The organism is Embleya sp. NPDC059237 (assembly GCF_042754105.1).
Taxonomy (GTDB): domain Bacteria; phylum Actinomycetota; class Actinomycetes; order Streptomycetales; family Streptomycetaceae; genus Embleya.
In genome coordinates, this window is record NZ_JBHZAE010000023.1 from 1 (window position 1) to 55,406 (window position 55,406).

57 protein-coding genes and 1 pseudogene (1 of these 58 running past the window's edge) are annotated in these 55,406 nt (G+C 72.5%); 23 read left to right on the forward strand and 35 right to left on the reverse strand.

The window, feature by feature from the left end; all coding sequences use genetic code 11:
• A pseudogene (locus tag ACFXKZ_RS44865) lies at positions 1-247 on the reverse strand (hypothetical protein); the annotation flags it as partial.
• A 50-nt stretch (positions 248-297) separates the two neighbouring features.
• Here ACFXKZ_RS44865 and ACFXKZ_RS44870 point away from each other — a divergent pair.
• The 4 genes from ACFXKZ_RS44870 to ACFXKZ_RS44885 all read left to right on the forward strand — a co-directional run bounded on the left by ACFXKZ_RS44870 (position 298) and on the right by ACFXKZ_RS44885 (position 3,866).
• Positions 298-1,431 (forward strand): MBL fold metallo-hydrolase, encoded by a 1,134-nt coding sequence (locus ACFXKZ_RS44870; protein ID WP_380011477.1) that lies wholly within the window; start codon positions 298-300, stop codon positions 1,429-1,431.
• Between the two features lie 37 nt (positions 1,432-1,468).
• A complete protein-coding gene (locus tag ACFXKZ_RS44875; RefSeq protein WP_380011480.1) occupies positions 1,469-2,149 on the forward strand; it encodes a response regulator transcription factor in 681 nt (226 codons plus the stop codon).
• Positions 2,146-3,513, forward strand: a complete 1,368-nt coding sequence (locus ACFXKZ_RS44880) for a sensor histidine kinase (RefSeq protein ID WP_380011483.1) — start codon at positions 2,146-2,148, stop codon at positions 3,511-3,513. Before ACFXKZ_RS44875 ends, ACFXKZ_RS44880 begins: the two co-directional genes overlap by 4 nt.
• 83 nt (positions 3,514-3,596) lie before the next feature.
• Positions 3,597-3,866: a hypothetical protein gene (locus ACFXKZ_RS44885; RefSeq protein ID WP_380011486.1), complete on the forward strand. Its 270-nt coding sequence runs from the start codon at positions 3,597-3,599 to the stop codon at positions 3,864-3,866.
• Positions 3,867-3,987: 121 nt separating this feature from the next.
• Here the strand turns inward: ACFXKZ_RS44885 and ACFXKZ_RS44890 are convergent, their stop codons facing one another.
• The 5 genes from ACFXKZ_RS44890 to ACFXKZ_RS44910 form a co-directional block, all read right to left on the reverse strand.
• Positions 3,988-5,007: an ABC transporter ATP-binding protein gene (locus ACFXKZ_RS44890; RefSeq protein ID WP_380011489.1), complete on the reverse strand. Its 1,020-nt coding sequence runs from the start codon at positions 5,005-5,007 to the stop codon at positions 3,988-3,990.
• The gene (locus tag ACFXKZ_RS44895) at positions 5,004-6,104 is read right to left on the reverse strand and encodes an ABC transporter ATP-binding protein (protein ID WP_380011492.1); all 1,101 of its coding nucleotides are present in this window, start codon (positions 6,102-6,104) and stop codon (positions 5,004-5,006) included. Before ACFXKZ_RS44895 ends, ACFXKZ_RS44890 begins: the two co-directional genes overlap by 4 nt.
• The gene (locus ACFXKZ_RS44900; protein ID WP_380011495.1) at positions 6,104-7,078 is read right to left on the reverse strand and encodes an ABC transporter permease; all 975 of its coding nucleotides are present in this window, start codon (positions 7,076-7,078) and stop codon (positions 6,104-6,106) included. The genes ACFXKZ_RS44895 and ACFXKZ_RS44900 overlap by 1 nt, the downstream gene beginning before the upstream one ends.
• A 132-nt stretch (positions 7,079-7,210) precedes the next feature.
• Positions 7,211-8,971, reverse strand: coding sequence for an ABC transporter substrate-binding protein (locus ACFXKZ_RS44905; protein ID WP_380011498.1), 1,761 nt, complete (start codon positions 8,969-8,971; stop codon positions 7,211-7,213).
• A gap of 53 nt (positions 8,972-9,024) precedes the next feature.
• Positions 9,025-10,029, reverse strand: coding sequence for an ABC transporter permease (locus ACFXKZ_RS44910; RefSeq protein ID WP_380011501.1), 1,005 nt, complete (start codon positions 10,027-10,029; stop codon positions 9,025-9,027).
• A 467-nt stretch (positions 10,030-10,496) separates the two neighbouring features.
• Here ACFXKZ_RS44910 and ACFXKZ_RS44915 point away from each other — a divergent pair, with 467 nt between their 5' ends.
• The 4 genes from ACFXKZ_RS44915 to ACFXKZ_RS44930 all read left to right on the forward strand — a co-directional run bounded on the left by ACFXKZ_RS44915 (position 10,497) and on the right by ACFXKZ_RS44930 (position 15,180).
• On the forward strand, positions 10,497-11,408 hold the full coding sequence (locus tag ACFXKZ_RS44915) for a dihydrodipicolinate synthase family protein (protein ID WP_380011504.1): 912 nt from the start codon (positions 10,497-10,499) through the stop codon (positions 11,406-11,408).
• Between the two features lie 164 nt (positions 11,409-11,572).
• On the forward strand, positions 11,573-12,976 hold the full coding sequence (locus tag ACFXKZ_RS44920) for an aldehyde dehydrogenase family protein (RefSeq protein ID WP_380011507.1): 1,404 nt from the start codon (positions 11,573-11,575) through the stop codon (positions 12,974-12,976).
• 178 nt (positions 12,977-13,154) lie between these two features.
• Complete coding sequence (locus tag ACFXKZ_RS44925) at positions 13,155-13,898, forward strand: GntR family transcriptional regulator (RefSeq protein ID WP_380011510.1); 744 nt, start codon at positions 13,155-13,157, stop codon at positions 13,896-13,898.
• 13 nt (positions 13,899-13,911) lie between these two features.
• Entirely contained in the window at positions 13,912-15,180 is a 1,269-nt protein-coding gene (locus ACFXKZ_RS44930; protein WP_380011513.1) for an alpha/beta fold hydrolase, read from the forward strand.
• A 72-nt stretch (positions 15,181-15,252) separates the two neighbouring features.
• Here the strand turns inward: ACFXKZ_RS44930 and ACFXKZ_RS44935 are convergent, their stop codons facing one another.
• The gene (locus ACFXKZ_RS44935; protein WP_380011516.1) at positions 15,253-15,693 is read right to left on the reverse strand and encodes a MarR family winged helix-turn-helix transcriptional regulator; all 441 of its coding nucleotides are present in this window, start codon (positions 15,691-15,693) and stop codon (positions 15,253-15,255) included.
• Between the two features lie 111 nt (positions 15,694-15,804).
• Between ACFXKZ_RS44935 and ACFXKZ_RS44940 the strand changes: the two genes are divergently transcribed.
• On the forward strand, positions 15,805-16,179 hold the full coding sequence (locus ACFXKZ_RS44940) for a cupin domain-containing protein (protein WP_380011519.1): 375 nt from the start codon (positions 15,805-15,807) through the stop codon (positions 16,177-16,179).
• 21 nt (positions 16,180-16,200) lie between these two features.
• Here the strand turns inward: ACFXKZ_RS44940 and ACFXKZ_RS44945 are convergent, their stop codons facing one another.
• The 4 genes from ACFXKZ_RS44945 to ACFXKZ_RS44960 all read right to left on the reverse strand — a co-directional run bounded on the left by ACFXKZ_RS44945 (position 16,201) and on the right by ACFXKZ_RS44960 (position 19,830).
• Positions 16,201-16,911: a TetR/AcrR family transcriptional regulator gene (locus tag ACFXKZ_RS44945; RefSeq protein ID WP_380011522.1), complete on the reverse strand. Its 711-nt coding sequence runs from the start codon at positions 16,909-16,911 to the stop codon at positions 16,201-16,203.
• Positions 16,912-17,025: 114 nt separating this feature from the next.
• Positions 17,026-17,505 carry a carboxymuconolactone decarboxylase family protein gene (locus ACFXKZ_RS44950; protein ID WP_380011525.1) on the reverse strand — a complete coding sequence of 160 codons (480 nt, stop codon included), beginning with the start codon at positions 17,503-17,505 and terminating at the stop codon, positions 17,026-17,028.
• Entirely contained in the window at positions 17,502-18,581 is a 1,080-nt protein-coding gene (locus ACFXKZ_RS44955) for a dihydrodipicolinate reductase (RefSeq protein WP_380011528.1), read from the reverse strand. Before ACFXKZ_RS44955 ends, ACFXKZ_RS44950 begins: the two co-directional genes overlap by 4 nt.
• 418 nt (positions 18,582-18,999) lie before the next feature.
• On the reverse strand, positions 19,000-19,830 hold the full coding sequence (locus ACFXKZ_RS44960) for a hypothetical protein (RefSeq protein WP_380011531.1): 831 nt from the start codon (positions 19,828-19,830) through the stop codon (positions 19,000-19,002).
• Between the two features lie 247 nt (positions 19,831-20,077).
• Between ACFXKZ_RS44960 and ACFXKZ_RS44965 the strand changes: the two genes are divergently transcribed.
• The 3 genes from ACFXKZ_RS44965 (at position 20,078) to ACFXKZ_RS44975 (ending at position 23,545) form a co-directional block, all read left to right on the forward strand.
• Positions 20,078-20,350 carry a hypothetical protein gene (locus ACFXKZ_RS44965; RefSeq protein ID WP_380011534.1) on the forward strand — a complete coding sequence of 91 codons (273 nt, stop codon included), beginning with the start codon at positions 20,078-20,080 and terminating at the stop codon, positions 20,348-20,350.
• 233 nt (positions 20,351-20,583) lie between these two features.
• Positions 20,584-21,237 carry a response regulator gene (locus tag ACFXKZ_RS44970; protein ID WP_380011966.1) on the forward strand — a complete coding sequence of 218 codons (654 nt, stop codon included), beginning with the start codon at positions 20,584-20,586 and terminating at the stop codon, positions 21,235-21,237.
• A gap of 217 nt (positions 21,238-21,454) precedes the next feature.
• Positions 21,455-23,545: a GAF domain-containing sensor histidine kinase gene (locus ACFXKZ_RS44975; RefSeq protein ID WP_380011537.1), complete on the forward strand. Its 2,091-nt coding sequence runs from the start codon at positions 21,455-21,457 to the stop codon at positions 23,543-23,545.
• Between the two features lie 599 nt (positions 23,546-24,144).
• Here ACFXKZ_RS44975 and ACFXKZ_RS44980 read toward each other — a convergent pair.
• The 10 genes from ACFXKZ_RS44980 to ACFXKZ_RS45025 all read right to left on the reverse strand — a co-directional run bounded on the left by ACFXKZ_RS44980 (position 24,145) and on the right by ACFXKZ_RS45025 (position 32,485).
• Entirely contained in the window at positions 24,145-25,491 is a 1,347-nt protein-coding gene (locus ACFXKZ_RS44980) for an acetyl/propionyl/methylcrotonyl-CoA carboxylase subunit alpha (RefSeq protein ID WP_380011540.1), read from the reverse strand.
• Between the two features lie 6 nt (positions 25,492-25,497).
• Entirely contained in the window at positions 25,498-25,971 is a 474-nt protein-coding gene (gene accB / locus ACFXKZ_RS44985) for an acetyl-CoA carboxylase biotin carboxyl carrier protein (protein ID WP_380011543.1), read from the reverse strand.
• Positions 25,968-27,749, reverse strand: a complete 1,782-nt coding sequence (locus ACFXKZ_RS44990; RefSeq protein WP_380011546.1) for a carboxyl transferase domain-containing protein — start codon at positions 27,747-27,749, stop codon at positions 25,968-25,970. Before ACFXKZ_RS44990 ends, accB begins: the two co-directional genes overlap by 4 nt.
• A gap of 46 nt (positions 27,750-27,795) precedes the next feature.
• Positions 27,796-28,947: a type III polyketide synthase gene (locus ACFXKZ_RS44995; RefSeq protein ID WP_380011549.1), complete on the reverse strand. Its 1,152-nt coding sequence runs from the start codon at positions 28,945-28,947 to the stop codon at positions 27,796-27,798.
• A 233-nt stretch (positions 28,948-29,180) separates the two neighbouring features.
• Positions 29,181-29,426, reverse strand: a complete 246-nt coding sequence (locus ACFXKZ_RS45000; protein ID WP_380011552.1) for a DUF5999 family protein — start codon at positions 29,424-29,426, stop codon at positions 29,181-29,183.
• Between the two features lie 209 nt (positions 29,427-29,635).
• Complete coding sequence (locus tag ACFXKZ_RS45005) at positions 29,636-30,067, reverse strand: GNAT family N-acetyltransferase (RefSeq protein ID WP_380011555.1); 432 nt, start codon at positions 30,065-30,067, stop codon at positions 29,636-29,638.
• A gap of 178 nt (positions 30,068-30,245) precedes the next feature.
• A complete protein-coding gene (locus tag ACFXKZ_RS45010; protein ID WP_380011558.1) occupies positions 30,246-30,704 on the reverse strand; it encodes a hypothetical protein in 459 nt (152 codons plus the stop codon).
• Positions 30,705-30,788: 84 nt separating this feature from the next.
• The gene (locus tag ACFXKZ_RS45015; protein ID WP_380011969.1) at positions 30,789-31,346 is read right to left on the reverse strand and encodes a methylated-DNA--[protein]-cysteine S-methyltransferase; all 558 of its coding nucleotides are present in this window, start codon (positions 31,344-31,346) and stop codon (positions 30,789-30,791) included.
• A 100-nt stretch (positions 31,347-31,446) separates the two neighbouring features.
• The gene (locus ACFXKZ_RS45020) at positions 31,447-31,929 is read right to left on the reverse strand and encodes an RNA polymerase sigma factor (RefSeq protein WP_380011561.1); all 483 of its coding nucleotides are present in this window, start codon (positions 31,927-31,929) and stop codon (positions 31,447-31,449) included.
• 43 nt (positions 31,930-31,972) lie between these two features.
• On the reverse strand, positions 31,973-32,485 hold the full coding sequence (locus ACFXKZ_RS45025; protein ID WP_380011564.1) for a methylated-DNA--[protein]-cysteine S-methyltransferase: 513 nt from the start codon (positions 32,483-32,485) through the stop codon (positions 31,973-31,975).
• Between the two features lie 218 nt (positions 32,486-32,703).
• On the opposite strand from ACFXKZ_RS45025, the gene ACFXKZ_RS45030 reads away from it, so the two are divergent.
• Positions 32,704-33,570, forward strand: a complete 867-nt coding sequence (locus ACFXKZ_RS45030) for a universal stress protein (protein WP_380011567.1) — start codon at positions 32,704-32,706, stop codon at positions 33,568-33,570.
• A 98-nt stretch (positions 33,571-33,668) separates the two neighbouring features.
• Here the strand turns inward: ACFXKZ_RS45030 and ACFXKZ_RS45035 are convergent, their stop codons facing one another.
• Positions 33,669-34,091 carry a CBS domain-containing protein gene (locus ACFXKZ_RS45035; RefSeq protein WP_380011570.1) on the reverse strand — a complete coding sequence of 141 codons (423 nt, stop codon included), beginning with the start codon at positions 34,089-34,091 and terminating at the stop codon, positions 33,669-33,671.
• Positions 34,092-34,311: 220 nt separating this feature from the next.
• Here ACFXKZ_RS45035 and ACFXKZ_RS45040 point away from each other — a divergent pair, with 220 nt between their 5' ends.
• Entirely contained in the window at positions 34,312-34,575 is a 264-nt protein-coding gene (locus ACFXKZ_RS45040) for a hypothetical protein (protein ID WP_380011573.1), read from the forward strand.
• 18 nt (positions 34,576-34,593) lie between these two features.
• Here ACFXKZ_RS45040 and ACFXKZ_RS45045 read toward each other — a convergent pair whose 3' ends face one another.
• The 10 genes from ACFXKZ_RS45045 to ACFXKZ_RS45090 form a co-directional block, all read right to left on the reverse strand.
• The gene (locus tag ACFXKZ_RS45045) at positions 34,594-35,358 is read right to left on the reverse strand and encodes a maleylpyruvate isomerase family mycothiol-dependent enzyme (protein WP_380011576.1); all 765 of its coding nucleotides are present in this window, start codon (positions 35,356-35,358) and stop codon (positions 34,594-34,596) included.
• A 100-nt stretch (positions 35,359-35,458) separates the two neighbouring features.
• Entirely contained in the window at positions 35,459-37,990 is a 2,532-nt protein-coding gene (locus ACFXKZ_RS45050; protein WP_380011579.1) for an ATP-binding protein, read from the reverse strand.
• A gap of 278 nt (positions 37,991-38,268) precedes the next feature.
• Positions 38,269-38,649 carry a hypothetical protein gene (locus ACFXKZ_RS45055; protein ID WP_380011582.1) on the reverse strand — a complete coding sequence of 127 codons (381 nt, stop codon included), beginning with the start codon at positions 38,647-38,649 and terminating at the stop codon, positions 38,269-38,271.
• Positions 38,633-39,139 carry a SigE family RNA polymerase sigma factor gene (locus ACFXKZ_RS45060; RefSeq protein ID WP_380011584.1) on the reverse strand — a complete coding sequence of 169 codons (507 nt, stop codon included), beginning with the start codon at positions 39,137-39,139 and terminating at the stop codon, positions 38,633-38,635. The genes ACFXKZ_RS45055 and ACFXKZ_RS45060 overlap by 17 nt, the downstream gene beginning before the upstream one ends.
• A gap of 116 nt (positions 39,140-39,255) precedes the next feature.
• A complete protein-coding gene (locus ACFXKZ_RS45065) occupies positions 39,256-40,104 on the reverse strand; it encodes a metal ABC transporter permease (RefSeq protein WP_380011587.1) in 849 nt (282 codons plus the stop codon).
• A complete protein-coding gene (locus tag ACFXKZ_RS45070; protein WP_380011590.1) occupies positions 40,101-40,973 on the reverse strand; it encodes a metal ABC transporter permease in 873 nt (290 codons plus the stop codon). Before ACFXKZ_RS45070 ends, ACFXKZ_RS45065 begins: the two co-directional genes overlap by 4 nt.
• A 6-nt stretch (positions 40,974-40,979) precedes the next feature.
• Positions 40,980-41,744, reverse strand: a complete 765-nt coding sequence (locus tag ACFXKZ_RS45075; protein WP_380011593.1) for a metal ABC transporter ATP-binding protein — start codon at positions 41,742-41,744, stop codon at positions 40,980-40,982.
• Positions 41,745-41,802: 58 nt separating this feature from the next.
• Entirely contained in the window at positions 41,803-42,801 is a 999-nt protein-coding gene (locus ACFXKZ_RS45080; RefSeq protein ID WP_380011596.1) for a metal ABC transporter substrate-binding protein, read from the reverse strand.
• Between the two features lie 183 nt (positions 42,802-42,984).
• Entirely contained in the window at positions 42,985-43,245 is a 261-nt protein-coding gene (locus tag ACFXKZ_RS45085) for a hypothetical protein (RefSeq protein WP_380011599.1), read from the reverse strand.
• Positions 43,246-43,340: 95 nt separating this feature from the next.
• Positions 43,341-43,754, reverse strand: a complete 414-nt coding sequence (locus ACFXKZ_RS45090) for a hypothetical protein (RefSeq protein WP_380011602.1) — start codon at positions 43,752-43,754, stop codon at positions 43,341-43,343.
• A 219-nt stretch (positions 43,755-43,973) separates the two neighbouring features.
• On the opposite strand from ACFXKZ_RS45090, the gene ACFXKZ_RS45095 reads away from it, so the two are divergent.
• The 5 genes from ACFXKZ_RS45095 (at position 43,974) to ACFXKZ_RS45115 (ending at position 47,815) form a co-directional block, all read left to right on the forward strand.
• Entirely contained in the window at positions 43,974-44,585 is a 612-nt protein-coding gene (locus ACFXKZ_RS45095) for a TetR/AcrR family transcriptional regulator (RefSeq protein WP_380011605.1), read from the forward strand.
• 95 nt (positions 44,586-44,680) lie between these two features.
• Positions 44,681-45,682 carry a hypothetical protein gene (locus tag ACFXKZ_RS45100; RefSeq protein ID WP_380011608.1) on the forward strand — a complete coding sequence of 334 codons (1,002 nt, stop codon included), beginning with the start codon at positions 44,681-44,683 and terminating at the stop codon, positions 45,680-45,682.
• A 143-nt stretch (positions 45,683-45,825) separates the two neighbouring features.
• Positions 45,826-46,746: a zinc metalloprotease HtpX gene (gene htpX / locus ACFXKZ_RS45105; protein WP_380011611.1), complete on the forward strand. Its 921-nt coding sequence runs from the start codon at positions 45,826-45,828 to the stop codon at positions 46,744-46,746.
• Entirely contained in the window at positions 46,746-47,306 is a 561-nt protein-coding gene (locus ACFXKZ_RS45110; protein ID WP_380011614.1) for a hypothetical protein, read from the forward strand. The genes htpX and ACFXKZ_RS45110 overlap by 1 nt, the downstream gene beginning before the upstream one ends.
• Before the next feature lie 275 nt (positions 47,307-47,581).
• Positions 47,582-47,815 carry a DUF2795 domain-containing protein gene (locus ACFXKZ_RS45115; protein ID WP_380011617.1) on the forward strand — a complete coding sequence of 78 codons (234 nt, stop codon included), beginning with the start codon at positions 47,582-47,584 and terminating at the stop codon, positions 47,813-47,815.
• A gap of 32 nt (positions 47,816-47,847) precedes the next feature.
• Here ACFXKZ_RS45115 and ACFXKZ_RS45120 read toward each other — a convergent pair whose 3' ends face one another.
• The 3 genes from ACFXKZ_RS45120 to ACFXKZ_RS45130 are packed head-to-tail and all read right to left on the reverse strand — an operon-like array spanning position 47,848 to position 50,085.
• Positions 47,848-48,336 carry a hypothetical protein gene (locus ACFXKZ_RS45120; RefSeq protein ID WP_380011620.1) on the reverse strand — a complete coding sequence of 163 codons (489 nt, stop codon included), beginning with the start codon at positions 48,334-48,336 and terminating at the stop codon, positions 47,848-47,850.
• Between the two features lie 22 nt (positions 48,337-48,358).
• Positions 48,359-48,964, reverse strand: coding sequence for a DNA-binding response regulator (locus tag ACFXKZ_RS45125; RefSeq protein WP_380011623.1), 606 nt, complete (start codon positions 48,962-48,964; stop codon positions 48,359-48,361).
• Positions 48,961-50,085, reverse strand: coding sequence for a sensor histidine kinase (locus ACFXKZ_RS45130; RefSeq protein ID WP_380011626.1), 1,125 nt, complete (start codon positions 50,083-50,085; stop codon positions 48,961-48,963). Before ACFXKZ_RS45130 ends, ACFXKZ_RS45125 begins: the two co-directional genes overlap by 4 nt.
• Positions 50,086-50,214: 129 nt before the next feature.
• Here ACFXKZ_RS45130 and ACFXKZ_RS45135 point away from each other — a divergent pair, with 129 nt between their 5' ends.
• From ACFXKZ_RS45135 to ACFXKZ_RS45150, 4 genes are all read left to right on the forward strand, one after another.
• Positions 50,215-51,126 (forward strand): ABC transporter ATP-binding protein, encoded by a 912-nt coding sequence (locus tag ACFXKZ_RS45135; RefSeq protein ID WP_380011629.1) that lies wholly within the window; start codon positions 50,215-50,217, stop codon positions 51,124-51,126.
• Entirely contained in the window at positions 51,123-51,833 is a 711-nt protein-coding gene (locus ACFXKZ_RS45140; protein ID WP_380011632.1) for an ABC transporter permease, read from the forward strand. Before ACFXKZ_RS45135 ends, ACFXKZ_RS45140 begins: the two co-directional genes overlap by 4 nt.
• Before the next feature lie 435 nt (positions 51,834-52,268).
• A complete protein-coding gene (locus ACFXKZ_RS45145) occupies positions 52,269-53,819 on the forward strand; it encodes a M4 family metallopeptidase (protein ID WP_380011635.1) in 1,551 nt (516 codons plus the stop codon).
• A gap of 253 nt (positions 53,820-54,072) precedes the next feature.
• Positions 54,073-55,406: the beginning of a M28 family peptidase gene (locus ACFXKZ_RS45150; RefSeq protein ID WP_380011638.1), read on the forward strand. 2,122 nt of this gene lie beyond the right edge of the window; 1,334 of the gene's 3,456 nt are visible here — the first part of the coding sequence; the start codon lies at positions 54,073-54,075; the stop codon falls past the right edge of the window.

Here is a 55,406-nt window from a genome sequence, read left to right on the forward strand (position 1 = left end):
GGCCCGGCAGGCGCGGCAGGCGCGGCAGGCGCGGCGGACGCGGCAGGCGCGGCAGGCGCGGCGGACGCGGCAGGCGCGGCAGGCGCGGCGGACGCGGCAGGCGCGGCAGGCGCGGCGGACGCGGTGGACGCGGTGGGTGCGGGGTGGCCAGGCGCGCGGAGCCGGGGTCGGCCGGCGGTGCGCGGGCCGGGTGATCGCCGTGGGCCACGTGGATGCGTCGGGATTCGTGGTTTGGGGAACGTGTCACACCCGTCGTCGGTTGAAGTGCCTGAGGACGACACGAGGAGAGTGTGATCGATGGCGGGAATCCGATCGGCGGGCCGACTGGTCGCGGGTGGGCTGGCGTTGGCCGCCGCCGGCTGGGCGTTGCGGGACGTCCCGGCGGAGCTCGGCGGCAAGGCCGACGGCGAACGCCTGGCCCGCATGCAACGCTCGCCGCAGTTCCGGGACGGCGCGTTCCACAACCCCGTACCCGCCGCCCTCGTCGCGGCCGGCAGCGCGCCCGGCCTGATCGCGGACCTGCTCCGCGACCGTGACCTGCGCCGACCCGCCGCGCCCGTACCCCTGGTCGCCGCCCCGACCGTGCCGCAGTCCCCACACGGGGTGAGCGCCGTCTGGTACGGCCACGCGAGCACCCTGGTCGAGATCGAGGGCCGCCGCGTGCTCTTCGACCCGGTGTGGAGCGACCGCGTCTCGCCGTCGCAGCTCGTCGGCCCCCGCCGGATGCATCCGCTGCCGGTCCCGCTCGCCGCCCTGCCCACCGTCGACGCGGTGGTCATCTCGCACGACCACTACGACCACCTCGACCGCGCCACCGTACGCGCGCTCACCGCGACCCAGACCGCGCCCTTCCTCGTCCCGCTCGGCATCGGCGCCCACCTGGAGCGCTGGAACGTCCCCGCCGACCGCATCGTCGAACTCGACTGGGAGGAGGACGCCACGGTCGCCGGCCTGCGCTTCATCGCCACCGCGGCCCGCCACTTCTCCGGCCGCACCCTGCGCCGCAACGACACGCTGTGGGGCTCGTGGGTGGTCGCGGGCGCCGAGCGCCGGGTGTTCTACGCCGGCGACTCCGGCTACTTCGACGGCTACGCCCGGATCGGCGCCGCGCACGGCCCCTTCGACCTGACCCTGATGCCGATCGGCGCGTACAGCCCGAGTTGGCCCGACATCCACATGAACCCCGAAGAGGCCGTCGCCGCCCACCTGGACCTGGGCGGGAAGGTGCTCCTCCCGGTGCACTGGGCGACCTTCGACCTCGCCCTGCATCCGTGGGCCGAACCGGTCGACCGGCTGTGGCAGGAGGCCAAGGCCAAGGACGTACGGCTGGCCATCCCGCGCCCCGGGGATCGGGTCGACACCGACGACGCCGCCCAGGTCAGCCCGTGGTGGGAACTCACCCGCGGCCCGGACCCCGCCCGGACCCGCTGACCCGAGCCCCCGCCGGGCAGGGCCTAAGCTCACGATCATGCGTGTGCTCGTGGTGGAGGACGATCCGGATCTGGGTCGGGCCGTGGTGTCCGGATTGCAAACGGTCGGGTTCGCGGTGGACGCGGCCGGGCGCATCGGCGACGCCGACCTCAAGGTCGCGGTCAACACCTACGACTGCCTGGTCGTCGACCGCGGCCTGCCCGACGGCGACGGGCTGGACCTGGTCCGCCGGCTGCGCGCGGCGGGCGCACGTACCCCGGTGCTGATGTTGACCGCGATGGACGCCGTGCCCGACCGGCTCGCGGGCTTCGACGGCGGCGCCGACGACTACCTCGTCAAGCCCTTCGTCTTCGAGGAACTGGCCGCCCGGGTACGTGCGTTGTGCCGCCGCGCCGAGCAGCCCCGGCCGCCGGTCTCGGTGGTCGGCGACGTCGAGATCGACACCGCCCGCCGCCGGGTGCGCCGGGCCGGGGTGCTGCTCACGCTGACCGTGAAGGAGTTCGCGGTCCTGGAACTGCTGACCGCCCGCGCCGGACAGGTGGTGCCACGCGCCGACCTGATCGAGTGCTGCTGGGACGAGATGGCCGAACCGATGTCCAACGTCGTGGACGCGGTGATCGCCCAACTGCGCCGCAAACTCGGCCCACCGGCCCTGATCGGGACGGTGCGCGGCGTCGGCTTCGTGATCGGCGCGGACGAAGCGGCCGGCACCCCGTGAGATTTCGCGCACGATCGGCGACCCGGGCACCGAACCCGCCGCCCACCCGTGCCGGCCGGCCCCTCCGCCCCGCCGTCACCCGGCTGCGCCGCCTGCGCTGGACGCTGACCGCGCTGTTCACCCTCACCACGGCGGTCTGCCTGGTCGTGCTCGCCGTGGTCGCCGGGTCCATCGACGGCCAATCCCGGGACCGCGAGCTGGACAACGACCTCGACCGCCGCGTGTCGGGCCTGTCCCGGGCGCTCTACTACGAGGACGGGACGCTGCGCCTGGACTCGCTGCACGAGGACGAACTCGTCGAGGGGGACGTGGCGATCGCCGTGGTCGAATGGGATCCGGCCGGGGTGCCCCGACGCTCCTACGCCGAACCCGCCGACTCGCCGCTGCTGCCGAGCGCGGAGCAACTGACCGAGATCGGCGCGGACGCCCGGGAGGTGCAGTCGGCGGTGGCCTGGGACGCCGAGGGGCGCGACGGCCGCACGGTGCGGGTGGCCGCGGCGCCGGTGTGGGAGGGCGACCGTGTCGACGCGGCGCTGATCGCCGTCGCCGACCCGGGACCCGGGCGGCGCGACCACGACCGGCTCGTGCGCTGGTTGTTCCTGGGCTGCCTCGCCCTGGCCGCGGCGGCGGGCCTGGCCGGGCACCTGCTGTCCGGGCGCAGCATGCGGCCCGCACTGCGCACGCTGGAGCAGCAGGAGCAGTTCCTGTCCGAGGCCGCGCACGAACTGCGCACCCCGTTGGCCACGTTGCGTCTGGTCACCTCCGCGGGCGCGGCGGCGCCGGACACCGCGCCGAGGGAACTGGCCCGCGCAACGCGCCTGGTGGATCAGCTGGGCCGGTTGGTCACCGGATTGCTGGTGCGGGCCCGGGTCCAGGCCGGGACGCAGGAGGTGGAGCGCGAGGCGCTGCGGCTCGATCAGCTGGTCGAGCAGGTGGTGGACGAACTGCCGCCGTCCGGGGCGCGGTTCGTGGTACGGACCGAGCCGACCGTGGTACGCGGCGATCCGGAGTTGTTGGCCCAGGCGGTGCGCAACCTGGTGGACAACGCGCTCAAGCACGGCGGCGGCGATGCCGCGATCGACGTCGAGGTCGCGGACGGCGCGGTACGAGTGCGCGACCGCGGGCCCGGGGTCGCCGAGGGCGACCGCGAGCGGGTCTTCGAGCGACGCGCGATGGGCCCGACGGGCGGTACCGGAATCGGCCTGGCGATCGTGCGCTGGGTGGCCGACCTGCACGGCGGCACCGCCCGCATCACCGACGCCCCCGGCGGCGGCGCCGTCGCCGAACTCCGCCTGCCGACCGAACCGCCCCCGGAATCCCGCCCCGAACCGCCCCGCGAACCCATCGAGTCCCGCGAGCCCTGACCCGACCCGCCCCGGCGCCGCCGCTCCGGCCATATCAAGGCCACATCACGAAATCCTCATGAACGCCGCGCCAAACTCTCCCCATGTCCGTCACACCCGGCCACGGCGACTCCCGCCGCTCCGACGCCCGCCGCCCGAAACCTCCGTCCCGCACCGCCCGTCGGGTGCTGGTGCCGATCGTGGTGGCCGTGGTGATCGTGATCGTGGTACCGGCCGCGGTGTTCGGTCCCGACGCCGCCCGGCATGACCAACCGGCGCCGCGTCGGCCCACCGTCGAATCGGTGGGCAACCCCGCCTGGCAGCCGGTCGAGCGGGCCTGGCGGTGGTGGCACCGGAACACCGAACGTCGGTGAAGGGATCGGCCCTTCACCGGCGCCCCCACGGGGCGGGCGGCCCGCCAAAGCCATGACCGGCCGCCCGCCCCGTCCCCCATCCCCCCATCCCCCGTCCGGCCGCCCCCGTCCGGCCGGGGTCCTATCCCCCCACCGACGCCAACGTCTTGGCGGGCGAAGGGAAGTGACAGGCCACCCGATGCCCGGGATCCCCCGCCAGGGCGGTCAACGGCGGTGCGGTCGTCGCGCACACGTCCTGCGCCTTGTGGCAGCGGGTCCGGAAGTGGCAGCCCGAGGGCGGGTTGATCGGACTGGGCACATCGCCCGTCAACCGGATACGTTCGCGCCGACCCCCGTCCGGCCCGACCGCGCCGGGCACCGCCGACAACAGGGCGTGCGTGTACGGGTGATGCGCGTTCTCGTACAGCGCGCCGCGTTCCGCGCTCTCCACCACCCGGCCCAGGTACATCACCACGACCCGGTCGCAGAAGTGCCGGACCACGGCCAGGTCGTGCGCGATGAACACGAACGCGATGCCCAGATCGCGCCGCAGGTCCGCGAGCAGGTTGATCACCTGCGCCTGGATGGACACGTCCAGCGCGGACACCGGCTCGTCGGCCACGATCAGCTTGGGCCCGGCGGCCAACGCCCGGGCGATCCCGATGCGTTGCCGCTGTCCGCCGGAGAACTCGTGCGGAAAGCGGTTGTAGTGCTCGGGGTTCAGGCCGACGGTGTCGAGAAGTTCCTGAACCCGCTTGCGCCGACCGCCGGGTGGGTCGATGTTGTTGACGTCCAGCGGGGCACGCAGGATGCCGCCGATGGTGTGCCGGGGGTTCAGCGACGAGTACGGGTCCTGGAACACCATCTGGATCTGCGCCCGGATCGGCGCGAGTTCGCGGCGCGAGGCATGGGTGATGTCCTGGCCCCGGTACCGAATCGTGCCCGCGCTCGGTTCGAGCAGGCGGGTGATCAGCCGCCCGGTGGTCGACTTGCCGCAGCCCGACTCGCCTACCAGTCCGATGCTCTCCCCGGCCTCGACCGTGAGGTCGATGCCGTCCACCGCGCGGACGGCTCCGACTCGGCGGCGGAGCAGACTGCGTGGCCCGGGGAAGTGTTTGGTCAGTCCCGCCACTTCGAGCAGCGGCGCCTCGGATGTGCTCATACGTTCTTCCCGCCTTCTCGCGCGTCGGGCACCTGCGCCCGCTCCTGCTCTCGTTCCGCGGACCCGACCCCCGCCGCCGCTACCGCCACCGACCCGGCCCCCACCGCTACGGGCACCGCATCCAGGTGACAGGCGGCCGCATGTCCGCTGTCGCCCTCCCCCACGAGCACCGGCGCCTGGGTGCGGCACGGCGATCCGGCCCCCGCGATCACCTGGGCGCAGCGCGGGTGGAAGGCGCAGCCGGGCGGCGGCGCGAGCAGGCTGGGCGGTGCGCCGGGCACCGGTCGCAGCGGGCGGTCCAGCGGGTCGGACAGCCGCGGTACCGACGCGAGCAGACCCCGGGTGTACGGATGCTTCGGGGTCTCCAACACCTCCGCCGCCGGGCCGAGTTCGACCGCCCGGCCGGCGTACATCACCAGCACCTCGTCGGCGACGTCGGCGACCACGCCGAGGTCGTGCGTGACCAGGATGATCGCGGTGCCCAGTTGCGCCTGGAGTTCGCCGAGCAGGTCGAGGATCTGGGCCTGGACGGTGACGTCGAGCGCGGTGGTGGGCTCGTCGGCGATCAGCAGGTCGGGTTCGCACACCAGTGCCATGGCGATCATCGCGCGCTGGCGCATACCCCCGGAGAACAGGTGCGGATACTCCCGGGCCCGTCGGGCGGCCTGGGGGATGCCGACCCGGTCCAGCATCTCGATCGCCCGGTCGAGCGCCTCGCGGCGGCCGGCACCGGTGTGGCGCCGGTAGGTCTCCACGATCTGCGCGCCCACCGTGTAGTAGGGGGAGAGCGCGGTGAGCGGGTCCTGGAAGACCATCGACACACGTTGTCCGCGCAGGTCCCGCAGGGTGCGTTCGGACGCGCCGACCAGTTCGGTGCCGTCCAGGACGGCGCTGCCCTCGACGGTGGTGCGGGCGGGGTTGTGCAGGCCCAGGAGGGTGAGGTTGGTGACGCTCTTGCCCGAGCCGGACTCGCCGACGATGCCGAGGGTACGGCCGCGTTCGACGTCGAAGGAGACACCGTCGACGGCCTTGACCACGCCGCCCTCGGTGGCGAAGCGGACCCGCAGGTCGCGGACCGCAAGCAGCGGAGAGGTCATCACACACGCACCCGGGGGTCGATGACGGCGTACACGGCGTCCACCGCGACGTTGGCGAGCACCATGGCGGTGGCGGCGATCAGCACCACTCCGGTGATCATCGGCAGGTCGGAGTTGGCGACCGCGTTGACGGCGAGCTTGCCGATGCCGGGGATGTTGAAGGTGGTCTCGGTGACCACCGCGCCGCCGAGCAGCACGCCCAGTTCGATGCCGTACACGGTCACCACCGGGGTGATCGCGCCGCGCCACGCGTGTTTCAGGTAGACCTGACGCGAGGTCAATCCCTTCGCCCGCACGGTGCGTACGTGGTCCTCGCCGAGCGCGTCGATCATCGACGCGCGGGTCAGTCGGGCGTACACCGCGGCCTGGACGCAGGCCAGCGTCAGCCACGGCAGCAACAACCCGCCCATCCAGCCGCCGGGATCACCGGTGAACGGCAGGTATTCGGGTTTGGGCAACCAGCGCAGTTGGTCGACCAACACGTAGCGGGCGATCACGCCGAGGAACTGGATCGTCACCGACGCGCCGATCAGCGACAGCGCCATGGTGGACTTGTCCAGCCAGGTGCCGCGCCGCAGCGCCGCGAGCATGCCGATCATGACGCCGACGCCGAGGAAGATCACCGAGGCGCCGAGCGCCAGCGAGAGGGTGGCCGGGAAACGGTCGAGCAGGGTGTCGAGGACCGGCTCGTGGTTGACGAACGAGTAGCCCAGGCACGGCGCGGAGCAGTGCGAGGCGCCGAAGTCGCGGCCGGCGAAGACGCCGACGATGTAGTGCCAGTACTGCATCGGCACGGACTCGTCCAGGCCGAGGTCGCGGCGGATCAGCGCCAGCGTCTCTGGGGTGCAGGTCTTGCCGCAGGACAACCGTGCCGGATCGTCCGGCATCGCGAAGAACAGGAAGAAGGTGACGGTGAAGACGACGAACAGGATCAGCGCCGCGCCGAGCAGTCGCTGCACCAGGAATCGGAACATGGGGATGGGGCCCTCACTGGAGGTCGGACCTGGGAGTGGCCGGGCGGCCCGGCGGCGCGGGCGCCGCGGACGGGAAGGGGGAAACCCTCCCGCCCGCGGCGCCGGCCGGAGCCGGGGCCGCCTCGCCCGGGGCTACTTGACCCAGACGTCGATCGGGTAGGTCGAGCCGATGAAGCCGACCCGCACGCCGCCCAGGCCGGGGCCGTACAGGGTCAGTTGGCGCCGGTAGACGAACGGCACCACGGGGGCGTCGGCCATGATCTTCTTCTCCAGGTTCGACCACTCCTTGCCCGCGGCGACCACGTCCGACATCGCGGTGATCCGGTCCATCTCGGTGCTCATCGCCGGGTTGTTGTACAGGCTGTACACGGAGCCGTCGTCCATGATCTTGCGGCCGTCGAACTTGGCCGGGAGCACGGTCGCCGCGCTCGGCCAGTCGGCGCCCCAACCGGCCCAGTACAGGTCGTACTTGTTGTCCATCCGGCCGATCTCGGTGTAGTAGCTCTTGTCGTTGATCGGCTGCGGGACCACCTTGAAGCCGGCCTGCTGGAGGGCTTGGACGATGGTCACCGAGACCTGCTCCCACATGGGGGTCTGGTTGTACGCGTAGGTGATGGTGGGGTTGGGCGTGCCGGCTTCGGCGAGCAGCTGCTTGGCCTTGTTCACATCACCCGTGGGCGGTACACCCGCCAGGTCGTACGACTCGAAGCCGAGCACCGTCGGGCCCATCAGCGTGGTGGCGAACTCGCCGTAGGCGGGGCCACCGAGGATCTGTCGCACCTGCTCCTTGGGGAACGCCGCGATCAGCGCCTGGCGCACCTTCGGGTTGGTCAGGCGCCGGTTGTTCATCTCGAAGTACTCGGTGTACGGGGTCGCCGCGTCCGCCGTGCGGGCCTTCAACTCCGGTGTGGTGAGCACCTGTTGGGCCACCTCGCGGCCGACCGCGACACGGAACGTCATCGCGCTGCGGTCGTTGCCGTTCGCCGCGATCAGCCGCTCGTTGATCTGCTGGTTGGACGCGCCGAACTCGAACTTCCACTGGTCGGGGTAGGCGTGCCGGACCGCGTCGGTGTTCGGGTCCCAGTGCTCGTTGCGCACCATGGTCATGGACTTGTCGATCTCGCGGCCGGAGATCTTGTAGGGGCCGCTGGAGAACGGGTGCTTGTCGTACTCGAGTTTGGTGTCCTTGGCGCGCGGCACCGGGGTGCTGGTGTGCATCGCCACCGCGAACGGGAAGTCGCCGCGCGGCGCGGGCAGCGCGAAGGTGACGGTGCGCGCGTCGGGGGTCTTGATCGCGTCCAACTCGCGGCCCCCGTACGGGCCGTCGTAGACCGAACGGAAGTCGGTGTTGCCGACCAGCCATTCCTGGATCCAGGTCGGGCCGCCGGTGATCTCCTTGGCGAAGGAGCGCTCGATGCCGTACTTGACGTCCTGCGCGGTGATCGGCGACCCGTCCTCGTACTTGAGCCCGTCCTTGAGGGTGAAGGTCCAGGTCTTGCCGCCGTCGGGGCTGGTGCCGGTGTCGGTGGCCAGGTCGCCGACCAGCGTGGTGTGGTCGCCCTCCTGCTTGTACGTGGTGAGCTGACGCGAGATCAGCAGTTCGGCGGTCTGCTCGTGCGAGACGTAGACGCGCGCCGGGTCGAGGTGGTTGAAGTCGGCGCGCTCCAAAACCGTGGCGGTGCCGCCGGGCTTGGCGCCGGGGAGTTCCTTGGCCGGACCCTTCGACTCGGCGGCGGCGCCGATCGACACCGCGCGGACCTGGGCCTTGGGAGCGGCGCCCTTGCCGGGCCCTCCGCCGTCGGAGCTGCCGCCGCCGCTGGAACACGCGGCCGCGCCGAGGGCGAGGACCAGCGTGACGAGCGTGGCTCTGGTGGTACCGGTGCGCAGGGTCATGGTTCCTTCCGAGGGTTTGCCGTGCTGGTGCGGTATCGCGAGGAGCGCGGTGGTCAACGGTCGCTCTTCGGGTCGAGCGCGTCGCGGACCGAGTCGCCGAGCAGGTTGAAGGCGACGACGAACACGAGCATCGAGATGCCCGGCACACACATGTAGGTGATGTCGGTCTTGTAGACCTCGGCGCCCTTGAGCAACATCCGCCCCCAGTCGGGGGTGGGCTCGACCATGCCCACGCCGAGGTAGGACAGCGCCGCCTCGGTGGTCACGTAGGACGGCACCGCCATCGAGGCGCTGACCAGGATCGGGGTGACCAGGTTGGGCAGCAGTTCGCGCAGCACCACGCGGCCGGGCGAGGCCCCGATCACCCGGGCGGCCTCGACGTATTCGCGGTTGCGCAGGGACAACACCTGACCGCGCAGCAGGCGGGCCACCGATGCCCAACCGAACGCGGCGAGCACGGCGATGATCACCCCCGCCCGCAGGACCGAGGACATCTGTTCGCCGGGTTCGGTGAGCAGCGAGGTGACCACCGGCGTGAAGGCGATGAAGAACAACGTCGAGGGGAAGCTGAGCATCACGTCGATCACCCGGCCGACGACGAAGTCGGTGCCGCCGCCCAGGTATCCGGCGGTCACCCCGACCAGCACCCCGAGCACGGTGACCACCACGACCACGGCGAGCGAGATGAGCAGCGAGGTGCGGATGCCGTACAGGAGTTGGGTGAGCACGTCCCGGCCGAGGCCGGGTTCGAGACCGAGCCAGAAGTCACCGGAGATGCCGCCGTTGGGGGCGATCGGGAAGCCGAACTCGTTGAGCAGGCCGGGGCGGTTCTGGCCGTAGGTGGTGTACGGGTCCTTGCCGTAGAGCTTGGCGAACAGCGGTGCGCCGAGGCCCGCGACGACGAAGACGGCGACGACGCAGGCGGCGGCGATCCCGGTGCGGTCGCGCCGGAAGCGTCGCCAGGCGAGTTGCGAGGGGCGCAGCCCGGCGGGGGCCGGTCGGGTGATGGGCGGATCCTCCTCGACCGGCGGATCCGTGGGGGGCGCGAGGGTGGTCATGTTTGGCGAGCCTCTCGGGAGGCGGCGGGGTGGGTGGTGGTGGGGAACTCTGCCCACGGGTGATCCAGGGGTCAAGGTTTAGGCCGTGTCACATTTGAGGTGCGACATTGTATTTACCTTTCCTTTACCTTCCACCTGCGGCTTTACCCTCGCGGCCATTTTTTGGCCGCCTCCGACGGAGGGCTGGCGCAACACTGGAGCCATGTGACATTGTACTGAGGTGACCGGAGCGGAGCCCTGCGACAACGACGTCGCACGAGCCGACATGGACCGGCACCGGCGCCGCACCCCCGGCCCCGGCGCCCGGGTGCCGGTCGTTCGCCTCGCCGACGACCGGCTCCCGCCCTCCTCCGTCACCCGCCCCTCGGCCCGCGCCGGGCCCGCGCGAATGCTCGCCGAGGGCGCCCGGGGGCCGCCTCCGCAGTGCGCGCCACCATCCGATTCGCCTCACCCGTCAAGGAGTTCCCATGTCCGCACCGACCACCACCGACCGCACCCTGCACCCCTGGCGCGGCCTCATGGTCGCCACCACGCTGCCGCTGCGGGCCGACCTGAGCATCGACTACGACGCGTTCGCCGAGCACCTGCGCGAGCTGGTCGAGGCGGGCTGCGACGGCGTGGTGCCCAACGGATCCCTGGGCGAGTACCAGACCCTCACCCCGGAGGAACGCGCCCGCGTGGTCGAGGTCGCGATCGAGGCCATCGGCGGCGACCGGGTGATGCCCGGAGTCGCCGCGTACGGCTCCACCGAGGCGCGCCGCTGGACCGAACAGGCCGCCGAGGCCGGCGCCCGCGCGGTCATGCTGCTGCCGCCCAACGCCTACCGCGCCGACGACGCCGAGGTGCACGCGCACTACGCCGACGTGGCCGCCGTCGGCCTGCCGATCGTCGCCTACAACAACCCGTTCGACACCCGGGTCGACCTGTCCCCCGAACTGCTCGCCAAGCTGCACGCCGACGGCCACATCGTCGGCGTCAAGGAGTTCAGCGGCGACACCCGACGCGCCTACCGGATCGCCGAACTCGCCCCCGACCTCGACCTGTTGGCCGGTGCCGACGATGTGCTCCTGGAGCTGGCCGTCGGCGGCGCCAAGGGCTGGATCGGCGGCTTCTCCAACGTGTTGCCGACCGCCTGCGCCGAGCTGTACCACGCCACGCGCGCCGGCGACCTGGTCCGCGCCCGCGAGCTGTACGACATCCTGCACCCGCTGCTGCGTTGGGACACCCGCACCGAGTTCGTCCAGGCGATCAAGCTCTCGATGGATGTGGTCGGCAAGCCCGGCGGCCCCTGCCGTCCTCCGCGCCGCCCGCTCTCCGCCGAGGCCCAGGACACCGTGCGCCGAGCCACCGAACGCGCCGTCGCCGCCGGGCTGAGCTGACCGACCCACCGGCCCTCGACGGGCCGGCCCCCACCCGCCTCCGGCCCGCGACGCCACTCTCGCCCACCCCGGGCACCGCTCCGAGCCACACCCGTCGCGGGCCGCCGACCGGCCGCACCGACGCCGACCACCCCCGCCGTTCCCTTCCCGAAGGGCTTGCCATCGTGACCACCACCGCACCGCCCGTCCGCAGCCACGACCCCGCCGCCCCCGACACGCAGGTCGCCGAGGCGCCGGCCGTCGCGCCCGCCGACGTGCGTCGGGCCGCCGAGCGGGCCCGGATCGCCCAGCGGGCCTGGCTCGACGCCGGCGCCGGCGCCCGCTGCACCGCGCTAGACGCCGCCGCCGACCGGATCGCCGCCGCAGCCGGCGACCTCGCCGACCTGATCGTGCGCGAGGTCGGCAAGCCGATCGCCGAGGCCCGCGGCGAGGTCGCCCGCGCCGTCGCCATCCTGCGCCACAACGCCCAGCAGGCCTACGACCCGGTCGGCACGGTGCACGAACCCGCCGCCGGCCCCGGCCTGTTGCTCACCCGCCGCCGCCCGCACGGCGTGGCCGGGCTGATCACGCCGTGGAACTTCCCGCTGGCCATCCCACTCTGGAAGGCCGCGCCCGCGCTCGCCACGGGCAACGCCGTCCTGCTCAAGCCCGCCCCGCAGGCCCTGGGCTGCGCGCTGCGCCTGGCCGAACTGCTGGCCGAGGTGCTGCCCGCCGACGTGTTCACCGTGCTGCCCGGCGAGGCGGCCACCGGCGCGGCCGTGGTCGAGACCGCCGACGTGGTCTCCTTCACCGGCTCCACCGCCGTGGGGCAGGAGGTGGTCCGCGCCGCCACCGCCCGGGGCATCCCGGTACAGGCCGAGTTGGGCGGCTGCAACGCCGCGCTGGTGCTCCCGGACGCCGACGTGCGCACCACCGCCGGTCAACTGATCGCCGCCGCGTTCGGCTACGCGGGCCAAAAGTGCACCGCCACCGGCCGGATCATCGTGGTCGGCGACCCCGAGCCGCTGCGCGCGGCCCTGACCACCGCCGCGCGCGCCCTGACCGTGGGCGACCCCCGCGACGCAGCCACGGTGTGCGGACCGGTGATCGGCGAGGCGGCCCGCGACCGGGTACGCACCGCGATCGACGCCGCGACCGGCGCCGGCGCCCGGGTCCTGGCCACGAGCGAGACCCCCGACGGCCCGGGCTGGTACACCGCCCCGACCATCCTGGAGCGGGTCCCCGCCGGCCACCCGATCCTGCGCGAGGAGGTCTTCGGCCCGGTCGCCGTCCTGCAGACCGCCGCCGACCTCACCGAGGCCCTGGAACTGGCCCGCGACGTGCCGCACGGCCTGGTCACGTCCGTACACACCCGCGACCTCGACGCCGCGCTGACCGTGGTCGACCGGATCGACACCGGCCTGGTCAAGGTCAACGCGCCGACCACGGGCGTCGACTTCCACATGCCCTTCGGCGGCACCAAGGCATCCAGCCACGGCCCCCGCGAACAGGGCCGCGCCGCCGCCGACTTCTACACCTCGGTACGCACCGTGAGCCTGCTCCCGGCGGACCCCACCGGCACGCCGTAGCCGCGCGGCCGACCCACGGCCGACCCACGGCCGGACCCGCCGGGGCGCCCGGTCGGCGCACCGGCGCACAAAGAGATCACGACGGAAAGGAGGCTTTGGGCGCGGTGGCGGCTACGCTGTGCCATTGCACATCGTACAAAGGCCGGATCGTATCCGGTCCCGAGGAGGGACACACCAGATGAGCGCGGACGCCGAAGTATCGAGCGGGCACGTCCTCGGGAACGGCGCCGGGGACACCCCGGGCTCGCTGAACCTGCCGTCCGTGCGGGAACACCGCAGTCTGCGCGATCAGGTCACACACGCGCTGCGTGCCGCCCTGATCGCCGGCGAGCTGCGCCCCGACGTCGTCTACTCGGCACCGAGCCTGGCCGCCCAGTTCCGCGTCTCGGCCACCCCCGTACGCGAGGCGATGCTCGACCTCGTGAAGGAGGGTCTGGTCGAGGTGGTCCGCAACAAGGGCTTCCGGGTGACCGCGCTGTCCGGCCGCGACCTCGACGAATACACCGAGATCCGGGCGCTGATCGAGATCCCGGTGATCGAACGCCTCGCCGAGACCGCCGACCACGCGGCCCTGGAGGCACTGCGCCCGGTGGCCGCCGCCATCGTGGCCGCCGCCGAACGCCGCGACCTGATCGGATATCTCGAATCCGACCGCCAGTTCCACCTCGGCCTGCTCGAACTCGGCGGCAATCGCCGCCTGGTCGAGGTGGTCGGCGACCTGCGCAAGCGCTCGCGCCTGTACGGCCTCACCCAACTCGCCGAACGCGGCGCGCTGGTCGCCTCGGCCCGCGAACACGAGGAAATCCTCGACCTGTTGCTCGCCGGAGACGCGGCCGGCGTACGCCGCGCGATGAGCGAACACCTGGGCCACATCCGCTCGCTCTGGTCCGACCGGGCGCGCGAGTCCACACCGGAAGACTAGGGCGAACTCCCCCATGAACCACCGATACACGATCACCGACCACGTGTTCCCGCTGCCGCTGGACCACCACGATCCGACCGGCCCCCGGATCGACGTCTTCGCCCGCGAGGTCGTCGATCCCGCCCGCGCCCACGAGAAGCTCCCCTGGCTGCTCTACCTCCAGGGCGGCCCGGGCGGCAAGTCGCCGCGGCCGATCTCCGGCTCTCCCGGCTGGCTGCGGCACGCCACCAGGACCCACCGCGTGTTGCTCCTGGACCAGCGCGGCACCGGACGCAGCGCCCCGGTGACCGCCCGGGCCGCCGCCCGGTTCCGCTCAGCCGACGAACTGGCCGCCCACCTCGCGCACTTCCGCGCCGACTCGATCGTCGCCGACGCCGAGGCGATCCGCCGTGCGTTGTGCGACGACGAGCCCTGGGAGACGCTCGGTCAGAGCTACGGCGGGTTCATCACGCTCAGCTACCTGTCGCTGGCCCCGGAGGGACTGCGCCGCTGTCACATCACCGGCGGCCTGCCCGGCCTGTCCGCCACGGCCGACGACGTGTACGCGCTGACCTACCCGCGCATCCGGGACAAGAACGCCGAGTTCCGCGAGCGCTACCCGGACGACGTGGCCCGGCTGCGCCGGATCGCCGACGCGGTCGCCGGCGGTGGCGTACGACTGCCCGACGGCGATGTGCTGACGGTGCGTCGACTGCGCGCCCTGGGCCAGGTGTTCGGCATGGGGGACGGCTTCGAGCGGGTGCACTGGCTGCTCGACGAGGCCCTGGACCCCACGACCGGCGAACTCTCCGACACCTTCCTGCGCCAGGTGGCCACGCTGACCGGGTTCGTCGACAACCCGCTGTACGCGGTGCTCCAGGAGTCCATATACGCCCAGGGCGCGGGCGCCACCGGATGGGCCGCCGAGCGGACCCACACCGCGCTGGCGGACTTCGCCGACGACGCGGACCCGCTGCTGCTCACCGGCGAGACCATCCACCCCTGGATGTTCGACGAGATCGCCGGCCTGCGCCCGTTCGCCGAGGCCGCCCACCTGCTCGCCGAACGCGTCGACTGGGCGCCGCTGTACGACCCGGCGCGGCTGGCCGCCAACCGGGTCCCGGTCGCGGCGATCGTCTACCACGACGACATGTACGTCGACGCCGGCCTGTCCCTGCGCACCGCCCGCGAGGTCGGCGCGGTCCGGACCTGGGTCACCAACGAGTGGGAGCACGACGGCGTCACCGCCTCCGGCGACGCGGTCCTGTCCCGCCTGATGGACATGACGGCCGGCGTGGTCTGAGCCCGCCCGCCCCACCCCGAACCCGAGTCGTGCCGCGTCCGCGCGCCACGACTCGATCGTGTCCGGAGGCGGTCACACGGACCGGAACAGGCGCGTGGAGTCGGGCGTGGTCGCCACGACGCGGGACAACACCTCGCGCGTGGTCGCCACCTCCTCGGCACCGAGCCGTTCGGCCAGGCGGCGTTCGAAGTCGGCGTGGAACGCCCGGACCCGATCGAGCAGTTCCCGGCCCTGCGGGGACAGGTACAGCCGCTTGGCCCGACCGTCGGCCGGGTCGGGCCGCCGTTCCACGTATCCAGCCGCCACCATGTCGTCGACGATCTTCGCCGCCCCCTGCGCGGTGATCCCGAGCCGGTCGCCGAGTTGGCTCGTGGTGACCGCCGCCACGTCCAGGGTGCGCAGCACGAAGCCGTACGACGCGCCCACGACGGTCGCGCCGTTGGCGGTCAGGTGCGCGTGCAGTTCCTGGACGAACGACTCGTAGGCGTGCCCGAGCAACAATCCGAAATCCATTGACGACCTCTCCCGCATATGTTCAACTCTGGTTACACACCTTGGTTGTCAACCTCGGTTGAACACTCAAGATGCTCACCATAGCCGTTGATATCACCCGGAGGAACCACCATGCCGCTCGTCAAAGCCGCCGACGCCCCCGTCTTCGACAACGACCACGCCACCTTCGTAGGGTTGGCCGCCCCCAGCCGGGGCTCCGGCGAGAACTCGGCCTGGCGGGTAATCCTCAAGCCCGGCGCGGCGGGTCCGCCGCACGCCCTGTCCCGGGAGGAGATCTTCGTGGCGCTCTCCGGCCGGGCCGTCGTCACGATGGACGGCGACACCCTCGACCTCGGACCCGGCGACGCGCTGATCGTCCCGGCCGAGACGCTGTTCACCCTCGCCAATCCCGGCCCGGACCCGTTCGAGGCGGTGGCGATCCTCCCGGTAGGCGGCCTGGGCCTGCTCGCCGGCCAGGAGCCGTTCACCCCGCCGTGGGCCGCCTGACCCGCCGCGCGCACCCGCGCCTCACGCCGGCGGCACGAGCAGCGTGTTCACGATCCGGCGGACCCGGCCCGGCGCGTCCGCGTCGCCCAGGCGCAGCGCGGTGTTGGCCGCGGTGAGCACCGCGTCGATCTGGAACGCCGCCAGGTCGGCGTCGGGGTCCACGATCTCACCGGCCTCGACGGCCTGGCGCACCTCTCCGGCGAGCAGGGCCAACCAGCCGCGGTGGTGTTGCAGCAGTTCGTCCCGGATCGGGCCGGGCCGGCTGTCGAAGTCGGGGAGGTTGGCGGCCCAGAAGCAGCCGCCCGCAAACAGCGGCGTCTCGGCGTAGCCGATCCAGTGCTCGATCAGCGCCCGCAGTCGCGCGGCGCCGCGCGGGGCGGCGGAGGCGGGACGCACGACCGCGTCGAGGAAGGCGGCGTGCGCCCAGGCCGCGGCGGCGAGCTGCAACTTCTCCTTGGTGCCGAACAGCGTGGCGATGCCGCTCTTGCTCAGCCCCAGGTCACCGGCCAGGCGACCGATGCTGAGACCGTTCAGCCCCTCCATGGAGGCCACGTCGACGGCGTGCCGCGCGATCACCTGCCGAGCCCGAGCACCGCGCAACAGCCGCCGATCGGTCGTCCCGGACGCGACCGGATCCACCGGCTCCATCGGGTCGACACGATCGACCGGATCGTCGGCATCGACCGGATCGCGGGCCGGCCCGGCTGCCGAATCGGGACGTGTCGGACTCATACCTCCATCGTCCCACGCGCCTTCCCGATCCATACGAACGCTCGTATGGGGAGGGATCCGCCCCGGTCGCCCGCCGACCGGGCGACCGGGGCGACCGCGCCCGGCCGCTCGGCGTCAGTGCTGCGTCAGCACGCACACCGTGTCGAGGCCGAGCACGTGGTTGAGCCGGCCGAACGCCAGCCAGGAGCCGATCGCCATGCTCAGTTCGACGATCTCGGCCTGGCTGTACAGCGCGGACATCCGGGCCCAGAACTCGTCGTCCAGGTTGTGGTGGTCCTCCGCGTAACGCTCGGCGTACTCCGCGGCCAGCCGGGTGCGGTCGTCGAAGACCTCGGTGGTGCGCCATTGCGCAACCGCCTCGTCGAAGCCGTCCTCGACCTTCTCCCCGTCCCGTTCTGTGCGCCAGTCCAGGCAGAACACACAGCCGTTGATCTGCGCGATCCGCAACCGCGCGGCCTCGAACTCACGCAGTCCGAGCGTGCTGTGGTCGTAGACCTTCATCGAGAAGGTCGAGGCGGCGATGCCGATCTCCGGCACCATCTCGCCCCAGACGTAGGCGATCGGGTCCTTGTCCTCGGGGATGTCGATCCTCATGCGTGTTTCCTTCCCAGTTTGCCCACGGCCGGCCGAAGGGGAATGTCGAGTGCGTCGTAGAGCCCGGGTTCGGCGGCCACGAGCCAGTCGATGGCGCCCACCAGGCGCCCGACGGCGGTGGCGTTGCCGCCGGCGGATCGGTTCTCGCCCTCGTCCGTGGCCTCCACCGTGACCTCGATCCGCGGCCGGCCCTCGATCACCACGCGGTGCGCCCCGGCCCCGTCGGGCGGCGTCGGCCAGTCGGGCGCGCAGGACGGGTGGATCCGGGTGACGTGTTCGATGACGATGCGCGGTTCGCCCTCGACGATACCCTGCACCTCGAACCGCACCGCGCCCTGTGTGCCCGCCGCGAACTCGCCCATCGTCGAGGTCCGCACCGTGCTCTCCAGCGCCCGACGGTCCATCGTCTCGCGGATCTCCTCCAGTTCCACCCCGAGCGCCCGGGCCATCAGCCGGATCTGCCCGCCCCACACCATGGTCGGCATCTCCGGCCACAACATCGGCGCGCCGTAGTCCATGGGTTGGCCCATGCCGACCAGGTTGCGGACCGAGTCCTCCTGGTCGTAGGTGGAGTAGTCGAAGATCTCCTGGCAGCGGATCGCGTCGACCGTGGTGCCCAATCCGCTGATCAGCAGCGGCAGTACGTCGTTGCCCCACCCCGGGTCGACGCCCGAGACGAACAACGAACCGCCGCCCGCCGCGATCGCCGCCAGCACCGGATCGCGCAGCTCCGCCGGGGCGTTGGTCGGATCGTAGAGCGCGTACAGGGCGGGGGTGACCACCACCGCGCCGGCCTCGATCGCCCGCACGATGTCGGCCAGCGCCTCGTCGGGGCGGATATCGCCCGACGCCGCGTACACCACTGCCCCAGGCCCGGCGGCCAGCACCGCGTCGATGTCGTCGGTCGCCGCGACCCCCAGCGTCCCGTCGAGTCCGGCGAGTTCGCCCGCGTCGCGGCCGACCTTGTCCGGGTTGTGCACGAGCACCGCCGCGAGGTCGAGCGCCGGGTGGGCCGCGACGGCTCGAATGGCCGCGCGACCGACGTTGCCGGTACCCCAGACAACCGTGGAAATCATGCGCTGGAGGGTAGCGACGGGTGCCGGCGGTTCCTAGGGCCATGCCCGGAAAACCTGACCGGTTGGGGCAGTTGCGCCACAACCGGGTCGATCGGCGGGCGTGGCGCGGGCTCGGGGCGACCGGTGTCCTGTCGCAATGAAGGCGGGCCGGCGGAACTCTGCGGCTGTTGCGCCAAACGACTACGGTCCGCCCTCGAATGGCGGCCCATCTCCGGCCATACCGACGAATCTGGTCCATGTCGGGCACACCCGACAGGATCTGGCCGACTACGTTGCATGGATGGATGGTGTGGTGGGCAGCATCCGGAAGGCTCTCACTGCCGTACACGCCAACGGCATCGCGTTCGGGGATCTGCACCCCGGCAACGTCGTCATCCGCCCGGACGGCTCGGCCGCCTTGATCGACTTCGAGTATGCCTCAGCCCTTGATGAACCGGCCGCCCCACGCCCTGGCGCAACCGGCTTCACCCCGCCTGCCCACCTCACTGGCGCCGAGGCCGACCTGCACACGCTGGGGATGCTCAGGCTCTGGATGCTGATGCCGATGACCGAGCTGCGGGAGCGGCATCCAGGCAAGGCCACCACCATGGTGCGACCGGTCATCGACCGGTACCCGTTTCCCGCCGAAGAACCAGTGCCCGCCCCCGACCTTGACGAGAACGTCGTACGAGCCTTGTTCGGCATTCCCGACCATGACGCGGGTTGGCTGGACGGCCTCGCCGCCCACCCGGACTGGCCGGCGCTGCGTCGGGCCCTGACAGCCGGTGTACTCTCCGCCGCGACCCCCGAACGCACCGACCGGCTGTTCCCGGGCTCCCCCGAGATGTTCACGTATGGCGGGCACACGCCGGCGCACGGGGCTGCGGGTGTACTGGGCGCCCTCCACCGAATCGGCGAACCCGTCCCGGAGACATACACCGATTGGTTGCTCACGGCGGCACGGAGCGCCGACGCGAACGCCGGCGGGGGGCTCTTCCACGGCCTGCACGGCGCCGCCTCCGTGCCGGCGGACCTCGGCCGCCGCGAGGAAGCCCTCGAACCGGCCGACCGTGCCGCCGAACCGCCTCCATCGGCGAGGGGACTGGCCACCGGAGCGGCCGGGGTGGGGCTCGTCCACCTCAAACTGGGCAACCTCACAGCGGCACTTCGCATCGGTGCGCGCCTGGCCGACGAACCGGCAGACCCACCGGACGAGGCCGGACTGCTCCTCGGCATGAGCGGCCCGGCACTCCTGCACCTCGCGCTCCACCAAGCCACGGGCGACACCCAATGGCTCCGCGCTTCCCGCGCCGCCCTTGCCCAGGACATGTCACGATGCGTGACCCGACCGGACGGAACCGTCCAGGTGCAGCGATCGGGCAATCGCTACCTCGTCTACCTGGGTATGGGGCAGCGCCGGTATCGCCACGGTTGCCCACGCCTACCTCGCGGCGGCCGACGAGGACGACCCCGAAATCACCGCCTTTGTCGCCGGTACCCGGCCGGCCTGCACGAACTTGTTCGTCCGGGAAGCAGGCCTGCTGCAAGGGCGGGCCGGGCCGGCGGTCGCACTCACCGCGCTCGGCGCACCACGCGCTGCGGTCACCGCCCAGGCCGCCCGGTTGGCCTGGCACGGCATCCACGACTCGGGCAAACTCCTGATCCCCGGCGCCCACATGCTGCGGTTCTCCGCTGATCCGGCCACCGGCGCCGCCGATGTCCTGCCGGCCCTGCACGCCGCGCCGACCGACGCCCCGGTCTCCCTGTTGTCCCTGCTCGCTTCGGACTGAAGGGGCGCCGTCGAATCGCTGCTGGTCAGACTTCACTGCATGGAGCCGGCGATGTGAACCGTTCCGGATGGTTCAGAACGACTGGGATTGGCTCACCAGCAGCGGGACAGGTCACGCGGGCTCGGGCCGACCGGGTGGCGGCGCCGGCGTCGCCACATGCGGAACTTACGGGATGTGACGGTCTGTTCACGCGTAGTATGTACCGCGTGGTTGGTGAATGCGGGTCCGTGCCGTTGCGAATCGTGATCGTCGACGATCATCCGCTGTTCCGCGCAGGCCTGCGGGCGGCCCTGGAGAGCGCCGGTGACATCGTCGTGATCGCCGAGGTGGAGACCGCCGCCGCGGTGATCCCGGCGGTCGCCGAACATCGGCCCGACCTGGTCGTGATGGACCTCAACCTGCCCGACGGTTCGGGCATCGAGGCCACCCGCGCCCTGGTCGCCGACACGCCGGTGCCGGTCCTGGTGCTGACCATGTCCGACGACGACGGCAGCCTGCTCGCCGCGATACGCGCGGGCGCCGGGGGCTATCTGGTCAAGGGCGCCGCCCGGGACGAGGTGCTGCACGCCGTGCGCACCGTCGCCGCCGGCGGCGCGGTCTTCGGCGCGCAGACCGTACCCCGGCTGACCGCACTGCTCGCGGGCACCGCAGGGCGTGGCGGCGAGCGGGTCTTCCCCGAGCTGACCGACCGCGAGTGCGAGGTGCTCGACCTGCTCGCCCGCGGCCTGGACAACCGCCGCATCGCGCGCCGGCTCTTCCTCGCCGAGAAGACCGTGCGCAACCACATCACCCATATTTTCGAAAAGCTGCACGTGAGCACCCGCGCCGAGGCGGTGGCTCGGGCCCGCGACGTCGGTCTGGGCGCCGACCACCCCACCGAACCCTGAATCGGCGCCCGCCAAGGCCGCTCCCCGCTCACCCGGCCCCCGGTGTCCCGACCCACCTCGGGACCGCCTCGGGACCGGTGCCTCCCGCGCCCGGGACCACGGGAGCCGCACGCTGGGACCGGCGAACGCAGATGGCACCCACGCGTCGGATCCGCCGGGGGCGCCCCGGCTCCACTCGTCCGCGACGTCCCCCGCCGACGTCCCGTGAGGAGGCCACATGCCCATCACCGCGCTGGAGCAACGGGCGGGACCCGCCCGGGTCTACGGGGCGGGCGCCGTCAGCCTGCTGAGCTGCCTGGTCGCCCTGGTCCTGCTGATCACCCATCTCGACGACCCGCGCCTGGCCCCCAACCCCGGCCTGACCGGTGTGTTCGTCCTGCTCGGCTGCGGCTTCGCGCTGTCCGGCCTGTTCGTGCTCGCCCGTCGCTCCGCGCCCGGTCTGGGCCGCCTGCTGCTCTATACCGGAGTCGCGGTCACCGTCGGCTACGCGGTCCTGCTCGGCGCGGTGTTCGCCGACGCCGGTCCGGGGTGGTCCGCCTTCGCCATCGTGCTGTGGCTGATCGCCGACACCGTGTACCTGTTCACCATGTACGCGCTGCCCCTGTGGCTCCCCGACGGCCGACTGCCACGCTCCCGCGTCGTGCGGGTCTGGGCCGCGCTGGTCGTGGTGTGGAGCGCGGTACACGCCTACCGCGACTACGCCGGCTTCGACTGGTACGGGCTGCCCGGCTTCCTGGACCAGGGCGTGTGGGCCGACGCGGAACGGTGGCTGAACGAATGGGTCACCCCGCACCAGGATCTGATCCCGCCCCTGGTCATCGCCGTGAGCCTGACCATCATGACGGTGCGCTGGGTGCGCTCCCCCGGCCCGCACGCGGTGCGCTTCCTGCCGCTGCTGCCCTACGTGTTCTGGCTCGCCGTGGAATTCCTCGGCTACCACCTCGAACTCTCGGACTCGATCTACAACTTCCTGATCTACGGGGGCATCGTCGTGTGGCAGCTCTCCTTCGCGTACGCCTTCGCCCGGGACCGACGCCGACATCTGGACCGCTCCGTCTCCCGGGCGTTGGCCGCGTTCGCGCTGGCCGCGGTGCTCATGGGCGGATACCTGGCGATCGCCGTGCAACTGTCCGACCGCCTGCCCGGCGCCGACAGCTCCGGCGCCATCGTGGTGGCCGGCGGCGCGCTCGTCATCGGTGCGCTGCTGCGCCCGACCGTCGGCTGGGGCGCGCGCCTGGTCGATCGCTTCTACTACGGCGAACGCGCCAAGCCCTACCAGGTGGTCCGCGACCTGGCCGAACAGCTCAGTCGCGCGGTCGCTCCCGGCGCGGCCCCCGAGTTGTTGTGCCGCACCGTCGTACACACCCTCGGCCTACCCGGTGCGAGCGTCGTCGTCGACACCCGGCGCGGCGAACGCGAACTCGCCCGGCTGGGCACTCTCTCCGAGGACCGCACCGAATTCCCGCTCGCCTACGAGGGGGCCGTCATCGGCCGGTTGTCCGTACCGCCACGCGTCGGCCAGACCACGCTCGACCGGCAGGACACGGACCTGCTGCGTTTCCTCGCCGACCAGGCCGCCCCCGCCATCGCGTCGCTACGCCTGTACGAGGAGTTGCAGGAGAGCCGCGAGCGCATCGTGCTCGCCCGCGAGGAGGCCCGCCGCCGGTTGCGGCACGACCTGCACGACGGCCTCGGCCCCGCGCTGTCCGGCACCCGCCTCCAGGTCGACACCGCCCGAGCCTGCGTACCTCCCGACACCCCCGCCGCCGGCACCCTCGTGATCGCCTCGCAGGGGATCGGCGAGGCGATCACCGAACTGCGCCGGATCACCGACGGACTCGCCCCCGCCGCGCTGCTGCGCCTGGGCCTGGCCGGCGCGCTCCGCGACGCCGCACACCGCCTGGACACCGGCCGCGACGGGCACCCCCGGATCGAGATCACCTTCGACCCCGACCCGCCGCCGGAACTGGCCCCCGCCGTCGAGGTCGCGGTCTACCGGATCTGCGGCGAGGCACTGAACAACGTGGTGCGGCACGCCCGCGCCCGACGCGCCGCGCTCGCGGTCCGGATCAGCGAGACCCGGGTCACCGTCGAGATCACCGACGACGGTGTGGGCCTGCCTCCCGACCCGGCCGGCCCCGATGCCGCGGGTGGTGGGGTGGGGTTGCGCTCGATGGCCGATCGGGCCGAGGAGCTGGGCGGCACCTTCACCGCGACCCGGGACGAATACGGCACCACCGTGCGTGCGGTGATCCCGCGCCCCGGCCCACACACCCGGGACATGCCCCGGACCGGGCCGGGACCGTGATCACATGCGCCCGGGACGGCGCTGCGTGAGAGTGGAGGAGCGGTCGCAGAACAGGAGCACCGCATCCCCACCCAACCACTACGGAGGACGACATGTCGCACCATTCCCACCCGAAGGGCGAACAGCCACCCGAGCCGAATGGGATCGACAAGGGTGCCTCGTGCACTCCGCCGAACCCGAAGTGCTTCGTGCTGCCCGACCCGAGCGAACCGGACAAGCCGGGTGGTGAACACCCGTCGAAGCCGGGGAAACCGGGGAAACCGGGGAAACCAGGCAAGCCACACCGGCCGTCGGCACCGGGCAGTTCGCCCACCTCCGACCCGGGCCACCGCTACCCACCGTAGGCCCGGCACACCAGCGGAGCGCCCATCGTCGCGGATCCCGATCCACCCGGTCGGTGACATCGGGATCCGGACGTCGGGAAACAGTCGAACAGCGAGAATCTCGCCCCCATCGCGTCCGGCGATGGGGGCGAGATCATGTGGACATCCGGCGCACCGAACCGGCCGACGCCTCGAAGGCTCGGGCCGGGCCCGGCTTCGCAAGCCGATACCCGGCCCGGACGGGGCACCCCCGTCGACGCGCCGGATGCCCCGTCGTCAGGACGCCGACCGTCGATCGAGCAGGGTCGTGTCGTGGCGGCCCGCACAAAAGTCCGGGTCGTCGAGCACGTCGGCAAGCAGCCCGGCCGTGGTGTGCACGCCCGGTCCCTCCACCCTCAATTCGCCCAGCGCCCGGCGCATCCGGGCCAGCGCCTGATCCCGGTCCTGCCCCCACGTGACCACCTTGGCCAGCAGCGAGTCGTACTCCGGGCGGGCCTGCGCCCCCGGGAACGCGTGCGTGTCGACCCGGACGAACGGCCCGCCCGGCGCCCGGAATCCGGTCAGCGTGCCGGGGCACGGCGCGAAGTCGCGCGCCGGGTCCTCGGCGTTGATCCGACACTCCACCGAGGCCCCGCGCCGCTCCACCCGATCCTGGTCGAAGCCCAGCGGTTCCCCGGCGGCGATGCGCAGCTGCTCGCGGACGATGTCGATCCCGGTGACCATCTCGGTCACCGGATGTTCCACCTGGATCCGCGAGTTCACCTCGATGAACGCCGCCTCCGCGCCACGCACCAAAAACTCGAAGGTGCCGGCGCCGCGATACCCCGCGGCCCGGCACCCGGCCACCGCGTAGCCGGCCAGGCGATCGGCCAGGCCGGCGGGCAACTCCGGAGCCGGCGACTCCTCGACCAGCTTTTGATGTCGGCGCTGCACCGAACAGTCACGCTCGCCGAGATGCACCACGTTGCCGTGCCCGTCGGCCAGCACCTGGATCTCGATGTGCCGGGCGCCGTACAGGTATTGCTCCATATATACGCGGTTGTCGCCGAACGCCGCCTGAGCCGCGGCGCGGGTGGCCCGAAACGTGGGCAGCAGCGCGCCGGCGTCGCGCACCACCGCCATCCCCCGCCCGCCCCCGCCCGCGACCGCCTTGACGATCAGCGGGTAGCCGATCCGCCGCGCCACCTCGGCCGCCTCGTCGGCGGTGCCCACCGGCTCGCGCGAGCCCGGCACCACCGGCAGCCCGGCGTCGGCCATCATTTGCCGAGCGGTGGACTTGTCGCCGAGGCGGGCCATCACCTCGGCCGCCGGGCCGACGAAGACCAGCCCGTTCTCCGCGCAGATCGTGGCGAAGTCCGGGTCCTCGGACAGGAATCCGTATCCGGGATGCACGGCCTGCGCCCCGGTCAGCCGGGCGGCCTCGATCACCGCCGGAGCGTAGAGATAGCTTCGGCGCGGATCGGCCGGGCCGATGTTGATCCGCCGGTCGGCGGCCCGCGCCGCGGCCGAATCCGCGTCCACCCCCGAGTGCACCACCACGCTGGTGATGCCCATGTCCCGGCAGGTGCGCACCACGCGCAGCGCGATCTCGCCGCGGTTGGCGATCAATACGGTGTCGAACACGGTGGTTCACCCCTGCCCGTCGCAGTCGAGTTCGAAGAGCGGCTCGTCGTAGCCGACCCCGTCGCCGTTCTTGACCAGTACGGCGGTGACCCGACCGGCGCGGTCCGCCTCGATCGGGTTCATCAGCTTCATCGCCTCGATGATGGCCACCTGTTGGCCCGCCTCGACGAGGTCGCCGACCGCGACGAACGGCGGCGCGCCGGGTTCGGGCGCGGCGTAGAAGGTGCCGACCAGCGGGGCGCGGACGAGGTGTCCCTCGCTCGCCGCCGGCTCTCGCTGCGCCTCGACCGGCGCGGGCGGGACCGCCTCGGGTGCGGGCGGCGGGGCGACCGCGGCCGACCAGGTCAGCTCGATGCTCTCCCCTCCGGACCGCACCACGACGTGCGTGGGCGGTCGCGAGGCATCGTGCAACACCCGGTCGAGCGCGGCGTGCAGTGCGGCCAGGGTGGCCGCCGGGCCCTGGTGGTCGGCGCCGGTCATGCCGATTCCTCCTCGTCGGTGTCCTCGAAGCGCGCCCGGTCCGTACCGGTCGCGGTCGGCCCGGGCAGTCCGAAGCCGCGCAGTCGCCGCCGCCGTCGGCGCACCCGTTCGGCCGGATCGAGCACGGCGAGTTCGTCCAGCGTGCCCAGCACCGCGTCTCGCAGGATCAGGCTCGCGGCGGCCGGATCGGCCTGCGCGCCGCCCTCGGGCTCGGGCACCACCCCGTCCACCACGCCCAGTTCGAGCAGCGACCGGGCGTCGAGACCCAACGCGCGGGCCGCCGCCGGGCTCTCCTCCCGGGTCTTCCACAGGATCGCCGCGCAACCCTCGGGGCTGATCACCGAGTAGAGCGCGTTCGCGCCGATCAACACCCGATCGGCGACGCCGAGCGCCAGCGCCCCGCCGCTGCCGCCCTCCCCGGTGACCACCGCCACCACGGGCACCCGCAGCCCGGTGAACACCCGCAGGCAGTCCGCGATCGCCCCGGCCTGGCCCTGCTGCTCCGCCTCGATCCCCGGATGCGCCCCGGGGGTGTCGATCAGCGTCACGAGCGGCACGCCGATCTTCTCGGCGAGCCGGGCCAGCCGGATCGCCTTGCGGTAGCCGGCGGGCGAGGCCATCGCGAAATTGGCCCGCACCAGTTCGGCGGTGGTGTGCCCCTTCTGGTGGCCGAGCACCACCAGGGACCGGCCCTCCACCGTGCCGAGGCCACCGACGATCGCCGGGCAGTCCGCGCCCGCCCGATCGCCGTGCAGTTCGACGAAGGTGTCCATCCAGTACGCGAGGTGGTCGCGCGTGGTCGGCCGCCGCAGGTCCCGGGCCGCCGCGACCACCTCCGGCGCGGACCGCACGGCGAGCCGCGCGGGATCGCGCACCACCGTCGCCGGTGCGGGACGCGGCAGTTCCGCGACCCGATCGTCCCGACCGGCGCGCGGCGGCCCGGTGCGGTCGAGGTGTCCGCGCGCCGAAGCCAGCAGGACCGCGAGCGTACGGCGCAGTTCGCCGCGCGGGTGCACCGCGTCCACCAGGCCGTGCCGCAGCAGGAACTCGGCCGTCTGGAAGCCGTCCGGAAGCCGCTGCCCGATGGTCTGTTCGATCACGCGCGGGCCGGCGAACCCCATCCGCGCCCCCGGCTCGCACACCACCACGTCGGCGAGAGTGGCGAACGAGGCGGCCACCCCGCCGTAGGTCGGATCGGCGATCACCGTGACGGTGAGGATGCCGGCCTCGTCGAGCGCCGCCATCGCCGCCGCGGTCTTGGCCATCTGCATCAGCGCCAGCGCGCCCTCCTGCATCCGCGCCCCGCCCGACGAGGTGACCAGGACCAGCGGCGCCCGCCGGGCCAGCGCGGCCTCGGCGGCCATCGCCACCGCCTCCCCGGCGGCGACGCCCAGACTGCCGCCCATGAAGGCGAAGTCCATCGCGGCGACCACCACCGGATACCCGAACACCGTGCCGGCCGCCACCCGCACCGCGTCCGCGTGCCCCGTGGCCGCGCGGGCGGCGGACAACCGGTCCGGATACGGCTTCAGGTCGGCGAACGAGAGCGGGTCGTGCACCGTCTCGGCGGCGGTCAACGGCCGGGCGCTGCCCGGATCGAGCAGCGCGTCCAGGCGCCGTGCCGCACTCAGCGGCGCGTGCGTCCCACAACTCGGACACACCCCGTCGGCCCGCTCGAACCGTTTGCGGTACACGAGCGCCCGACAGCGCGGACAGGCCAGCCAGTCCGTGACCGGCGCCCCGGCGGGGTCGGCGGGATCGGAGGTTTTCGCGTTCATCGAGATCTCCCGGTGCTGGGTTCGGCGGACGGTCGGCTCGGCGGCCTCATCCCGGCCGCACGGGCGAGGTCGCGGGCTGCACGGGCGCGGACCGCTGCCCGGTGACCCGGCCCCGGGTGCGCCCACGCCGGCGGTGCTCGACGGGCGGCGCGCCGCGGGTCCAGGTACCGAGCGCCATCTCGGCGGTGATCCCCGGGCCGAATCCGGCCACGATGCCGCGCCCGCCGACACTCGGCTCACCCTCGGCGAACAGCCGGTCGAGCGCGTCGAACACCACCGCGCTGGCGATGTTCCCGTACTCGGTGAGCGTGGCCCGGCTGTGCCGGAACGCGTGTTTGTCGACGCCGAGGAATCGGCTCAGGTCGTCCAGGATGCGCGGGCCGCCGGCGTGCACGACGTAGAAGTCCAACGCCGAGGCGTCCCACGTGTGTCGGCTCACCAGATCGGCGATCACCGGCGCCAGCGGCTCCATCGTGCCCGGCACCCGCTTGTCCAACCGGAAGTGGAAACCGGTTTCCTTGACGGCGTACGAGATCCAGTCCTGGGTGTGCGGGATCAGGTAGGAGGCGTTGCGTTCCAGGCGAACCCCCGTACCACCCGAACCGCGCACCACCGCCGCCGCCACCGCGTCGCCGAACAACCCGTCGGACAACAGCGAGCCGATGTCGTCGTCGCCGGGCTGGTAGCACAGCGAGCAGAACTCGCAGGCCACGATCAGCACGTTGGCGTCGGGATAGGCGGTGGAGAAGTCGTGCGCCCGATTGATCGCCGCGCCACCGGCGGCACACCCGAGCTGGGCGATCGGCAACTGGCGCGTGTCCGAGCGCATGCCCAGTGCCTCGACCAGCCAGGCGGTCATCGAGGGCATGGTGAAGCCGGTGCACGAGACGTAGATCAGCAGATCGATGTCCCGCACGCCCAACTCCGCGTTGGCCAGCGCCTGATAGACCACGGGCGGCACCCGGCGCTTGGCCTCCCGTTCGTAGACGAGGTTGCGCGCCTCGAAACCCGGGTGCCGCAGGGTCTGTTCGAGCGGTTGCACGAGGTGTCGCCTGCGGACACCGGTGTTGCCGATCAGCCGCAGCGCCAGCGGCAGCCGCGGGTTGTCGGCATGCAGCCGGCGGGCGATGTCGATCGACTCGTCCAGCGTGACGATGTTCTCGGGGACGGCCACGGCGGGCCGGCACAGAGTACTCACGGGGTGCCTCTCTCTATCGTTCGGAACTGCGGGGCGATGTGTCCACAACCCTCGGTGCGCCCGGGTCCCGTTCACCTGAGGCCGAAGTCCCGTCCCGAGTCCCGGAACACCTCGGGACCGAACGAGGCGGTCGCACCCCTTGGAACACCCGCCGCGCCTCCCCGGACGCACACGAAGAGGACCGCACGCGCGGGGCGTGCGGTCCTTTGTGGGTATCGGTGCGGTCGGCCCGCCTACCCGGCGGTTTCCAGTCGGCGCTGCGCCGGGACCCGGGCGGGCCCGTCGACGGGCGATCCTTCCGGGTCCGGCCGGTGCGGTGCCTCGACGGCACCGTCGGGCAGCAGCGCGCCGGTGTCCTCGAAGATCACCACCCCGTTGCACAGCAGGCTCCAGCCCTGCTCGGGGTGGCTGGTGACGACGTGGGCCGCGAGGTGGTCGGGGGCCGATGCGGTGGGACAGGTGGGAATGTGCCGGCACATGATCCTGGTCCTTCCGAGGGATGCTACGGGTGCCGAGGGCGGGAGCGGGTCGTCGAGTTCCCGCGTGATCGTGTCGCCTTGGTAAGTCATGCACCTACCGTGCGCCCGGCGGTGTCCCGAGCGAATGAGCCTGCGGCCCTCCGCCGGCCCAGCCGTGTCCCGCCCGGACCGGGGCCGCCGGCCGCGGGCCGGGTGGGCAGGCGCGGCGGTCACTGCTCGCCCAGCACCATCCACGTGTCCGTCGAGACCGGGCGTCGGAAACCCGCCTTGGCGTACACCCCGTGCGCGTCGGCGGTGGCGAGCATGATCCGGCGCAGCCCGTCCGGCGCCAACTCGTCCCGGACGGCGATCGTGAGCGCCGTGCCCAGACCCTTGCCGCGCACCGTCGGATCGATGTAGACGTCGCAGAGCCAGCCGAAGGTGGCCCGGTCGGTGATCACCCGGGCGTAGCCGACCTGGGCGCCGGAAACGACGTCGTACACCCCGAAGTTGAGCGAGCCGGCGATCGCCCGTTCCAGCTTCTCGCGCGGCCGGCCGAGCGCCCAGTAGGCGTCCTCGGACAACCATCGGTGGATCGTCGCCACGTCGAGCCGCGTCGGATCGGTGGACACCTCGTAGCCCTCGGGGAAGTGACTGTTCATCTCCGGATCCAACCAGCCCCGCCGCCGTCGAACCACCGGATATCCGGTCCCGGGGCGGCAGTTCGGCAACGCCGGGCACCACACCCGGAGTACCGGTGTCCGGGTCTCCCGGGTGCCCGGCCCGGCTTCCGCGTGGTTTCGGCGGCCGGCTCGAAGCGCGGGGATCAGGGCGCGGGGATCAGGGCGCGGGGATCAGGGCTTCCGCGTGGGCCCGAAGGGTGGGCCTGCCGTCGGGCCCGGGCGCGACCAGGCGCAGCCGGAGCAGGTGGCCTCGGCCGGGGCCGGGGGTGTCGCTGCGCAGGGTGCCGGTGACGCAGTCGAAGGTCGCGGCGTCGGTGTGGTGCACGAAGAAGGCCGGGCCGGCGACGCCGGCCAGCAGCTCGATGGCGTCGGCGAGGAGGCGGGGGCTGCGGGGGCGGGCGTGCTCGACGTCGACGGCGAGGATGCCGCCCGGCAGGAGCGTGGTCCCGCGCAACCGCCAGGGCGAACCGGGCAGGTCACAGGCCACCCGCAGGCGCGGCACCAGGTCCGTCGCGGGATCCGGCTCGACCCAGTCCGGGCGGGTGGTCTGTTCGGCCAACTCGCGCACCGCGTCCCCGGGCGCCTCATCGCCCGACACGCCGAAGAAATCGTCCATGAAAGTCACTGTATGTCCACATGTCGTAACCGGCTCGCCCGAAACCTTCCTCCGGACCCCGATCGTGGCGTTCGGGATCGCCGACTAGCCGGTTTCGCCGGACCGGGCCCCGGTCCGGCCGCCGGCCTCCAGGGCCAGCAGAGCGGACTTCCGGGCCGGGCCGCCGGCGTAGCCGCCGAGGGTGCCGTCGGCCCGCAGCACCCGGTGGCAGGGCAGCACGATCGGCAGCGGGTTGGTCGCACACGCCGTGCCCACCGCGCGGACCGCGCCGGGGTTGCCGACCAGGCGCGCCACCCGCGCGTAGCTCCAGGTGTCCCCGTACTCGATCTCGGCGAGCCGGCGCTGCACCAGCCGCCGGAATCCCCGGGACAGCGCGAGGTCGAGCGGCAGGTCGAAGCGCGTCCGGGTGCCGGCGAAGTACTCGTCGAGTTCGCGGGCCACGCGGTCCAGGCGGGCCGGCGCGCGCAACACGCGCGGACCGAGCCGGCCGGCCAGCGTGTCCAGGACCAGGTCGTGGTCCTCGCTCTCGAAGGCGACCCGGACCAGGCCGGTCCCGGTGGCGGCCAGCAGGAGCGATCCGACGGGGGTGTCCACGCTGGTGTAGGCCACGTCCACGAGCCCATCCCGACTCGCGGCGGCCACCAGCCGCTCGTGCAGCCGATCGAGGGTGTCCGGGCCCGAAACGGCGCGGGCGCGGAGGGCGGAGGTGTCCGGGTCGTCGGTGCGGGTGTCGATCACGGTGCTACTCCTTCGGGGTGGGTGCGGACAGCGCGGCGCGGAGCGCCCCGATCCCGTCGGACGCGGCGCGACGGATCGCCGCCGGGGTGCCGCCGACGATCTCGGCGATGGCCGCGTAGGGCAGGCCCGCGAAGTGGTGGTAGGCCACCGCTCGGCGCTGCTTGGGCGGCAGTGCCTTGACCGCGTCCCACAACTCGTGGTCGACCGCGCCGGGCACGCCGATGGTCGACGGCCGCTCGGGCAGGTCGTCGGTGACCACCGCGTGCCGTCGCCGGGCGCGGGTGATGTCGATGGCCTTGCGGTGCGCGATGGTCACCAGCCAGGCCTGCACGTTGGCGTCCTCGGGCAGGTCGGGGTAGGCGCGCAGGGCGGCGAGGAAGGTCTCCGACCAGGCGTCCTCGGCGTCGTGCACGCCCACGATCGCTCGGCAGACCCGAAGGACGGTGTCCCCGTGTTCGTCGACGACCCGTTCGAATGGTTGCTTCATTTCCCCGATCCCGTACGGCGTCGCTCCCGTGCCCGGTGGGCGCTCAGAACAGCCGGGCCGCCTTCGACGCGTCGAACTCCTCCAGATCCAGCAGCGTACGTTTGCGGGCGAGGCCGCCCGCGAAGCCCGTGAGCTTGCCGTCGCTGCCGACCACCCGGTGACAGGCGACGATGATGGAGATCGGATTGTGCCCGACGGCCTGGCCGACCGACTGGGCCAGCGCCTTGTTGCCCAGCCGCTCGGCAAGTGCTCCGTAGGTCGTGGTCTCGCCGAACGGGATCTCCCGCAACATCGCCCACACCTGCTCCTGGAACGGGTCGCCGTGGGTGGCCGTCGGCACGTCGAACGAGGTGCGCTCGCCGGCCAGATACTCGACCAGTTGGGCCGCGGTCCGGGCCAGGAGCGGGTCGTCGTGGTGGTCGACCCGGCGGCCCAGGCTCTCCTCGGGCGGCAGGTACCAGTGCCCCGGAAAGTAGAGCCCGACGACCGCGTCGTCCGCGGCCACCACGGTCAGTGCGCCCAGGGAGGTGTCCACGAGCGCGTGGCGGGTGTCCATGATGCCGGTCTCCTCTGCGATGTACGGCTGCCGCGTGCGGCCCGCGGCCCTGTGTCGGTATGTGCTGGTGTGTGTCGGACCGTGTCGACTCGGTATCGACTCCGTATCGGGTAGACGCGTGGGCGCGGCCGAATGTGAGGTCCCGGGTCGATCTCGTCGAACTCGGTACCCCCCGGAACGGGTATGAGCGGGGTGGATGCCCTCTAGAGGTGAGTGCCATGTCGTCCCCACACAGCGAAGTCGGTCTCGGGGTCCTGGTCGGTCACGACGGTTCGGCCGCGGCCGAACACGCGGTGCACTGGGCGGCGCGGGACGCCGCCGCGCGCCGGGTGCCGCTGTACATCGTCACCGCGGTGCCCGTCGGCGGGCTCGGTCATCAGCATCGTGCCGAGGTCCGCGAGCGCGCCCACGCGCTGATCGACACGGCCGCGGCGCGGATCCGCGCGGACTTTCCCACGTTGGCCGTGGAGACCTCGGTCCGCGAGGGCGACAGCGCCGAGTCGTTGCTCGCCGCGAGTGCCCGGTGCGACACCGTCGTGGTCGGCAGTCGTGGACACGGCGGCTTCACCGGGCTGCTCCTGGGCTCGGTGTCGTTGCGGGTGTGCGCGCACAGCAGTTGTCCGGTGGTCGTCGTACACACCCCGGCGGCCGTGGACGCGCGCGGCGTCGTGGTCGGCGTCGGCGGCCCCGAGGACGGCCCCGCCGCGGACTTCGCGGCCGACCACGCGCGACGCCTCGGCGGCGGACTGCGCGCCGTGCACTCGTGGGCGCTCCCGGTCACCGGCCTGGCGCCGAGCCTGGTGTTGCCGAACATGATCGACGTGGAGGCGGTCCGGGCGGAGCGCATCAGGATGGTGGACAACACGCTCGGCAGGATCCGTACCGCGGATCCCGAACTGCCCGTGGACACCGTGGTGATGAACGGAACGGCGGGCCGCGACCTGGTCGACGCCTCGATCGACAGCGCCCTCGTGGTGGTCGCCGCGCACCGCAGGCGCGGCCACCTGCCGATGCGGCTCGGCCCGACCACGCACGCCGTCCTGCACCACGCGCGGTGTCCGGTGGGCGTGGTGCCCAGCCACTGACCGCGTCGGCGCCCGGCCCACGCGCAACGGCCGTCCCCCGCGCCGCGGGAGATCGAACCGGGCTGCGGGGAACGGCCGTCGACGAAAGCGGCCGGCGACTAGCGAGACGCCGCGTACACGCTTTCCGCGAAGGCGGCTATCTGCTCGTCCGTCAGGTGCCGGGCCAGATCCGCCTCGCTGATCATGCCGACCAAGCGCTTGTGATCGATCACCGGCAGTCGCCGAATCCGGTGTTCCTGCATCTCGTGCAACACCTCGCCGATGTCCGCCTCGGCGTCGATCCAGCGCGGTGTGCCCTCGCACAGGTCGCCCGCCGTCACCTTGGCCGGATCGTGGCCGAGGGCAACACACTTGGTGACGATGTCGCGATCGGTGATGATGCCGCACAGCCGTTCGTTCGCATCGGCGACCGGCAACGAGCCCACGTCGAGCCGAAGCATCAGCTGGGCCGCCCGGTCCAACGTCTCCGTCCGCGGAATCCACTGCGCGCCCTCGTGCATGATGTCCCTGGCCATGGTCATGATGTGTACCTCTCCGGAAATCCGCCGCCGACGGCGGCGGCCGAAACCGCGCGGCGAAGCCCGCACACGCTCCTTTCATCGTCTCCGCCGCACTCCTCGTCGGCCACTCGGGTGTGTGCGCGTATCCGTTGCGTATGGATCACGCGCCGGCACCACACCCGTCCCGTGCCTCGGGGCGATGCTCGACGGAGCACCGAGCCGAACGGCGAAGGAGATTGTCATGGTGTCCTCCGGGTCCGTCCCCCGGGAGCGGCTCGACGAGTTGCGCAGCGCGGTCGAGTCGACCCACCGGACCCTCGGGGTGTTGCGCTGGCGTACCACGCGCCTCTCCCCGGCTACCCCAGAGGACCGTCTCGTCGACGAACTGGCCGTGCTGTCCCGGGCGTTGCATACGCTGCTCGCCGCCGCCGAGGCGGTCGCCTCCACTCCGGAGCCGCCGCGGGCCCGCCCCGGGTCCCCCGGTCCGCGGGCGGTCCGGGGCTGACGCGGGGCACGATCGGCACTACTGCGTGGCGACGACGATGCAGCGGTGCAGTTCCTCGACCGCTTCCGGGGCGCCCACGACCGTCACCGGGCTCGTCGCGTCGGCCTCCTCCCGGTTCCAGAGCCGGCGCAGCACCGCCGCCGACGGCCCGCTCACGGTCACGTCCGCCGGGCCGGTGCCGGCGCCGTCCTCGACGCGGAACAGGCCCGGTCCGGTGGATACCCGCCAGGCCGTCTCGTCGGCGCGCACGAGGTAGGTGCGACCCGGCGATTCGGCCAGGACACCGGTGAAGTAGTCGCCCCACTCGGCGACGCCGTACGCCACGAACACCTTCAGCAACTCGTCGACGCCGTCCACCGCGAGGTCGGTGGGGATCTCGGCGATCGGCTCCCCGGCGGCGAGTTCGGCGTCGATCCGGTGGATCACCGTCTCCTGCGCCATCCGCCGGATCCAGAAGCCGACGGTCGGGTCCGGGGCGTACCAGGATCCGGCCGGATCCTTCGGGCCGTGGGTGGCGAACTCGTGTCGCAGGTCGGCGTACGCGCGGTCGAGCAGCGCGATCGGGTCCTCCTTCGCCAACTCCCGCGGCGGCCACGGGTCGGGTTCGGCGCCCTCGCGGATGGCCTGCGTCTTGTGCAGGTACACCTCGCCGACATGGCGGGTCAGGTCGGCCACGGTCCAGCCCGGGCAGGTCGGCACACCGGCCGTGGGGTCCATCGCCGACACGGCCCGGAGGCGGGCGAAGTCGGCCGCGAGACAGTCGAGTAGTCGGGAGAATTCCATGCCCACAGTTCAGCACAACCCCCCACCCCGACGCGCCCGTTCGAGATCGGCGCCCCGAGCGCGTTCGAGCCGGTTCGGTCCGGCCCGTCCGCCCGCGGGCTCAGGGCGGGGACCCCTCGGGGTGGTGGGCGCCGGTGGACGCCGGCAGGGTCAGGACCATGGTCAGACCGCCGCCCGGGGTGTCCTCGGCGGTGAGCGTGCCGGCCATCGCCTCGGCGAAGCCCCGGGCGACGGCGAGTCCCAGACCCACCCCACGACTTCGGTGCGCGTCGCCGTGCCGGGCGAAAGCCTCGAAGACCCGCGCCTTCGCCTCGTCGGGCAGACCGGGGCCGCGATCGACCACCCGCAGCACGATCCGGTCCTCGACCTGCTCGGCGGCCACCTCCACGGGCGTGTCCGGCGGGGTGTGCAGCACGGCGTTCGCCACCAGGTTCGCCACCACCCGCTCGAACAGCTCCGGATCGGCCCGCACGGTCGGCAACGTCTCCGGGACGCACACCCGCACCGCGCCGTGCGTGGCCCGGACCACCGCGCCCGGCACCACCTCGTCCAGCGCGATGTCGACGGGCAGCGGTTCGATGGTGCCCATCCGCAACCGGCTCATGTCGAGCAGGTTGCCGATCAGTCGGTCCAGGCGGTCGGCGCCGGCCTCGATGGTGGCCAGCAGTTCGGCCCGGTCCGCGCGCGCCCAGGCGACCTCCTCCGCCCGCAGCCCCGACGATCCGGACTTGATCGCCACCAGCGGCGCCCGCAGGTCCCGGGCGACGGTGGCGAACAGGGCGGTGTCCACGCTGTGCCGCTCGCCGAGCAGGCGTGCCTCCTCGGCCTCGGCGCGCAGCGCCCGCCACTCCAGCACCAGCGCGGCCTGCGCGGCGAACGCGCCGAGCACCCGGCGGGTGTCGGCGGGCAGCGTACGCCCGGACAGGACCAGTGCGAGCGAGTCGTCGATCGGGACCTCCACGTCGGCGGCGTCCGGCCGGGTGGGCGGGTCGGCGCCGACCGCGCCGACGCTCGTCCACACACCACGCGGCCCCTCTCGGCGCAGCAGCGCGACCGACTCCATCCCGAACGTCGTGCGCACCCGTTCCAGCAGTGCGGGCAGCGCCCGTTCGCCGCGCAGCACGCTGCCGGCGAGGAAGCCGAGCGTCTCCGCCTCGCGCTGCCCGCGCGCGGCCTGCTGGGTGCGCCGCGCGGCACGGTCCACCACCGACGCGACGGCCGGTGCCATCACCACGAACACCGCGAAGGCGAACACGTTGCCCGGTGCGACGATGTCGAGGGTGTCCAGCGGCGGGGTGAAGTAGTAGTCGACCATCGTCGAGGCGAGCACCGCGGTGGTCACCGCCTGCCACAACCCGCCGAACAGGGCCACCACCAGGGTCAGGAGCAGGAACAGGAGCATGTCCACGGGCAGGGTCGCGGTGCCCCGGGTCGGCATCAGCGCGGCGGTCAGTGCGGGCGGCCCCAACAGCGCGGTCACCCAGCCGGCGATCGCCCGCCCGCGCGGCACGGTCGAGCGGCGCGGCCGATCCGGCCGGCCCCGGCCGGCGTGTTCGTGGGTGACCAGTTGGGTGACGATGTCGCCGGCCCGGGCGGCGACGCCGGCGCCCACGCCGGGACCGAAGAAGTACTCCAGGCGGGTGCGCCGACTGCACCCGAGCACGATCCGGGTGGCGTCGACCCCTCGAGCGAAGTCGAGGAGGGCCCCGGCCACGTCGTCCCCGACCACGGAGTGGAAGGTGCCGCCGAGCGAGTCGACCAGGCGCCGCTGGCGGGCGAGTTCCATCGGCGAGGACTCGGACAGGGCCTCGCTGCGGCTCACGTGCACCGCGAGCAGTTCCCCGCCCGGACCGCGGCCGGCGATCCGGGCGGCCCGGCGGATCAGCGTGTCGCCCTCCGGGCCGCCGGTGAGGGCGACCACGATCCGCTCCCGGATCGGCCGGCTCGTCTCCATGCCGTGCTCGTCGCGGTAGGCGCGCAGATACTCGTCGACCCGATCGGCCACCCTCAGCAGGGCCAGCTCGCGCAGCGCGGTCAGGTTGCCGACCCGGAAGTAGTTGGCGAGGGCTGCGTCGATCTTGTCCGGCGTGTACACGTCGCCGTGTTCGAGTCGGTGGCGCAGCGCCTCCGGTGCCATGTCCACCAGTTCGATCTGGTCGGCGCGGCGCACCACGCCGTCGGGCACGGTCTCTCGCTGCGGGACACCGGTGATGGACTCGACCACGTCGTTGAGCGATTCGAGGTGTTGCACGTTGATCGTGGAGATCACGTCGATCCCCGCGTCCAGGAGTACGTCGATGTCCTGCCAACGTTTCTCGTGGCGCGAGCCGGGGACGTTGGTGTGCGCGAGTTCGTCGACCAGGGCCAGTCGCGGCCGGCGGGCGAGCACCGCGTCGACGTCCATCTCGGCGAACGAGCCGTCCCGGTAGGAAAGTTGCCTGCGCGGCACGATTTCGAGGCCGGCCAGCATCGCCTCGGTCTGCGGCCGGTGATGGCATTCGACCACCGCGACCACGACATCGGTGCCCCGGTCGAGGCGGCGGCGCGCCTCGTCGAGCATCGCGTAGGTCTTGCCGACCCCGGGCGCGGCGCCGAGATAGACGCGCAGTGTGCCGCGTCGAGAGATCTGCATCCGGGTCGGTGCACCCCCGATTTCCGTTGCTCGGCCGTCCGGGTATCCGTTGCTCGATCGTCCGCGCGGCAAAACCGGCTCGGCCACGGCTCTGCCTCTCGCCGTATACGCGGCCGACGAGTCCCAAGTTCCTCGATCGCCCACCACTCGGACGAGTCTTGACACACCTTTGGCGGCTCCGCGGCCGACCTTGTCGCATTCTTGACGCGGGTCGACGGGTCGACGGGTCGACGGGTCGACGGGTCGAGCGGGTCGAGCGGGTCGAGCGGCCGGCGGGGTCAGCCGGTCGGGTCGGTGGCGGATTTGTTCGACGGGTCCGTGTACAGCGTCGGTGTCGCGTCGGTGCCCTTGGGGGTGGGGACCGGCGACTCCGAGGGCACGGGGACGGGCGATACCGCCGGGGGCGACGGGGTCGGGTCGTCCTGGATCAGCGCCGCCGCGAGTGTCGCGGTGCCGCCGAGGACCAGGCACGCGGCAGCGCCCAACAGGGCCATCCGGCGGCGGCGCATACGGTCGCCGCGGCGCCGGATCGTGGCGAAGGGCGCGGGTGTGGCCTGCCGACTCCCGTCCACGGCGACCTCCAGCAGCGCCGTGCGCAACGGATCCGGCTGCGGGAGGGACGGGACGGGCGGGTTCGACGACTCATGAGGCTCCGGCACCGGGGGACTCCTCTGCGTACGGGTCGGGCAGGAGGTGGGCGAGGGCCACACGTCCGCGCACCAGGTGGGTCTTGACGGTGCTGCACGCCATGCCGGTCTCGGCGGCGATCTGCTCCACCGTCAGGTCGCAGACGTAGTGCAGGGTCATCACCCGGCGCTGCTTCGGGGTCAACTCCCGCAGCGCCGAGACCAGTACGACCATGCCGGGTTCGGGCCCAGGCGCCTGAAGGGGTGCGCCGTGCCGCCGCCACGCGTCGTCGGTGCGCCGTCTACCGCGCCAACGGCTCACCGCCAGCCGCCAGGCGACCACCCGGATCCATGCCTCCGGATTGCCGTGCCGGTCGAGTTGTCCGCGTCTGCTCCACGCCTTGACGAACGCCTCCTGGACCACGTCCTGGGCCTCGTGCCGATCGCCGAGCATCAGGTAGAGCTGACCGGTGAGTCGGCCGACGGCGGCCGCGTAGAACTTTTCGAACTCCTCGACGGTCAACGACTCCCCCGGCTCTGTTTCGGACTCGGCGGATATACGCCCGCGGACCAAGTTTCGGTCGACGCGTACAGCCGGGGAAATCGGGTGACCTGCACCACAGCGTCTCCCGGGGCGGGTCAGGCCGGCGCCGCCGCCGTTCCCGGGCGGCGGTCGAGGAGCCGGCCGAGCGCGCCGTGTCGCGGGGATACGAGCAGCGAGACGACGAACCCGGCCGCCGCCACGAGGGCGATGGTCGCGCCCGCGGCCACGTCGTAGTGCCGGGAGAGTTCCAGGCCGGTGACCGCGCTGCCGACGCCGAGCAGGCCGGCCAGTACTGCGGTGCGGCGCAGCGAGTCGGTCCACAGCCGGGCGGTCGCCGCCGGTGCCACGAGCAGGGCCAGGGTGAGCATGACGCCCACCGCCGGGGTGAGCACCACCACGACCGCCTGCACGATCAGCAGGAGCAGCAGGTCGAGGGCGAGGGCCGGGTGTCCGGCGGCCCGCATCCCGTCGTGGTCGAAGGCGGCGAAGCCGAGTTCGCGGCCGAACATCGCGAGCAGCGCCAGGATCACCGTTCCGACGGCGGCCGTGACGGCCAGGTCGTGGGTGTCGATGGTGACGATGGAACCGACCAGGAAGGCCGACAGTTTGCGATCGCTCGCGGGTCCGGCCGCGACCAGGACGGCGCCCAGGGCGAAGCCCGCCGCGAGGATCACGCCGATCGCACCCGACGCGGTCCGGCCCGGGCGCCGGGTCAGCGCGAGGACCGCGACGGAGAGCAGTACGCCGAACGCGGTGCCGCCGAGGTAGATGTCGATGCCGAGGATCGAGGCGAGGACCACGCCGGGGAAGGTGGCGTGGGTCGTCGCCATGGCGTGGAACGCGAGTCTGCGCAGCACGACCTGGACACCGACGACGCCGGCCAGGAGGCCGACCATGACCGCCTCGGCGTAGGCGCGGTGGGTGTAGGTGTCGAACCAGGTCATCGGGGGCTCCGGAAGCGGGCGGGGCGCAGTCGGGCCGCGCCGCACGCGCCGAGGGCGAGCAGGTACCCGGCGACGAGCGTGAGCACGACGGTGGGGGCGGCGGGCAGGGCGACGTCGTGGTCGACGGAGGCGGTGTAGCTGATGGTCAGGCCGAGGTAGCCGCACCCCACGGCGGCGGCCGAGCCGATCAGCGCGAGGTGGGCCGGGCGGCGGCCCAGGGTGCGCCCGATGGCCGCCGGGAGCACGAGCAGGGCCAGGATCAGCGCGGTGCCGACGGTGCGGACCGCGGCGACCACGGTCAGCGCGACGATCAGGTTCAGCGCCAGGTCCAGCGCGCCGACCCGGTGGCCGGCGGCTCGGGCCGCTTCGGGGTCGAAGGCGCGCAGCACGAGTTCGCGGCCCAGTACGGCGAGCGCGGCCAGGCAGAGCACGGCCACCACGGCGGTTTCGGTGATCTGCGGGCGGGAGGTGTACAGGACCTGGCCGAACAGGAACGTCTCGAGGTCGGCGGAGTAGGAGTGGCTGCGGGAGACGACCAGGACGCCGATGGAGAACATCGCGGTCAGCACGATGGCGAGCGCGGTGTCGTCGCCGGTGCGGCGGTGGCGGGTGAGCAGGGTCAGGGCGCAGGCGGTGACGCCGGCCGCGATCAGCGCGCCGGCGAGGATGCCGGTCGCGCCCCGGAGGGCGAAGCCGATCACCACGCCGGGGAAGACGGTGTGGGTGAGCGCGTCGGCGACGAATTCGAGGCGGCGCAGCGCGACGAACGTGCCGACGGTGCCGCAGAGTACGCCCAGGATGGTCAGTTCGATCAGGGCCCGGGTCAGGTAGGGGACGCGGAAGGGTTCCAGGAGCAGTGCGGTGTCCACGGCCGGTCAGCCCCGGGTGACGACGAGTCGGCCGGCGTCGAGGTCGACCACCTGTCCGCCGTAGCAGGCACGCAACAGGTCGGGGGTGAGCGCCAGTTCGGTCCGGTCGAAGGCGATCTGCCGGCGGTTGACCAGGCAGGTCTGTTCGCACAGGCACTGGACCGGGCCGAGGTCGTGGGTGCTCACCAGTACGGCCGTGCCGGTGCTCTTGGCCCGGGTGAGGGCGGTGATCAGCGCGTCCTGGCTGACCGCGTCAACGCCGTTGAAGGGTTCGTCCAGGAGCAGAATCGGCGGGTCCGGGGACAACGCGCGGGCCAGCAGCACCCGCTGACGCTGCCCGCCGGACAGCGTGCCGAAGCGGGCGCCGGCGCGGTCGGCGAGGCCGACCCGGGCCAGCGCTTCGTCGACGGCCGCCCGGTCCTGCCGGCCGGGTCGGCGCCATCTGCCGATCAGCCGCAGCCGGCCCATCATCACCACCTGGCGGGCGGTGACCGGGAATTCGGGGTCCAGACTCGCGGCCTGCGGTACGTAGCCGACCCGGGCGCGCGCGTCGGCCGGGCGGCGGCCGGTCACGGTCACCGTGCCCGCGATCACCGGGACCAGGCCGAGCACGGACTTGATCAGGGTGCTCTTGCCGCCGCCGTTGGGGCCGATCAGGGCCACCGCCTCGCCGGCGCGGACCCGGCCGTCGACGCCTTCCAGGACGGGCGCGCGGTGGTAGGCCATGGTCGCGTCGGTGAAGCGGATCGGGTCGGGGGCGGGGGCGGTCATGGCCGGGCCCACGGCGCGGCGACAACGATCGTAGTGGTGGCGCTGCGGTCGGTCATCGTCACCCTCGCAGCGCGGCGACGATGGTGTCGGTGTTGTGCTTCTCCGCGCCGAGGTAGGTCTCGCCGGCCGAGCCGGGGACGCCGAGCGAGTCGGCGTAGAGCGAGTCGTCGCCGTCGACGATCTTGACGCCGGCCTCGCGCGCGATGGTCGCGGCGGTCTTGGGCGGCAGCGCGCTCTCGGCGAACACGGCCTTGGCGCCGGTGGCCTTGATCTTGCCGACGATCTCCTCGATCCGGCTGCCGGAGAGTTCGGCCTGGTCGTCGAAGCCGGGGATGATCGAGCCGACGAACTCCAGCCGGTAGCGGTCGACGTAGTAGCCCAACGCGTCGTGGTTGGTGACCAGCTTACGATCGGCCGCGGGGATGCCGTCGATCCTGGCCCGGGTGTCCGCGTCGAGCGCGTCGAGCTTGGCGGTGTAGGCCGCGAGGTTGTTCTCGTACACCTTGGCGTTCGCCGCGTCGGCGGTGCTCAGGGCGCGGCCGATGTTGGCCACCATCACCTTGGCGTTGCTCGGGTCGTGCCAGATGTGCGGGTCGAACTCCTCGCCGTCGGTGCCGGGTTCGCCCTTGCGCAGCCGTACGCCGGTGGAGGAGTCGACCACCTTTCCAGTGAAGCCGGCCGCCTGGACCGCCTTGGGCAGCCACGCCTTCTCCATGTCCACGCCGTTCTCGACGACGAGCTTGGCGCCGCGGATGGCGTTCAGGTCGGCGGGGGTGGCCTCGTACTCGTGTGCGCTCGCGTTGGCCTTGATCAACTGGGTCACCTCGACCCGGTCGCCGCCGACGTTGCGGACGAAGTCCGCGACCTGCGTGGTGGTCGCCACGACCTTGACCTTGGGCCCCGAACCGGCGACGGGTGCGCCGGCGTTGGCCACCGGGGCGGCCTCGGTCCGCTTGCCGTTCTTGGCGTCCTTGTCGTCGGAACCGCACGCGGCGAGGGCGCCGGTGCTCAGGACGCCGGCGGCGAGGGCGGCGCCGGCGCGGACGGATATACGCATGGGATGTCTCCAGGCAGGGGTGGGTCCACGTCGATCGGCGGGTGCCGCGTCGACGTCTCGATAATGAAAACCATAATCATCTAGCGGGAAGGTGTCCAGGCCGGGGGTATGAGGGCACGGTCGGTCGAATCGGGGCGCCCCGTGTCTCCCGGCACGCGCGTGCCGGGAGACACGGGGCAGGGATCAACGCCCGGGGATCACACCGGTCGGGTCGTGGCCGGCGCCCGAGACACCCGGGACACCCGGGCTCCCCTCCGGTTCGGCCCGGGCGCCGGGTGGGTCGCCGACCACGGGGTCGGCAACCGGGGGCGGGGTCTTGGTGGTTGGAGTCTTGGCGGTTGGGGTCTTGGCCGGCGGCGGCTCCGGGGCCGGGGCACCGGCCGCCGCGCGGGCGGCCTCGGCCCGAACCAGGGCGCTCATCAGCAGGTAGACGTCGAAGGGCATGGCGGAATCTCCCGTGTTCGCGGGCTGCGGAATCGGATCGGCACGCCGGCCCGGCCGATCGCCCACTGCGGCGACGTCGGGGCGGCGGTGCCCGCTCAGCAGCGCAGGACCACGGTCCGCGCGGGTGTCGCCGGCCCCACCATCGGATTCGACCCGGTACGGGCGGCCGGCACATCCGGGTCGGCGGGTCGAAGTCCGGGCCTGCCGACCGACGTTGCGCTCGACGCGGAGACGGACGGGGGCCGCGGCCGGAGGCCGGGCGGGGTACAGCCGGTCGGATCCCCCGGACCGGGCCGACCGCCCGAGTCCTCCGCCGGCGTGTCCTCGGCGTCGACCGGGGCCGTGTACCGGGTGGTGCCGGCGGCACACCGATCCGGATCCCACCCACCCACGCGCACTCCGGCACCGGCGCCGTGCGCCGCGTGCAACAGGGCCACCAGCGCGACGAGTACGACCACCAGGCGCACGCCGTGCCGCGACACAGCACCACCGGCCGTGACGCGCGCCATCGTGACCTCCTTCGGAACCGCCCTCCGAGAGAACCTCCGATTCCGGCCACGGGCACGCCGGCAAGGCCGAGAACCCCGAAATTTCACCCGATCCGGCGAACCCTTTCGGCCGCCCCGAAGCGGCGAGCACATCCCGGCTCCTCGGGGCGCCGGCGCTCCGGTAAACGGATGAATCCTCCTAATGGACTACTCATCCGCTTTGCCGATAACGTCGCGCGCATGGACGACACGGCCTCTCCTCATCGCCCCACGCGGCGCAAGGACGCGACCCGCAACCGGCGGCGCATCATGGACGCCGCGCGGGTGCTCGTGCGCGGGGGCAGGCCGCCGCAGCTGAACGCGGTCGCCCTGGCCGCCGATGTCGGTGTCGGCACCGTCTACCGGCACTTCCCCACCCCCGAGGCGCTGCTGGAGGCACTGGCCGCCGACCGCTTCGCCGTGCTCGTCCGGCAGGCCCGCGAGGCAGCCGGACTGCCCGACCCGCAGAAGGCGTTGCGCGCCTTCCTCGGCGACGCGCTGGACGCCTACATACAGGACGAGGCCTTCGCCGCCGCGGCCTCCGACCCCGGCGCGGCCACTCCGGAGACGCTGGACCTTCGGGGCCAACTGCTGGGCGCCACCGGCGACTTGCTCGCCCGTGCCGCCGACGCCGAGGTGCTGCGCCCGCCGCTGGGGCCCGCCGACCTGCTGCTCCTGCTCTACGGTCTCGGCTTCGCCGTCCGCCACTCCCCCGACCGCGACGATCCGGAGCTGGCCGCCCGCTACCTCGACGCCCTGCTGACCGGGATACTGGTCCGGCCGCCGGCGGACGCACCCGGACCGGCGTCGTAGCCGACACCCGCGCGCGAGACCCGACGCGGTCCGAGGTCGGCCGACACGACACCGGATCACCCGAAGCAGGCGGGCTCGCGGCCTATCGTGGCGGTGTGCACAAAACGCCTGTTCCGGGCCGGCGCGCGGTGGTACTCGGCATCGTCGCGGCGGCGGCCGGTTGCTCGTCGTCGGGAAGTCGGCACACCGAACCGACCCCCTCGGGCACCCCGCCGAGCCCGACCGCGAGCCCGAGTTCCACCACGACCGGCACCCCGCCGGCCACCCCTCCCGCACTGCCCGCGGCCACCGCCTGGGCACCCAACCCCGGCGACGTGCAACCCCACGTCAAACAGCGGGCGGTAACCCTGGTGTCCGCGCTCGGCGCCTGGCCGCCCGGCGAACAGGGGATCGCCGCCGCGCGGGCCCGGATCGCCGCGCTGGGATACGCCCCGGCCCTCGCCGACCAGGCCGGGCCACTGCTCGCGGACGCGCCGGAGGCCGTCATCGAGGTGGTCGCAGCCCAGTACGGCGGCATCCTCGACAACACCGCCAGTGTCCTGGTCGTCTGCCGCTCGTGGATCCGCGGCGCGGAAGGCACCACGGTGGCCGACGGCGCGACCGTCGACGTACGACTGAGCCGGGCCGAGCCCGACTGGACGGTCACCGCCCTGCACCCCTCGACGCCGGGAACGGCCGCCGCCACCCCCTCCGCCCAGGAGACCCGCGTCCTGGCCGACCCGCGCATCACGCTGCCGCCCGCCGCGGCCACCGACCTGCGCGCCGGCACCATCCACACATCCGTACTGACCGCGCTGGAAACGCTCGCCGAACAGCACACCGTCGACGTGAGCATCCTGCGCTCCGGACACCCGATCGACGTCTTCGGCACCACGCGCCCCAGCGACCATCCCGTCGGCCGCGCGGTGGACGTGTGGCGCGTCGACGGCCGGGCGATCGTGGATCCGGCCACCCCACGATCCCTGGTCGAGAGCTTCATGCGCGCGGGCGCGGCGGCCGGCTCGTACAACGTCGGCGGCCCGTACCGACTCTCCGGCGCGACCTTCTTCAGCGACGACACCCACCACGACCACGTCCACCTCGGATTCCGCACCTGAACCCCTCGCCCGCACGCCCACCACGCCCGCCGGCGAGGCAGAATCGAAGTGGCGCCCGATTCGTTGGCTTTTCACCCGCTTGAGCGCTTCCCTCGGGCCACCCACGAGGCCCGCCGCCAGGTCCCCCCATGAGGGAGAAATCGATGACCAGGACCAGCGCCGGCACCCGATTCGGCACCGACCGCGGCCTGGTGGGCCGCATGCTCGCCACCATGTTCCTGCTCGGCCTGCTCTACGTCGTCTTCGTGGGCACGCTCGTGGTCGTCCTGGGCCGGGCCTGGCCGATCGCGGTCGTCCTGATCGGCGGCGTGTTCGTCGCCCAGTTCTGGTTCAGCGACAAACTCGCCGCGTTCGCGATGGGTGCCCGCGAGGTCACCCCCGAGGAGCAGCCGGAACTGCACGGCGCGGTGGACCGGCTCTGCGCGCTCGCCGACATGCCCAAGCCGCGCGTGGCGGTCGCCGACTCCGACGTGCCCAACGCGTTCGCCACCGGCCGCAACCGGAAGAACACGGTCGTGTGCACCACCACCGGGCTGCTCCGCCGCCTGGAGCCCGCCGAGTTGGAGGGCGTACTCGCGCACGAGCTGTCGCACGTCGCGCACAAGGACGTCGCGGTGATGACCATCGCGTCCTTCCTCGGCGTCCTGGCCGGGCTGCTCACCCGCGTCGGTGTGCAGTTCGGACTCTTCGGCGGGATGCGCCGCGACCAGAACACGGCGGTCCTGATGCTGGTGGTGACCGCGGTGAGCGTGGCCGTGTACGCGCTGAGCTTCGTACTGATCCGGACCCTGTCGCGCTACCGCGAGCTGTGCGCGGACCGCTCGGCGGCGCTGCTCACCGGACGGCCCTCCGTACTCGCCTCCGCATTGACCAAGATCAGCGGCACCATGGCCCGGATCCCGACCCGGGACCTGCGCCGGGCCGAGCCGTTCAACGCGTTCTTCTTCGCACCGGCGATCGCCTCCAAGGAGAGCTTGGCCAACCTGTTCGCGACCCACCCGACCCTGGAACGGCGGCTGGAGCAGTTGGCGCGGATCAGCGCCGAACTCGGCGGTGCCGCCTGATGGGGTTGTTCGACTCGCTCTTCGGCCGGAGCAGGGCGGTCAAGCCCGATCTCGACCAGCTGTTCGGCCTGCCCTCGGCGGCGATCACGCTGGAGGCGGCGGTCGGCTTCCGGCCCACCGGAGCCGGGTCGGTGTGCTTCGCCACGGTCGAGGGCGGCACGTTCGACCGGGTGCTGCGCGACCTGGACGAGCTGCTCGACGGGGTGCGGAGCAGCCGGGACGACTACGGGTACACCTGGCTGCTCGCCGAGCGGCCGCCGGAGGACACGGGCTCGCTGGTGACCGACCTGCACGCGATCAACTCGGCGCTGGAGGACGGCGGTTTCGGTCCGCAACTGCTCTGCTCCCTGGCCGCATTCGGGCATCCCGACGGCCGCCGGCTCGCCCTGGTCTACCTGTACAAGCGAGGCACCTTCTATCCGTTCGCCCCGGTGCCGGGCGGGCACGAGAAGCGGGACAGCGCGTTGGAGCTGCAGGTGGGCGCGGCGGTCACCGACGATCTGCGGCTCGAATCCGACCTGTCCCGGTGGTTCCCGGTGTGGGGCGCCCCGGGGCTGTGAGCGGTGCAGGCCGCTCGGGTCCGTGCCGGGTACATCCGGACCGGGTCGTGATCCCCCATCGGTGCTCGGGCGGCGTATTATAGCTCTGAAACCACAAGCTGCCGCCACACCGGGCTCCCGAGCCGCGACCACCACCTCGTGCTCGTCCGACCGGCGGCTCTTCGTGTCGACGCGCGACCCCGAGGGCGACACGGAGACCGGCTCCCGGTGTGCGCAGCGACACCGGCCGTCGGTTCTCGCGCACCCGCGGTCGGGCGGACGTGTGTGGAGGAGCCATGAGGAGCATCGGCGAATCGACGACCGTGGATCCCGAGGTGTTGCACTGCGCGATGTTCGGTGTGCGGTTCCCGGCCCGCCCGGCGGCGCTGAGCGCGGCGGCCACGATCAATGGAGCCGCGGTCTGGGTGGCTCGGGCCTTGGCGGCCCTGCCGGAGCGCGCGTACGAAGGACCCAATCAGGTCTGCATGGCCCTGTGCGGTCGGCACGCGGGCCTGGATCCGGGTTTGTGAGGGCACCGGACCGGGCTCAGCGCCGGATCGCCTCACCGCCGGATCGTCGACGGGGCCTCCACCTCCAGATACCGCCGACCACCCCTGCCCCGGTACTCCAACACCACCCAGCCCAGCTCGCCCAGGACCCGCGCGCACCCGTGCAGCGCCCGCTCCGCCTCGTGAGCGGCGCCGCTGCCACGCGGGCCGGGCCATTCGACCCGGACCACCCGGGGGTGGTCGCCGGCGGTGACGCAGTATCCGGTGGCGGTCCGCTGTCCGCGCTCGTCCAGGGCGGAGGGCGGTACGCCGGCGGCCTCCAGGGCCAGCGCGACGGCCCGCACCATCCGCATCCACTCCCACTCGGCCGGCGTCGCCCGCGGGTCGCCGGCGCCGCTGTTCACCACGTCGCGAATCCGCAGCAGCGCCTCGAACGCGTCCCGCACGGCCGCCGCGCGCTCCGGCGTGCCCGCCACCGGTACGGTTTCCGCGCCGGTGGCCGGCTCGAAGCCCGCCGCCTCGGGCGATTCCCGGCCGGTCACCGTCGATCCCCCACCACGGCCGTCACAACCATCCGCGTTCGACCGCGTAGCGGGCCGCGGCGTGCCGGCTCGGGGCGCCCACCTTGATCATCGCCGAGGACAGGTAGTTCCGTACCGTCCCGGCGGCAAGGTGCACCCGGCCGGCGATGTCGCGCACGCTCAACCCCTCCCGGGTCAGCCGCAACACCTCCAACTCGCGCTCGGACAACGGGCAGTCCAGTACCAGCGCCGCCGCCGCGATCTCCGGATCCACGTGTCGGTGTCCCGCGTGCACGTCGCGAATCACCTGGGCCAGATGCGCGGCCGGCCGCGACTTGGGCACGAATCCGCGTACGCCCACCCGCAGTGCGCGGGTGAGCACGCCGGGGCGGGCGTGTCGGGTGACCAGCACGATCCGGGTGTCGGGGCGCCCGGCCAGGATGCGGCCGGCCGCCTCCAGACCGTCGGGGCCGCCGGGCATCTCCAGGTCCATCACCACCACGTCGGGCACGTGCCGGGCGGCCTCGGCGATCGCGGCCGTCCCGTCGGCGGCTTGGGCGACCACGGTCAGGTCCGGCTCCAACTCCAGGAGTTGGCCCAGCGCGCCGCGCAACATCGCCTCGTCCTCGACCAGCACCAGGCGGATCACGCGGGGGCCTCCGTACGGTCGGCGACATCGAGTCGGGCCACCACCTCGAAGACGCCAAGGCCGGCCGAGGCGCGCAACTCGCCGCCGTGGCCGCGCAGCCGGGCGTCCAGGCCGGCCAGGCCGGTGCCGCCGGGACGCTTGCCCTGCGTCGCGCCGTCGTTGCGGATGGTGAGCCTGCGGCCGTCGGCGGACACGTCGATCGAGGCGGTGGTGGCTGCCGAATGCCGCAGGATGTTGGTCGTGGCCTCCCGCACCACCAGGCCGAACAGCGTGCCGGCCCGGTCCGGCAGCGGTGGTGGGCTCGCGTAGCGGCACTCGATCCCGGCGGCCGTCAACACCGCCGCCGCGTTGGCCAGTTCGGCGGCGAAGGACACCTCGCGGTAGCCGTGTACCAGGTCCCGGGTGTCGGTCACCGCCTCGCGGGCCAACGCCTCCACCTCGCCCATCTGCGCGGCGGCGGCCGATGGATCCATCTCGACCAGCCGCCGGGCGAGTTCGCTCTTGACCGCGATCAGGGTCAGCGTATGGCCCTGGATGTCGTGCAGGTCCGCGGCGAACCGCAACCGTTCGTTGGCCACGGCCAACTCGCCCGCGATCCGGCGCGCGTCGTCGAGTTCGACGAACTGACGCCAGACCCAGTCGTTGATCACGCAGGTCACCGCCACGCTGGTGGCGATGACGAGGGCGCCGATCGTCTGATCCGGAGCCTCCCTCGGCGACGGCCCGAAGAGTATCGGCAGCGCCGCCATCACCAGCAGGCCCGCGGCCAGGACCCGCCACCGACGACCGCGCGCGTACATCGTCAGCAGTCCCACGGCGGTGGCGAGCGGCATGGGCCACGGGAATATCGCGTCGTGGGCCAGCGCCGCCGCGGAGACCCCGAGGGCCACCGCGCAGGTCACCGTCAGGAGGCCGCGCGGCGGCGTGCCGGCCCAGTGCCGGGCGGTGGCGAACAACAGTCCGCAACAGCCGATCGCGGCCAGGGCCAACGGCCACCCGTTGTCGCCGTGGACCGCCTCGACCACCGCGAGCACCGCGGGGATGCCGGGGACCAGCACCACGCCGGACAGCAGCGACCACGCGGTGAAACGGCGTGCCCGTCGCATCGTGGAGGAGACCATGTGCCCAGCGTAGGTGTGCGGCCGGGGCTCGCTTCCGGTGATCGGTCATCGGCGGGCATGACATTTGTCAGCCGGGGAGCGGACACCGGGCCACTACCGAGCGCGGAGGGCCGGGCACACGCTGGGGTCATGGATGCGACGATGATCGAAGTACGCGGACTGCGTTGTTCATACGGCACCTTCGAGGCCGTCTCCGGCATCGACCTCGACGTGCGGCGGGGCGAGGTGTACGCCCTGCTGGGCACCAACGGGGCGGGGAAGACCACCACGCTGGAGACCCTGGAGGGCCACCGCCGGCCGACCTCGGGGTCGGTGCGGGTGCTCGGCGGCGATCCGCGCTCGACGGCGGTGCGGTTGCGGACCGGGATGATGCTTCAGGAGTCGGGGTTCGCGGCCGAGTTGACACCGATCGAGACGCTGCGGCTGTGGGGGCGGGTCGCCCGGCGCGAGGACGACGACGAGGCGTTGATCGACCGGCTCGGGCTGACCCGGCGGCGCGACGTCCGGGTGGACCGGTTGTCCGGTGGCGAGCGGCGGCGGCTCGACCTGGCGATGGCGGTGTACGGGCGGCCGGAACTGCTGTTTCTCGACGAACCGACCGCCGGGCTTGATCCGCAGACGCGCGATCTCCTGTGGGACCTGCTGCGCGAGTTGTCGGCGGGCGGCACCACGGTGGTGCTGACCACGCACTACCTGGAGGAGGCGAGCACGCTGGCCGATCGGATCGCGATCATGCGCGAGGGTCGGATCGCGGTCGAGGGCACCTTGGCCGAACTGCTCGCCCCGTACCCCGCGCGGATCTCCTTCGACCTCCCCGACGGACCGGCCGCGACCGATCTGCCGCTCGCGGTGGACGTGGCCGGCAGTCGGGGAGATCGGGTTACCGTGACCACCGACGAACCGGAGCGTGCCATGGCGACGCTGCTCGCCTGGGCGGACGGGCGCGGCGTGCGGCTGCGCGGCCTGGTGACCCGGCCGGCGACGCTGGACGACGTCTTCCGGGCCGTCGCGGGCCCCGCGTCGACTGGGGCAGCGGCGTGAAGGGCACCGCGTGGCGGGCCGTGGCCGCCGCCGAACTGCGCATCATGCTGCGCAACAAGGCGGTCGCGGCCACGGTGGTACTGGTGCCGCTGTTCGTCGCGTTCACCGCGCTGGCCTCGCCAACACCGGACACGGTCGCGCATTCCGTGTTGTTCATGCTGCTGATCGGGGTGCACGCGACACTCGCCACCACGCTCGCGGCCCGGCGCAAGGACCTGTTCCTCAAACGCCTGCGCAGTGGCGCGGACCCCGACGCGTCGGTCATCGTCGGGCTGGTGCTGCCGGCGATCCTGGTCACGTGCGGCCAAATCGTGGTGTTGGTGGCCGTGTTGTCGCACACCCGTCTGTCCGCGCCCGACAACCCGGCGCTGCTCGTCCTGGCGATCGTGAGCGGGGCGCTGATGTGTACGGGGGTCGCGATGGCCACCTCGGCGTTCACCGCGTCGGCGGAACAGGCGCAGATCACCACGATGCCGTTCCTGGTCCTCGCCATCGGCGGCAGCCTGCTGGTCCAGGACCGTGCCCCGGAAAACCTGCAATGGCTCGGCTACCTGGTCCCCGGCGACGGCGTGGTGGACCTCGCGACCGGGGCCTGGGAAGGGATGGGCGTGGGCGCCGCGTTCCTGGCGCTGGCGTCGGTGACCGCCTGGACGCTGATCGGCGCGGTGCTCGGCATCCGGCTGTTTCGCTGGGAGCCCCGGCACTGAGCAGAGCATGCCGGGGCACCGAGCGGGCCCGGCATCGGGCGGGACCGGCACCGAGCGGAACCGGGCGCCGAAGACGATCTCGGCGCCCGGGCCGCCGGGCTCAGGCCCCGCAGTGCCCAGGGATCCGCCGAGGTGGCGACCAGTCCTCCGGTGCAGGACACCGCCGTCCTGCACCTGGCTTTGCACACCACCCCGTAGCCCACGATCGCCGACCCACACGATCGCCGATGGCCAGTCGGCGAGGGGAGGGCGGCGCTCGACCGGGCGTTCCAATCGCCCACTCCGCTCCCGCAACTAGCCAGAATGTGCCGATTGTTCAGCCTTCGTTGCCGCAGAACCGTTCCGCTGTGAGGGTGTTCCTCGCTCGGGCGACGAACCCGGCGCGCCGGCGATCGGTTTCGTCGTCGCGGCCCGTCTTCCACCCGAGGAGCCTCGATGCAGCGCAGAACACTGACGGTCGGGTCGGTCCTGACCCTGCTGGCCGGCCTGGTGATCGGCACCACCACACCCTCGAACGCGACCCCGCCACCGAACTCCCCCGCCGCCGCCCGCGCCGCCGCGATCGACGCGGCCGACCGCGCCGTCTCCGGCCACTCGGGCAACCTCGCCAAGGCACCCGGCGAGCGGTACCGGCGGGGCATGGTGACACCCTGGCTCGACAACCTCTACTCGATCGCCTATACCCGCACCTATCGCGGCCTGCCCGTGGTCGGCGGCGACGCCGCCGTGTTGGCCGACGGCACGGGCCGGGTCCGGGCCGTGGAGACCGCCGACGGCCCGCGCATCGACGTACCGACCGAGCCGACCGTGCCCGCCGCGACGGCCGAGGCGAGCGCTCGTGCCCGGCTGACCGCGGTGGAGCGGGTCGACGCACCCCGCCTGGTGGTGCAACTCGGGCCCGATACCGCCCACTTGGCCTGGGAGACGGTAGTGGCCGGCCGGGTCGGGAACACGCCCGGCAGGCTGCACGTCTTCGTCGACGCCCGATCCGGAGCGGTGCTCGACGCCGCGACCTTCGACGACGTACGCGCCGGCACCGGGCACAGCAAGTGGAACGGCCCGAACCCGATCACCATCACCACCGCCTCCAGCGGTTCCACCTACTTCATGCAGGACCTGACCCGCCCCGGCCTGAGCTGCGCCAAGTACAACGCCGGAGTGTTGACCAAGACCATCGACGACTGGGGCAACGGGGACCCGACCACGATCGAGACCGGCTGTGTCGACTCGATGTGGGCGGTGCAGAAGGAATGGGACATGCTCCGCGACTGGCTGGGCCGCAACGGACACAACGGCAACGGTCGCACGCTCCCGGTCGTGGTCGGTCTTCCCGACGTCAACGCCTACTCCGACGGCTCCAAGGTGTTCATCGGCCACGACGTCAGGGGCCAGTGGCTCGGCGCGATGGACATCGTGGGCCACGAATACGGGCATCTCGTCGACGCGGCCACCCCAGGCTACCCGTTCAAGGAGTACGGCCTCAGCGAGGGCACCGGCGACATCTTCGGCGCGCTCACCGAGTTCTACGCCAACGAACCGGCGCCGTTCGACACCCCGGACTACACCGTCGCCGAGATGGTCGACATGGGCGGCGGCCAACCGCTGCGCTACATGTACAACCCGTCGCTGACCGGCGACCCGAACTGCTACTCCTCGACGCTGCCGCCGGACGAGCACCGGGCGTCCGGCCCGCTGAACCACTGGTTCTACCTGCTTGCCGAGGGCTCCAACCCCGGCGGCGGCAAGCCCAACAGTCCGACCTGCAACAGCTCCACGGTCACCGGCGTGGGCATCAAGATGGCCGGCAAGGTCTTCTACGGCGGCCTCCTGAGCCGGCCGGCGGGCACCAACTACCGAAAGCTGCGCATGATCACCGTCCGCGCGGCCAAGCTCCTCGACCCGACCTGCGTCACCTGGAAGGCGACCAGGGACGCGTGGAGCGCGGTCAACATTCCGATGCAACCGGCCGAACCCACCTGTCCCTGACCCCCTTGCGACGGCCTGGCCCCGGACCCCGCCGGGGCCCGGCCGTCGCGTCCGCAACAGGCCCGAAGCGGCGGCCATTTCGCCAGTATTTGCTGGCCTCGCCGGATCCCTTCGCGCGGCCCTTGTGTCCGTGTGAGTGTTTCGCTCGCTCGGGCACGAACCCCGGCCTGCACGGTCGATCGCGGCGCTCACGAGGCGCGCGGTCCACGCCGGATTCGTGGTCGAGGTCTGCCTTCCCACTCGAGGAGCCTCGATGAATCGAAGAATGACCACGGCCGGAACCGTTCTGGCCATGCTCACCGGCCTCACCGTGGGCGTGGCGGCCCAACCGGCGTCAGCCGACCCGCCGCAGCCCAGCTCGCAGGAACTGGCGGTCTCCGCCGCCGACCGCGCCGTCTCCAGCGGCCTCGACACCCTCGCCAAGGGTCCCGACGAGCAGTACCAGCGCCAAGCCGTCACCCCGTGGATCAACGACCTGTTCTCGGTCGCGTACCAGCGCACCTACCGCGGCCTGCCGGTCGTCGGCGGGGACGCCGTGGTGATGGCCGACGGCAAGGGCCGGGTACGGGCGACCCAGTCGTCCACCGACGCCCGAATCTCCGTACCGACCCAGCCCACCGTCGCGGCCGGCGCGGCCGAGGCCACGTCCAGGACCAAGCTGGCGAGCGTGGACCGGGTCGACTCGCACCGCCTGGTCGTCCGGGTCAAGGACGGCAAGAGCGCGCTGGCCTGGGAAACCGTGCTGATCGGCCGGACCGCGACCGCGCCCAGCCGGCTGCACGTGTTCGTGGACGCGAGCACGGGCACAGTGCTCGACACGACCGACGACGTCAAGGCCGGCAGCGGCAACAGCCAGTGGAACGGCCCCAACCCGCTCACGATCGACACCACCAACTCCGGTGGTACGTACTCCCTGCGGGACCCGAACCGGCCGGGCCTTACCTGCGCCGACTACTCGACCGGCCAGGTCTTCTCCAAGTCCTCGGACTCGTGGGGCAACGGCCAGGCGTCGAGCAAGGAAACCGGCTGCGTCGACGTCTTCTGGGCGGCGCAGAAGGAATGGAACATGCTGCGCGACTGGCTCGGTCGCAACGGGCACAACGGGACCGGCGGCAGTTGGCCGGTCAAGGTCGGTCTGAACGACGTCAACGCCTACTGGGACGGCTCGTCGGTCTCGATCGGCCACAACCAGGCCAACCAGTGGATCGGCTCGATGGACGTCGTGGGCCACGAATTCGGCCACGGCATCGACCAGTTCACCCCCGGCGGCGCCGGGACCGAGCCGGGTCTGGGCGAGGCCACCGGCGACATCATGGGTGCGCTGACCGAGGCGTACACCAACGAGCCCTCCCCGTACGACACCCCCGACTACACCGTCGGCGAAGCGGTGAACCTGGTCGGCCAGGGCCCGATCCGCTACATGTACAAGCCGTCCACCAACGGCGACCCCGACTGCTACAGCTCCTCCATTCCCAACACCGAGGAGCACGCGGCGGCCGGACCGCTCAACCACTGGTTCTACCTGCTCGCCGAGGGCACCAGCCCGGGCGGCGGCAAGCCGACCAGCCCGACCTGCAACAACACCAC

Bases quoted from the DNA above. Each gene is read 5' to 3' on its own strand.
- ACFXKZ_RS44890 (WP_380011489.1), bottom strand. From the start codon at position 5,007: ATGAGCACATCCGAGGCGCCGCTGCTCGAAGTGGCGGGACTGACCAAA.
- ACFXKZ_RS45010 (WP_380011558.1), bottom strand. From the start codon at position 30,704: ATGGACGATTTCTTCGGCGTGTCGGGCGATGAGGCGCCCGGGGACGCG.
- ACFXKZ_RS44945 (WP_380011522.1), bottom strand. From the start codon at position 16,911: ATGAGTCCGACACGTCCCGATTCGGCAGCCGGGCCGGCCCGCGATCCG.
- ACFXKZ_RS44935 (WP_380011516.1), bottom strand. From the start codon at position 15,693: ATGGATTTCGGATTGTTGCTCGGGCACGCCTACGAGTCGTTCGTCCAG.
- ACFXKZ_RS44990 (WP_380011546.1), bottom strand. From the start codon at position 27,749: ATGAACGCGAAAACCTCCGATCCCGCCGACCCCGCCGGGGCGCCGGTC.
- ACFXKZ_RS45050 (WP_380011579.1), bottom strand. From the start codon at position 37,990: ATGCAGATCTCTCGACGCGGCACACTGCGCGTCTATCTCGGCGCCGCG.
- ACFXKZ_RS44940 (WP_380011519.1), top strand. From the start codon at position 15,805: ATGCCGCTCGTCAAAGCCGCCGACGCCCCCGTCTTCGACAACGACCAC.
- ACFXKZ_RS44875 (WP_380011480.1), top strand. From the start codon at position 1,469: ATGCGTGTGCTCGTGGTGGAGGACGATCCGGATCTGGGTCGGGCCGTG.
- ACFXKZ_RS44900 (WP_380011495.1), bottom strand. From the start codon at position 7,078: ATGTTCCGATTCCTGGTGCAGCGACTGCTCGGCGCGGCGCTGATCCTG.
- ACFXKZ_RS45110 (WP_380011614.1), top strand. From the start codon at position 46,746: ATGGGGTTGTTCGACTCGCTCTTCGGCCGGAGCAGGGCGGTCAAGCCC.
- ACFXKZ_RS44905 (WP_380011498.1), bottom strand. From the start codon at position 8,971: ATGACCCTGCGCACCGGTACCACCAGAGCCACGCTCGTCACGCTGGTC.
- ACFXKZ_RS45075 (WP_380011593.1), bottom strand. From the start codon at position 41,744: ATGACCGCCCCCGCCCCCGACCCGATCCGCTTCACCGACGCGACCATG.
- ACFXKZ_RS45030 (WP_380011567.1), top strand. From the start codon at position 32,704: ATGTCGTCCCCACACAGCGAAGTCGGTCTCGGGGTCCTGGTCGGTCAC.
- ACFXKZ_RS45095 (WP_380011605.1), top strand. From the start codon at position 43,974: ATGGACGACACGGCCTCTCCTCATCGCCCCACGCGGCGCAAGGACGCG.
- ACFXKZ_RS44925 (WP_380011510.1), top strand. From the start codon at position 13,155: ATGAGCGCGGACGCCGAAGTATCGAGCGGGCACGTCCTCGGGAACGGC.
- ACFXKZ_RS45065 (WP_380011587.1), bottom strand. From the start codon at position 40,104: ATGACCTGGTTCGACACCTACACCCACCGCGCCTACGCCGAGGCGGTC.
- ACFXKZ_RS45085 (WP_380011599.1), bottom strand. From the start codon at position 43,245: ATGCCCTTCGACGTCTACCTGCTGATGAGCGCCCTGGTTCGGGCCGAG.
- accB (WP_380011543.1), bottom strand. From the start codon at position 25,971: ATGACCGGCGCCGACCACCAGGGCCCGGCGGCCACCCTGGCCGCACTG.
- ACFXKZ_RS45005 (WP_380011555.1), bottom strand. From the start codon at position 30,067: ATGAACAGTCACTTCCCCGAGGGCTACGAGGTGTCCACCGATCCGACG.
- ACFXKZ_RS44885 (WP_380011486.1), top strand. From the start codon at position 3,597: ATGTCCGTCACACCCGGCCACGGCGACTCCCGCCGCTCCGACGCCCGC.
- ACFXKZ_RS44950 (WP_380011525.1), bottom strand. From the start codon at position 17,505: ATGAGGATCGACATCCCCGAGGACAAGGACCCGATCGCCTACGTCTGG.
- ACFXKZ_RS44895 (WP_380011492.1), bottom strand. From the start codon at position 6,104: ATGACCTCTCCGCTGCTTGCGGTCCGCGACCTGCGGGTCCGCTTCGCC.
- ACFXKZ_RS44915 (WP_380011504.1), top strand. From the start codon at position 10,497: ATGTCCGCACCGACCACCACCGACCGCACCCTGCACCCCTGGCGCGGC.
- ACFXKZ_RS44955 (WP_380011528.1), bottom strand. From the start codon at position 18,581: ATGATTTCCACGGTTGTCTGGGGTACCGGCAACGTCGGTCGCGCGGCC.
- ACFXKZ_RS45080 (WP_380011596.1), bottom strand. From the start codon at position 42,801: ATGCGTATATCCGTCCGCGCCGGCGCCGCCCTCGCCGCCGGCGTCCTG.
- ACFXKZ_RS45035 (WP_380011570.1), bottom strand. From the start codon at position 34,091: ATGACCATGGCCAGGGACATCATGCACGAGGGCGCGCAGTGGATTCCG.
- ACFXKZ_RS45000 (WP_380011552.1), bottom strand. From the start codon at position 29,426: ATGTGCCGGCACATTCCCACCTGTCCCACCGCATCGGCCCCCGACCAC.
- ACFXKZ_RS45020 (WP_380011561.1), bottom strand. From the start codon at position 31,929: ATGAAGCAACCATTCGAACGGGTCGTCGACGAACACGGGGACACCGTC.
- ACFXKZ_RS44975 (WP_380011537.1), top strand. From the start codon at position 21,455: ATGCCCATCACCGCGCTGGAGCAACGGGCGGGACCCGCCCGGGTCTAC.
- ACFXKZ_RS45045 (WP_380011576.1), bottom strand. From the start codon at position 35,358: ATGGAATTCTCCCGACTACTCGACTGTCTCGCGGCCGACTTCGCCCGC.
- ACFXKZ_RS45025 (WP_380011564.1), bottom strand. From the start codon at position 32,485: ATGGACACCCGCCACGCGCTCGTGGACACCTCCCTGGGCGCACTGACC.
- htpX (WP_380011611.1), top strand. From the start codon at position 45,826: ATGACCAGGACCAGCGCCGGCACCCGATTCGGCACCGACCGCGGCCTG.
- ACFXKZ_RS45090 (WP_380011602.1), bottom strand. From the start codon at position 43,754: ATGGCGCGCGTCACGGCCGGTGGTGCTGTGTCGCGGCACGGCGTGCGC.
- ACFXKZ_RS44930 (WP_380011513.1), top strand. From the start codon at position 13,912: ATGAACCACCGATACACGATCACCGACCACGTGTTCCCGCTGCCGCTG.
- ACFXKZ_RS45130 (WP_380011626.1), bottom strand. From the start codon at position 50,085: ATGGTCTCCTCCACGATGCGACGGGCACGCCGTTTCACCGCGTGGTCG.
- ACFXKZ_RS44910 (WP_380011501.1), bottom strand. From the start codon at position 10,029: ATGACCACCCTCGCGCCCCCCACGGATCCGCCGGTCGAGGAGGATCCG.
- ACFXKZ_RS44870 (WP_380011477.1), top strand. From the start codon at position 298: ATGGCGGGAATCCGATCGGCGGGCCGACTGGTCGCGGGTGGGCTGGCG.
- ACFXKZ_RS45135 (WP_380011629.1), top strand. From the start codon at position 50,215: ATGGATGCGACGATGATCGAAGTACGCGGACTGCGTTGTTCATACGGC.
- ACFXKZ_RS45115 (WP_380011617.1), top strand. From the start codon at position 47,582: ATGAGGAGCATCGGCGAATCGACGACCGTGGATCCCGAGGTGTTGCAC.
- ACFXKZ_RS45145 (WP_380011635.1), top strand. From the start codon at position 52,269: ATGCAGCGCAGAACACTGACGGTCGGGTCGGTCCTGACCCTGCTGGCC.
- ACFXKZ_RS45040 (WP_380011573.1), top strand. From the start codon at position 34,312: ATGGTGTCCTCCGGGTCCGTCCCCCGGGAGCGGCTCGACGAGTTGCGC.